Source organism: Longimicrobium sp., assembly GCF_035474595.1.
In the GTDB taxonomy this organism is placed as follows: Bacteria; Gemmatimonadota; Gemmatimonadetes; order Longimicrobiales; family Longimicrobiaceae; genus Longimicrobium.
The window spans coordinates 1-40,372 of record NZ_DATIND010000160.1 but is presented as its reverse complement, the minus strand read 5'-3'; the positions used below and the strand labels follow the sequence as shown (position 1 = coordinate 40,372).

The following is a 40,372-nucleotide window of genomic DNA, read 5'->3' as shown; positions in this document are numbered from 1 at the left end:
GCGCGAGCATGCGCGCCGCCGCCGGACGCCCTCTGCCGCTTTCGTCATGCCCTATTCGCCGTCGTCGTCGTCGTACGGATCCGGTTTCCGGGGCACCCTCTCACCGTGGGTGCTGCGGCTGCTGGTGCTGAACACCGCCATCTTCATCGGCACCATCTTCATCCACCTGTTCGGGCCCGACATCACGTTCTGGCTCGGGCTGGACCCGTCGCGGGTGCTGGTCCAGCCGTGGACCGTGGTCACCTACGCGTTCACCCACGGGCTGAGCGTGATCGCGTGGCTGTTCAGCTCGATGGTGCTCTTCTTCTTCGGCCCGCGGCTGGAGGAGCGGTGGGGCGGGCGCGGCTTCCTGCTGTACTGGTTCACGGCGGTCATCGGCGGTGCCATCGGGGCGCTGGCGGTGGCGGCGCTCTCGCCCATGTCGCTCCCGCTGGTGGGCGCCACGGTGGTGCTGGACTGCCTGCTGATGGCCTGGGCGCTGTACTGGCCCACCGAGGAGATCCTCCTCTTCGCCATCATCCCCCTGCAGATCCGCTGGCTGTTCGTGGGCGTGCTGGTGATCAGCGTGCTGGGGTACGCCTCGATGGGGATGGTGGGCTTCCTCTTCCTGGCGCCCATGGCCGCGGCGATGGCGGCCGCCTGGGGGCTGCTGCACAGCCCGTGGGCCCCGCGCGGCTGGGGCGAGGTGCCGACCAAGCGCGCTCCCACCCGGAAGACGCAGCGCGCGGTGGTGCCCTGGACCGCGCGCAAGCAGGAGGCGCCCGCGCAGCAGGGCACCGCCCCGCGCCCGGCCGCCACCGGCGCGCGCACCGCCCGCGCCGAGAAGGACCTGCTCGACGACGTGGACCGCATCCTGGACAAGATCAGCGCGCAGGGCCTGACCTCGCTCACCGAGGAGGAGCGCAAGCGCCTGGACGAGGTCAGCCGCCGCTACCGAACGAACTGATGTAGGGGACCGGGTACAGGGGACAGGGACTGCAAGGGGATATGAGAAGCGGAAGGCGCCGGAATCCGGCGCCTTTTCTATTTGGAGATCACCATACCTCTTCACGCCTATTGATTTTCATCTCTGCCGCCGATAGCGTCACGGACGCAACCAAGGCGCCCAACCGCTTCGCAGCGCAACGGCGCCGTGCATCCTCCAGACGCAAGAGGGAACGATGAAGCGGAAGCTGAAGCTGAACGTCGACGCGCTGCAGGTGGATTCGTTCCAGGCCAGCGACGTGCCGGAAGGCCGCGGTACGGTGCGCGGGCACGGTCCCAGCGCGCAGTGCCCGACCTACCACTGCACCGAGCTCTACGCCGGCTACACCTGCCCGTACACCTGCGCCTACTCCTGCGACGGCACCTGCTGGCCGTGCCCGATCGAGTAGACGCATCGCGCGTGAAGTACCGACGGCCCGCATCCGGATTCCGGATGCGGGCCGTCCACTTTTCCCCTGTCCCCTGGCCCCTACTCCTTCATCCCGACCGCCTGCTTCATCTGCTTCGTGATCGTCTGCCGGGCCTTGTAGAAGTCCTCCCACGGGTCGCGGGTCAGCTTCTTCATGCGCTCGATCACGGCGGCGGGGGTGAGCTGGTCGGAGCGGATCTTGGCGCTCACCTCGTCCCACGCCAGCGGGACCGAGGCCGCGCCGGCGCGCTTGGCGCGGACCGAGTAGGCCGAGATCGCCGTGGCGCCGCGGGCATTGCGCAGGTAGTCCAGGAAGATCTTGCCCCCGCGCTTGGCCAGCGTGCTCTTGGTGATGTACTGGCCCGGTGCGCGCCGTGACAGCTCGGCGCAGAACAGCCGGGTGAACTCCTTCACCTCGTCCCACGTGTGGCGGCGGGCGATGGGCACCACCACGTGCAAGCCCTTGCCGCCGGTGGTCTTGCACCAGCTCTCCAGCCCCATCTCGCCCAGCTGCCCGCGCACCCACAGCGCCGACGCCACCACGCGCTCCCACGCCACGTCGGCCGCGGGGTCCAAGTCGATGATGAAGAGGTCCGGGCGCTCGATGTTGTCGCGCCGGGCCCCCCAGACGTGCAGCTCCAGCACCCCCATCTGCACCAGCGACACCAGCCCGGCCACGGAATCGACGTAGGTGTAGACGTCTTTGTCGCCCGTGTTCTCCTGCACCTCGACCCGCCCGACGGCCTTCGGGAAGTTGTCGTCGGCGTGCTTCTGGTAGAAGCAGGGCTTCCCCGCGCCCTCGGGGCAGCGCACCAGGGTGAGCGGGCGGCCGCCGCAGTACGGCAGCATCCAGTCCTCGCCGATCTCCTCGTAGTAGCGCGCCAGCTCCAGCTTGGTCACGCCCGTGTCGGGGTACAGCACCTTGTCCGGGTGGGTGATGCGCACGCCGGCCACCTCGGCCTCGGCGCCCTTTTTCGCGCGCGAACGGCTGGTGCTGGGCGGCCGCTCCAGCAGGTCGCGGTTGCGCAGCGGGCGGTCGTAGTCTCCCTTCGCGGGCGCGGCCGGCGGCGGGGCGGGGGAGGGCCTGGCCGCCTTGGCCACCGGCACCGCGTCCTCGCGCACCACCTCGCGGGCGGACTTGTCCTCGCGCAGCCCCTGGAAGGTGGGGTGGCGCAGCGTCCCCGCGTCGGTCCACTCCGTGAAGGCGACCTCGCACACCAGCTCGGGGCGCGCCCAGTGCACGTCCTTCGGCCGGCGCTTGCGCCCGAAGTCGGAGAAGGGCGATTCGTCCGTCTCCCGCTTCTTCAGCCGGGCGTGCACGTCGCGCAGCAGCTCCTCGTCGAACCCCGTTCCCACCTTGCCGGCGTGGATCAGCTCGCCGTCGCGGTAGTAGCCCAGGTGCAGCGAGCCGAACGCCGAGCGCGAGCCCTTGGGGTCCGTCCACCCGCCGATGACGAACTCCTGGCGCCGCATGCACTTCACCTTCAGCCAGTCCTTCGCGCGCTTCGACACGTAGCGGCTGTCGGCGCGCTTGCAGATGATCCCCTCCAGCCCCATCCGGCACGCCTGCGCGTGGAAGGCCTTGCCGCTCCCGGAGATGTGGTCGCTGTAGCGCAGCTGTCCGGTCTGCGCGCCGCCCAGCAGCGCGTTCAGCGCCTCCTTCCGTGCCGAGAGCGGTACGCCGCGCAGGTCCACCCCGTCCAGGTAGAGGAGGTCGAAGGCGTAGAAGACCAGTTCGTCCTGCCGGCCGTTGTTCAGCACGTTCTGCAGCATCTGGAAGCTGGTGGTGCCGTTCGGGGCCACGATCACCAGCTCGCCGTCCAGGATGGCCTGCTTCGCGGGGAGCGCCTTCAGCGGCGCCACCAGGCCGGGGAAGCGGTCCGTCCAGTCGTTCGCCTTGCGCGTCAGCATCCGCACCTTGCCGCTGTCGATGAACGCCAGCAGGCGGTAGCCGTCGAACTTGATCTCGTGCAGCCAGTCGCCGCTGGCGGGGACGTCGTCCACCAGCGTGGCCAGCTCGGGAAGGAGCTCGCGCGGCATGGCCGCCCTGCGCGCGCCGGGGACCGCGGGGGCGGGGGATTCGGCCGCCTTCTTCGTCCGGGATGATTTCGCCGCCGGCTTCTTCGCGGGCGTGATCTTCTCCTTCACCTTCGACGCGGCCTTCTGCACGGCGTCGGCGAAGAGGCCCTTCTTCGGCGGGCGATTGGAGTTCCAGGTGGCGTCCGCGTCCGTGGCGATCTCCTCGATCGACCGTCCAGTTTTGACGGAGAGCGCTTCGTCCTCCACGACCTTTCCCTCGGACTCGGGACGGGCCAGCTCGTCGTCGTCCTTGAACAGGAGCCACTGTTCCTTTTCGCCCTCCTCGCCGCGGCGCGAGCGCACCAGGTGCCAGCCGCCGTGCATCTTCTGGCCGTCCAGCCGGAACTTGAGGTGGCCCTTGGCGTAGCCGCGGTGCGCGTCTTCGAGCGGCTCCCAGGTGCCGGCGTCCCAGAGCATCACCGTGCCGCCGCCGTACTCGCCCTTGGGGATGATCCCCTCGAAGTCGCCGTACTCGATGGGGTGGTCCTCGACGTGGACGGCCAGGCGCTTCACGGTGGGGTCGTAGGTGGGGCCCTTGGGAACGGCCCAGCTCTTCAGGACCCCGTCCAGCTCCAGGCGGAAGTCGTAGTGCAGGTGGCTGGCGGCGTGCTTCTGGATGACGAACGAGAGCGCGGGGCCCGAGCTTTCGTGCTCGTGCCCCCGCGGCTCGGCCGTCCTGCTGAAGTCGCGCTTGCGGTGGTACTCCGAGAGCCCCATCGAGCGCCCCGGCTCAGGCGCTCTTGCGCGCGCGGGCCCGCGGCTTCGCGGGCTCGGCGGACTTGGGCTTGGCCGCCTTCTTGGCCGATGACTTCGCGGTGGACTTCTTCGCGGCGCGGCCCGGCTTCTTCTCCTCCGCGTCGTCGTCCTCGTCGTCGTCCGCCGAATTCGAGGCGGTGTCGGCGGCCACGCGCTGGCGCTGGGTGGCCTCGACCGACTTCTTCAGCAGCGCCATGATGTCGATCACGTCGCCGCGCGGCTCGGGCGCCTCCACGGGCGTCTCGTCCAGCACCTCGGTCTGGCCGCTCTCGATCTTCTTGTGGATGAGGCCCATCAGGTCGTCGCGATAGGTGTCGTGGTATTTGGCGGGGTCGAACTCGGCGGTCATCCCGTCGATCAGCATCTCCGCCATCTTCACCTCTCGGTCGGTCACGCCCATCCCCTCCAGGTCCTCGCCGGGAAGCTCCAGCTCGCCGGTGCCGCGGATCTCGTGCGGGTAGCGCAGGATCTCGAGCACCAGCACGTCCCTGTGGGGGATCACGGCCGACAGGTACTCGCGCGAGCGGATGACCACCTTGGCGATGCCGACCTTGCGGGCGCGCTTCAGGGCTTCGCGCAGCAGCGCGTAAGCCTTCATGTTCTTCTTGTTGGTCGGCGCCAGGTAATACGGCTTGTCGAAGTACTCGGGGTCGATCTCGTCCAGGTCCACGAAGTCGGTGATGTCGACGGTCTGCGTCTTCTCGGGGTTGGCGCGGCGAAGGTCCTCGTCGCTGATCAGCACGTAGCGGTCGTCCTCGTACTCGTAGCCCTTCACGATCTCGTCCATCGAGACCTCATCGCCGGTCTCCTTGTTGTACTTCTTGTAGCCGACCGGGGCCAGGTTCCGCTTGTCGAGCTGCCGGAAGTGGATCTCGTCGGGGCTCTCCGCGCTGAAGAGCCCCACGGGGATGCTTACCAGTCCGAAGCTGATGCTGCCTTTCCAGATCGCGCGTGCCATCGGTGGCTCCTTGGTAGCGTAGGTTCGTCCATTCGTGCAACCGCTGCGCCAGTTCGTATAAGATAGGTTATGTAAACTTAGATTGGGGAAACCTGTGGGAAACTCGAATGGTTCTCCACCGGCCGGCCTTCCCCGTCGGTCTGACGGCACGTCGCATCGATCGATGTCATCCAGCTCGTCTCCTGGCGGGTGGCGTCTGTGCCGGCGGATCGGGATCACCGCAACCGGTAGATGATGATGCGCGGCCGCGCGGCTGTAAACACTTCCCTTGGCAACGATTACAAAGAGCGCATTTCGACAGCGGCCGCAACTTCCCTCTGCGTCGACACTCATGCCTCGAGCAGCCACAACCGCGCGCCACGGCCACAGCCATTGGTATAACAACGTAAGATGTTGGTGTGCAGGTATTTGTGAGCTCTCTTCACACCTGTCAAAGATGTGAAGCTCTCAACATCTGTGTAGCCCTTAACACATTCAACAGATGTAAATGCAATGGTAAGAGGTGGGATCAGCGGCGGATTCGGATCGTTGCCGTCCCCCGACAGCGCTGGATCTCACGCGGAGCCGCGGAGGCGCGGAGTCGTTCGCCCTGCACCTCCGCGACTCCGCGTCTCCGCGTGAGACATGACGATGCTGGAGGGACGCGGAGATGCCCGAACGCACTCCGGCCCCGCGGCTCGGGATGAGCGGCGGGGCCGGGGGGGGAAGATGTGGGGGATGGAGATCGGCTCAGTCCATCGTGGCCAGGACGCGCTGGGCCTCGGCGGAGAGCTCGCCGTCCTTCCCTCCCGCGATGGAGTGGATGACCTCGCGGGCGGCGGGCGTGGGGATGCGGGCGATGGCCGCGAGCGCCGCGTGCTTCACGCGCGACAGCTTCTTTCCCGCGAACAGGCCGCGCTTGTTGATGATGCCGGCCAGCACCGGCAGCGCCTCGCCCGAGCCCAGGCGGCCGAGCGAGTGGATGGCGGCCACCTGCACGTCTTCGTCGCCGCTGTCGCCCACGACGCGGATGAGGAACGGTACCGCGGCCGCGTCGCCCAGCGCGCCCAGGGCGTGGATGGCGGCGCGCTTCACCATGGCGTCGCGGTCGTTGTTGAGCAGGTCCAGCAGCACGCGCAGCCCGCCCCGCCCGCCGATGACCGCCGCGTACTTGGCCGCATCGGTGCGCACGCCGGCATCCGCGTGCCCCGCCGCCTCGCCGATCCAGCGCAGCGCGACGTCGCCGTCCAGCCCGGGGAGCGCCGCCAGCTCCAGCATCAGCCGGGTGCGCGCGGGCGCGGGGTCGCTCATCGCCCGGGCGATCAGACGCTGCGCCGCGCCCTCGTGCCGCGCCAGGTGGCGGAAGATGGCCACGCGCAGCTCCGCCTCGCCCGTGCGGAAGAGGATCGTCTCCAGCAGCGGGGTCGCGTCGCCGCCGATGACGGAGAGGATGTGGAGGATGCGGTCGCGCTCGGCGGCGGCGGCGCGCTGCAGCAGGTCGCCCAGCTGCTGCAGCGTCTCCCCCGCGCCCAGCCGCCGCAGCACCCCCAGCGCGCTGTCGCGGAAGAGGCGCGTGCGGTCGGCGCGCTCCGCCTCGCGCGCCAGCGCCTCGAGCAGTTCCACCGCCTGCGCGTGCCCGTCGCCGCGGACCAGGCGCTGGGCTGTGCGCGCGCACGCCTCGGCCAGCTCGTCGAAGCGCGAGGGGTTCTCGGCCGCGTGCAGCATCCCCGCCAGCTCCTCCGCCTCCGCATCGGTCCGGTCCGACTGCACGGTGCGGAAGAAGTGGAACATGTCGTTGGACGAGACCTCCTCGCCCCGCCCGCCCGGCGCGGGCGCGGGAGAAGACGGCTTCGCGGGCGCGGCGGGCGCGCCCAAGTCCGGGAACTCGTCCAGCAGCTCGAAGTCGGAGAGCTCGGTCTCGCCCACGTCGAAGGCATCGAACGACTCCGCCGCATCCGGTGCCGCCGCCTCTCCCCCGCCCCGTCCCGCATCCGCGGAAGAAATGGACGGTGTGGCATCCCCCGTCCCCATCGTCTGGACAACGGTCGGCGACGCGGCCGCACCCGCATCCGCATCCCCCGAAGCCGTTTGCGGTTCGGTGGCCTGCGCGGGCGTTTCGGCCGCGGGCTCCGGCTTCGGACGCGCGGGGGGGCGATACGTCTCGCCGGTGATGGTGCTGACGTAGATGCCGGCGGGCCTGCGGCGCTGCAGGCGGACGACGACGGAGTCCTCCGCCAGGTCGGCGGGAGACCTGGCCAGGATCTCGAAGAAGGTGCGGAGATCGGCCTCGCCCGCGTCGGGGGTGAAGCCGACGCGCTTCACGTGGAGGACGATGAGCTGCCCGGCCGCGCGCAGGAGCGAGGGATCGACCCCGCCGAGCGCCTTGCCCTTGAAGAGGAAGCCGGTGAACTGGACATCCAGCACCAGGTTCTTCTGGCGCTGGAAGACGCCGCCGAGCGCCGCGGCGGCGCGCCCGGCCAGCGCCGCGGGATCCTCCTCGCGGAGGGCGGCGGACGCGAGGGCGCGGAGGAACTCGGAGCCGGGCTGGGCCATGGGGGCGGGTGGGGAGGAGAGAACTGAAGTCCTGAGTGCTAAGTCCCAACTCCTAAGTGAACTGCCTGGGACCCAACCACTTAGGACTCAGGACTTAGGACTCAGGACTTCTTTTCTACAGCTTCCGGCGGATCGACAGCCACCTCAACCGCCAGACCCTCCAGACCGCTTCCCGGACGAGAGAACTGAAGTCCTGAGTGCTAAGTCCCAAGTCCTAAGTGAACTGCCTGGGACCCAACCACTTAGGACTCAGGACTTAGGACTCAGGACTTCTTTTCTACAGCTTCCGGCGGATCGACAGCCACCTCAACCGCCAGACCCTCCAGACCGCTTCGCGGACGATGGACTTGCTCATCTTGCTCTCGCCCACGTCGCGGTCCACGAACATGATGGGGATCTCGCCCAGGCGGTACCCCTTCTTCCAGGCGCGGAAGCTCATCTCGATCTGGAAGGCGTAGCCGTTGCTCTCCACCCGGTCCAGGTCGATGGCGGCCAGCACCTCGCGGCGGAAGCACTTGTAGCCGCCGGTGAGGTCGGCGATGGGCAGGCCGGTGACCTTGCGCGCGTAGACGTTGGCGAAGTAGCTGAGCAGGAGCCGGCCGATGGGCCAGTTCACCACCGTCACGCGGCCGTGCAGGTAGCGCGAGCCGAGCACCACGTCGTACTTGTCCACCGCCTCCAGGAACTGCGGCAGGTGCTGCGGGTCGTGGCTGAAGTCGGCGTCCATCTCGAAGATGGCGTCGTACCCGCGCTCCAGCCCCCAGCGGAAGCCGGCGATGTACGCCTTTCCCAGCCCCTGCTTCTGGGCGCGGTGAAGCACGTGCACGCGCCGCTCGGCCGCCGCGATCTCGTCCGCCAGCTCCCCGGTCCCGTCGGGCGACCCGTCGTCCACCACCAGGATCTCCAGGCGCTCGTCGCGCGAGAGGATGGAGGGCACGAGGCGAGGCAGGTTTTCGCGCTCATTGTACGTCGGGACGATGACGAGGGCGCGCTCCAAGGCTCCGGCTGCTGCGGTCGGGTGCTTGCGGGGTCGGCGGGGGGCCGTATCTTGGGCCAGATGTCCAACATAGCCCGCCGCCAATCTCCCGACAAGTGAAGGTCCTGTACCTGGTCACGGCCTACGCCCGCGACCCGGCCGACGTCATCACCCCCTGGCTGGTGGAGACGATCCGCCGCCTGGCGGCCCGCGGCGTGGCCGTCGAGGTGCTGGCCCCCGCGTACCGGGGCCTGGCCTCGCAGACGATCGACGGGGTGCGCGTGCATCGCTTCCGCTACGCCCCGCGCGGGTGGGAAACGCTCACGCACGACCAGACCGCGCCCGACCGCATCCGCGAGCGGCCGTGGTTCCTGGGCCTGGTCCCCGGCTACGTCGCCGCCGGTTCGCGCGCGGCGGCCAAGCTGGCCAGGGACGGTGGATTCGACGTCGTGCACGCCTTCTGGCCGATCCCGCAGGGGCTGCTGGGCTTGCACGCGAAGCGGCGCTCGGGCCTCCCCCTCGTCTCCACCTTCTTCGGGGTGGAGCTGACGTGGATGGAGAGGCAGTTCCCCTTTTTGGCCCCGCTGCTGCGCCGCATCGTGCGCGGCTCGGACGCGGTGACGGCGATCAGCACCTACACGGCGGACCGCCTCCGCAAGCAGGTCCCCGGGGTCGACCCGGCCATCATCCCCTTCGGCGCCGCGGTGGACGCGCCGGCCGAGCCGCCGCCGTACACGTACGACGGCGCGAGGGCCTTCGAGCTCCTGTTCGTCGGCCGGCTGGTGGAGCGGAAGGGCGTGCACCTGCTGCTGGACGCGCTGGCCTCGCTCCCGGCGGAGCGCCGCGCCCTCCTTCACGTGGTGGGCGACGGGCCGGACCGCGCGAAGCTGGAAGAGCAGGCGCGGCGGCTGGAGCTGGGCGGGCGCGCCATCTTCCACGGCTTCGTCAGCAAGGAAGAGCTGCAGCGCAGGCTGGAGACGTGCGACGCCTTCGTCCTCCCCGCGGTGGTCGACGCGAAGGGGGATACGGAAGGCCTCGGCGTGGTCCTCATCGAGGCGATGAGCTACGCCCGCCCGGTGATCGCCAGCGCGGCGGGGGGAATCGTGGACATCGTGCGCGACCGCCGCAACGGCCTGCTCGTCCCCCCCGGCGATGCGCCCGCGCTGGCGGCGGCGATCGCGGGGATGATGGACGACCCGGCGCGCGCGCGGGAGTTCGGATTGAACGGCCGCGAGGACGTGGCCGCCAACTTTTCATGGGACGTGATCGCCGACCGGCTGGCGGAGATCTACCGAGACGTGTCGCGGCGACGGCCGCGCAGGGGAGCATAGAGTGACGGAGCCACATCGCCCCGCGGACTGGGACAACTTCCGCGTGGAGCGGATCCGGCCGCTGACCTTCTGGAAGCGCAACCTGATCCACCAGGAGCTGCTGCGCGCGGTGCTGCGCCGGGCGAAGGGCGGGATCCTGGAGGTGGGGATCGGGAGCGGGGCGCAGTCCGCGCTGCTGTCGCGCTGGGCGGAGCGCGTGGTCAGCATCGACAACGACCCGCGGATCATGCGCGCCGCGCGCCCGAACGTGGAGCGCTTCGGGCCGAAGACGCGGCTGGTGCTGGCGGACGCCTTCCGCATGCCGTTCCGCGACGGGGCGTACGGCGTCTCGCTGTCGCAGGGGCTGATGGAGCACTTCGACGACGACGCGATCGCCGGGCTGGTCCGCGAGCAGCTGCGTGTCTGCCGCTCCGTCGTCTTCTCCATCCCCAGCGACCGCTACCCGCGCCAGGACGTGGGGAACGAGCGCCTGATGCCGCCCGAGCGCTGGCGGCAGATCGCCGAGCGCGTGGCCGGCTCCGGCTACGTCGTCGCCGCCCGCTACTACCGCGCGGACCTGGAGGCGTGGAAGTACTCGGCGCTGGCGCGGCGGTGGCTGGGGTCGTTCAGCGTGCTCGTCACCATCGACCCGCGTCCCTGACTTTCGCTGGATCTGCGATGGCAGGGTGACGGGAGATTACGATCCCGCGTCAGTTGGCGGAGCATCGGTTCGTTATACGGAAGCCGCTCCATCCCGATGCCGATCTCATCCGATCCGATGAACAGCTCGCTCGTCTACGCCCTCTGCGGCGCGGTTTCGATCACCGCGATCGGCTCCGTCGCAACGCTCCGCCACTCGCGTCCGGAACCCGCGCCGCTGCCGCCCGTCTTCGTCATCCCGCCCATCGTCTCCGCCTCCCTCGCTTCGCCATCCCCCGCCCTGCTGCAGGACGACTTCGACGGCGAGAACGAGGGAATCCCCACGCTGATGTACGCCCGCTTCCGCCAGTGGGAGGTGGTGGGCGGAACGGTGGACCTGGTGGGCGCCAACTCGGACTGGGATTTCCTGCCGGGGAACGGCCTGTACGTGGACCTGGACGGCGACCGCCCGGACCACGTGCACTTCGAGTCCGGAGCGCTGGTCTCGCGGCAGAGCTTCGCGCTGGAGCCGGGCGACTACGCGCTCTCCTTCCGCCTCGCCGGCTCGCACCGCGGCGACGTGAACACCACCACGGTGAGCCTGGGCAACGCCTTCCGCGAGGAGATCACGCTGCCGCCCGAGGCGCCGTTCCGCGTCTTCACCCGCACCATCCACGTGCGGCGGCCGGTGGTGGCGCGGCTGCGCTTCGAGAACGCCGGCGCCGACGGCTTCGGGCTGCTGCTGGACAACGTGAAGCTCTTCCGCGCGGCGGACGCATCGCAGCGGCGCGTGGCAGGCTAGCTGGTAGCGCCCCAGGCTCGCTTCGCCGCGAAAGCGACGGCGTCCGCGCGGAAGGCGCGGGCGCCGTCGCCGTTTTGCGTCGCGGGCTTCGTGGGCTCGCCCGCGGCGGTTGCCCGCGCGGGCCGGGCGCGGCTATCTTCCGCCCGCTCACGCACATGGCTCGCCCGCCCGCCTCGCATCCCGGAACGCTTCCGTTGCGGCTCAAGGTCCTCCACGTCATCTACGACGATCCGCGGAACCCGTGGGTGGCGGGCGGCGGCGCCGTGCGCGTGCTGGAGCTGTACCGCCGCCTCACCGACCGCGTGGACGCGACGGTGGCCACGGGGAGCTACCCCGGCGCGAAGGACGAGACGATCGACGGCGTGCGCTACCTGCGCCTGGGCGCGCGCGGGCCGTACGCGTGGAGCCGGGTGACGTACGCGGCAGCGGCGAACCGGCTCCTGCGGACGGCGGAGTACGACGCGGCGGTGTTCGACTTCTCGTCGTACACGCCCATCCTGATGCCGCGCAAACGGCCGTCCGGGATCACCGTGCACCACGTGACCGGGCCCACGGCGCGCGAGCGGTGGGGCCCGGTGCTCGCTCCCGCCCTTTCGGGGCTGGAGAAGGCGATGATCCGCCGCGCCCGCCGCCTCACCGCCACGTCGACGGCCACGTACGAGCTGCTGCGCGCCATCGTCGCGCCCGAAGTCCCCATCGACCTTGTGTACGCGGGCGTGCCGGGCGAGCTTTTCGAGCTGCCGCGCCGTCCGGAGGACTACCTGCTCTACTTCGGGCGGCTGGACGTGATCCAGAAGGGGCTCGACACGCTCCTCCAGGCGGTCGCCATCCTGGCCCGGAAACGGCCTGAGGTGGAGATGCGCATCGCGGGGCGCGGCAAGGACATGGAGCGCGTCCGCTCGATGTCGCGCGAGCTGGGGATCGAGGGCAACGTGCGCCTCCTGGGCGCCGTGGACGAGGCGGAGCGGCAGCGCCTGTTCGCCGGCGCGGCGGTGCAGCTGATGCCGTCGCGCTTCGAGGGCTTCGGGATGGTGGCCGCCGAGGCGATGGCCGCCGGCGTCCCCCTCGTGGCCGCCGCCGCCGGCTCGCTCCCCGAGGTGGTCGACGCCCCCCGCGGCGGCATGCTCGTTCCCGCCGGCGACGCGCGGGCGCTGGCGGACGCGACGGAGCGCCTGCTGGAGGACGCCGCCGCGCGCGAGACGCTGTCCGCCTCCGCCCGCATCTCCGCGCAGCGCTTCCGCTGGGAGAAGGTGGCCGACCGCCACTTCGAGTTCCTCCAGAAGCTCGCCGCGACGGGCTGAAGCCCGGATCGCGGGAAGTCCGCGCGGGCGGACTGCGTGCCGTTGTAGCCGCCACTTCAGTGGCATCTTCCAACGATCGTCGCGCGATTCCCTGTCGGACCTCGCGCGGATTCCGGGATTTCGCGAGTCGATACCCATCTCCATCTGCCGAACGTGACCAAGAAGACCGCCACCGCCGCCGCGCCCGCGCGCCGCGCCTCGATGCTGGCCCCGCCGCCCGAGACCGAGCCGCGCATGGGAACGAGCCTCGCCGCCGCGATCTACCTCGCGCTGGCGCTGGTCTACTTCCTTCCCGCCTTCCTCCCGGGAAGGCAGGTGTACGGGACGGACTTCTCCAACTCCGGCTTCGCCTTCCAGAGCTTCATCTCGAAGAGCTTTGCCGCGGGGCACCTGCCGCAGTGGGTGCCGTGGGTGTACGGCGGCGTGCCGTACTTCGCCAACCCCGGCAGCGCGTACTATCCGGTGCGCTTCCTGGCCGACTGGCTGCTCCCCGTGCAGGGGATCCTGCCGGCCATCTTCCTCTTCCAGTTCTTCGTGGCCGGCTGGGGGATGTACCTGCTGGCGCGGGAGATGGGGTCGCGGCCGTGGGTGGCCTTCGTGGCCGGCCTGGCCTTCCAGTGGACGGGGATCCTGACCTCGTGGGTGTATGCCGGGCACGACGGGCGGATCATCGTCCTCTCCCTGGTTCCCCTGCTCTTCTACTTCCTGCACCGCGGCATCCGCACGGTCGCGGTGGCGCCGTTCGCGGGCGCGGCGGCGGCGGTCGGCTTCGCGCTGCTCTCGTTCCAGATCCAGGTCGCGTGGTACATGCTGGTGGGCGCGCTGGTCTGGGCCGTCTTCTGCCTCGTCCACCTCGGCACCGTCCGCCGCGGGCGGGTGCTGGCCAAGGTGGTGCTCCTGGGCGTCGGCGCCGTCGCGTTCGGGTTCGCGATGGGCGCGGTGAACTTCCTCCCCTTCACCAGCTACGTCTCGCACTCGCCGCGCGCGGGGAGCGAGGGGCGTGGCTACGAGTACTCGGTCTCGTACTCGATGCCGCCGGTGAACGTGGTGGCGATGGCGGTGCCGGAGCAGCTCGGGCTTTCCGTGGTCGACCCGACCGACGGCCGGCCGGCGTTCTCGGCGTACCACGGCGAGAACGGCTTCAAGCTGCACAGCGAGTACGTGGGCGCGGTGGCGCTCGTCCTCTTCGCGCTGGGCTTCTGGTACGCGCGGCGGAACCGCCACTGGTGGTTCTTCGCGGGGGCGGCGCTCTTCTTCCTGACGCTGGCGTTCGGCGGCCACACCCCGCTCTACCACCTGTACTGGACGCTGCTGCCGGGGCTGAAAAAGTTCCGCGCGCCGGACCTGGCGTACGGCATGGTCGCCTTCTCGGTGGTGGCGATGGGCGCGCTGGCGCTGGAGTCGCTCGCCCGCGCCCGCGAGGCCGCGGCGGACCGCAAGGCGTCCGCCGAGAACCGGGAACGGCTGGACCTGGTGCTGTGGATCGGCGGCGTGGTGGTGGTGATCGCTTTCCTGGGCGCGGCCGCGCTGGGCTCGCACCCCGGCCAGCCGGGCGAGCCCAGCGCCGCGCCGGGGTGGATGCGCTTCGCCGTCTTCGCGGCGGGCGCCACGGCGGTGCTGTGGGCGTGGACCTCGCGCCGCATCGGCCCCGCCGCGGCGATGTGGATCCTGGCGGCGGTGACCACGGCGGACCTGTGGATGCTGGGGAAGAAGTTCTTCTACACCATCCCCGCGCCGGCCGAGTACTACGCCGAGGACGACGTAGCCGGGTTCCTGAAGACGCAGCAGGCGGCGGGGCCGTTCCGCGTGTGGCCGCTGGGGCAGCAGAGCGCGTGGCCGCGGGTGATGAACTACCCGATGTACCACGGCATCGACCAGGCGGGCGGCGAGCACGGCAACCAGCTGCAGCGCTACAACGAGTACGTGGGCGCCGGGCCGGGAACCACGCCGGACTTCCACAACTTCCTGCAGGACCCGCGCTTCATCAACGCCGACAACGTGCGCTACCTGGTGAGCTCGCAGCCGCTGGGCGTCGACTGGCTGCGTCCCGCCTTCCAGGGGCAGCAGGCCGTCGTCTACGAGAACGTGAACGCCCTGCCGCGCGCCTGGGTCGTGGGCCAGGCCATCCGCGCCGGCGAGGGGCAGACGCTGCAGGCGATGCAGCAGCCGGGGTGGGACCCCCGGAAGTCGGCCGTGGTGGAGAGCCCGCGCGACCTGGCGCTCGCCGGGCCGCAGCTGCAGGGCGCCGCCCGCGTCACCCGCGAGGACGCCGACCGCGTGGAGGTGGCCGCGCAGGCGAGCGGCGCCGGGCTGCTGGTGCTGGCGGACAACTGGTACCCGGACTGGAAGGCCATGGTGGACGGCCGCCCGGCGGAGATCTACCGGACGAACCACACCTTCCGCGGCGTGGTGATCCCCGCCGGGCAGCACCGCGTCGTCTTCACCTTCGATTCCCCGTCGCTGCACACCGGTTTCTGGGTTTGGCTGGCGACGCTGGTGCTGCTCGCCGCGTACGGCGCGTGGCTGCTGGTGGCCTGGCGCAGGCGGCGGGGTGACGCGGCCGCCGCGGCGCCCGAGCCGGCCCCGGCGGGATGAAGCTCTCGCCCGCGTGGAAGAAGGCCGCCACCGCGCTGCTGATCGCGGCGGCGGCCTTCTTTCTCGTCCGCAGCATCGCCCGCGACTGGCCGCGCGTCCGCGCCTTCGACTGGCAGGTGGACCCGCTCCTGCTGGCCGCCAGCATCGCGCTGCTGGTGGCGATGCTGGTCTGGGGCGTGTGGGTGTGGGGGATGGTGCTGCGCCGCTTCGAGCACGCGCCGGTGCGCTTCGGCACGCTGCTGCGCATCTGGTTCCTGTCCAACCTGGCGCGCTACATCCCCGGCACCGTCTTCCAGTTCCTCACCGCCGCGCAGCTCAGCCGCTCGGCCGGCCTCTCCGCCGCGGTGCTGCTGACGTCGCTGCTGGTGCACACGGGAATCACGCTCCTCTCCGCGCTCCTCGTCTCCGCGTGGACGCTGGCCGCGCCGCTCTTCCCCGCCCTGCCTCCGCCTGCGGTGATCGCGATCGGCGCCGCGGCGACCGTCGCGGCCGCGGGGTTCGTGCATCCGCGCTTCCTGAACGCCATGCTCGGCATCATCCCCCGCCTGCTGAAGCGCGAGACCATCCGCTGGAACGGCTCGTGGGGATACGGCCTGGGGCTGCTGGCGATGTCGCTGGCCAGCTGGGCAATGTACGGCGCCGCGTACTGGCTCTTCCTCCGCTCGCTGACGCCGATGGCGCCCGCGCACCTGCCGATGGTCAGTGGTGTGAACGCGCTCTCGTTCGCGGCGGGATGGATCGTCTTCTTCGCCCCCGGCGGCCTGGGCGTGCGCGAGTACGCGATGAAGCAGCTCCTCCTCCCCCTCCTACCCGTCGGCGTGGCCGCCCTCATCTCCATCGCCGCGCGCCTGTGGAACATCGCAGGCGAGCTGCTGGGCGGCGCGCTGGTGCTGGCGCTGTTCCGGCGTTCGTCGGCAGATCGCTCCGCCGTCACCGAGTCCGCTGGCCCCGCCGCGCCGCGAGCGGGAAAGACGTAGCGCGTTTGCCCGCAACACGGTTACATTCGCCCCTTCGGGAACATGGGCGACGTTACCATCATCGGCTGACCGCAGATGCTTGAAGAGCTGAAGAACAAGCTGGGCGAAGAGATCGAGCGGCTGACGCACGAGCTGCAGATCACCCTGCCGAAGGCCATTCAGAAGGCGGTGGAGCACGGCGACCTGCGCGAGAACAGCGAGTACAAGAGCGCGCTGGAGCGCCAGCAGTTCGTGCAGGCGCGCCTGAACCACCTGACCAAGCGCTACGGCGAGCTGTCGAAGATCGACCTTTCCGAGATCCCGTCGGACCGCATCGGCTTCGGCTCGCGCGTGACCGTGGTGGACATGCGCACGCGCGAGGAGGAGACGTACACGCTTGTCTTCGGCGACTACATCGACATCGACAGCGGCCAGATCTCGGTGGCCAGCCCGCTGGGGCAGACGCTGATTGGGAAGAAGAAGGGCGACAAGGTATCGCTCCAGCTCCCCCGCGGGGAGCGCAAGCTGATGATCAAGGAGATGACCACCCTCCCGCAGATGGTCGACGACCAGGGCGACGCGGCCTGACGAGAGGCCGCCAGGACGGTCCGGGAGATGACGAGAGCCGCGGAGGACGCATCCTCCGCGGCTCTCGTTTTCGCTTCTCCGCCGTCCTCATTGCGCCGAAACAGACTGGAAGCAAGCTTCATCCTCTCCTATCATCACCGACCGGTTCACCCTTCAGTCCGGAGAGACACCATGCGGAAGAAGCTGAAGCTCGACGTCGACACGCTCCAGGTGGAGGCGTTCGACACGCACGCCGCGCCTGCCGCTCGCGGCACCGTGGCCGCGCACGACAGCGACAGCAAGGAATCGCTGTGCTATGGGATGTGCAACAGCACGCAGCCCACGCAGGACCCCTACAACGCATACTGCACCTGGGAAGCGTGCTCCAATACCTGGTGCTACAACAGCTGCTGGACCGACTGCTGAAGGGGCGCCCCACGCGACGTAAAGAACCGCGCCGCAGAGGATGCTTCCTCTGCGGCGCGGCCTTCATCTGCCACGATTCGTGAGCGCTCAGCGGCGCCGGTGGCTCTGTCCGTATCCATGGAATCTCCCCAGGTCGTCCGGGTGCGGCTCCAGCGTGTGGCCGCCTCCATCCGCCTCCCAGCTCTGCGACTGGAAGGCCAGGAAGAGCGCGATCCAGCGGTTCTCGCGCTGCAGGTGGAAGAAGAGCGCGCCGTCCTGGCCGGCGCCGTTGTCGTGCGCGTGGCGGCCGGGCGGGTTGCCCTGGTTCATGTGCACGTCGTGCAGCCCGTTGCCGGGGAGAAAGCCGAACACCGCATCGCGCCGCTGCGGCTCGGGCCCCCAGCGCCCGCCGAACGCGTACAGCGCCACGCCCCGGTCCGACGCGGCGATCTCCACCCAGTGTCCGACCTTCTCGTTCAGGTCGTTGTCGCGCCCCGGCCGGTCCAGCGGCAGCGGCTGCATCTGCTCGCGGCGCACGAAGCCGCCGCGCACGTAGTCCAGCCTCGCGCCGCCGCCGAGCGGGTGAAATCCGTCGTCCAGCGCCTCCAGGTCCCCGGTGAGCGGGTGACGGAAATCTTCGTCGCAGAAGAAGAGCAGGTCCGGGCTCCCGCGGTCCATCGAGCGCGTGTCGACGGCGACGCGGAAGCGGATTCCGCCGGCATCCACCAGGATCTCGTAGTGCGGGGTGCGCAGGCGGTGCTCGGGAATGCCGTGCAGCACGCGCCCCTTCAGCACGCCGTAGTTGCGGATCGGCATCAGCCGGCATCCTTCCGCTGGAATTTCCCGCGCGAGCGCGGCGGCCGCGCGCCGGTGAACAGGCCGCGCCCGGGGATGGCGCCCTCTCCCGTGCGCTCGCGGCACGTGCCGTCGGTCCACTCCACGAACCCGGCGTCTCGCGCCGCATCGCGCAGCGGACCGACGGCGGCCGCATCGTAGACGTTTACGTGCAGGTTGCCGTGCTGGCACAGGCTGGCGACGAACGGCGCCCGGCCGGGGGCGATGAACACGGGCCCGTAGCCGATGTCCATCCGCACGGTCCACATCAGGGGCGCGAATACCGCGGCCGCGGCCGATGCATCAATGCGAATCCCACCGTCGAAGCTCTTCCCCGCCCCCATCTCCCGGAATTCCTCCGCCGACATCGCCAGGATCGGCGGCGAGCGGCGGCGCGTGGGCCAGCGCCCGCTCTTCGGCGCGTGCAGAAAGGTCAGCGCGGCGTCCCCGAACGGCGCGAGCATTTGCCCCAGCGCGGGGCCCATCTCCTCCGCAGCCTCGTCGATCCGGTGCGTGGGGTGATGGATGACGAAGCTCTCCGCGACCCGCAGCGCCGGATCCGGCTCCACAGCGTCGCACACTTCCGCGATCCACGCCTCCCGATCCTCGTCCGGCGCGTGCGTCCGCTGCCACCCCACCACCTCGTGCGCGAGGTACGGGTTCGCGCGGAGGCACTCGTCGCGAGGCACGAGCACAGTCGGCGGTCGCTTCATCGAGGGAGAGAGCAGGAGGAATTGCCGGACGGAAGACGGCAGGAGCGGGCGAGAGAACATGCGCCGCGCGGGCCGCCGTGCGCAATCCGTCTCACCCGGTAGCGCGATGGGAGATGCCCCAGCCATTTTCCGCCGGAGGATGGCAGCGCGGACACCCACGCAAGAGGAGATCGAGTGAGCGGACCCACGCGCCGATGGCTGGTTTTCCGCGCCGGAGCTCTCGCCGGGCTGGCGGCGCTCGCGCCGGGGACGCGCATCGCCGCGCAGGCCGGGGCAGCGTCCGTGCCCTCGCCGCCCGCGCTGGCGGAGGCGCTGCGTGCGCGTGTGGAGGTGCTGGCCGCGGACTCGATGCGCGGTCGCGAGACCGGCACGGCGGGCGCCCGTTCCGCCGCCGAGTACCTGGTCCGGGCGGCGCGCGCGCTGGGGCTGGAGCCGGCGGGCGAGAACGGCGGATTCGTCCAGCGCGTGCCGCTGGAGCGCCGGCGCGTGAACGCGGTCGTCACCGTCACCACGCCGCGCGGCCGCACCGCGCTGGCGCCGGGCGAGGCGGTGCCGCTGGTGCTCAACTTCCTCCCCCGCACCTACCGCGCGCGTGGCGAGGGCACCCTGCTGTACGCGGGCTACGTCTCGGACGTGGCCGCGCGCACCGCGCTCCTCGCCGAGCCGGAGCGGGTGGCGGGGCGCGTCCCCGTCTTCCACACCGGCGCGCTGGCGGCGGAAGACGCGGAGCTCCCCCTCCCGCCGATCTTCGAGGTGGCGCCGCTGATGCGCCCCACCAGCGGCGTCCCCGCCGTCGTCTTCCTGGCCGAGGACGCGCTGGCGCGGCAGCTGGCTCGCCGCGCCGACCTGGCGCGCAACGGGCAGCCGGGCGCCCCGCAGCCGCGGCGCGAGCTGAACGCGCCGCCGGTGCTGCTGGTGAGCCCGGCCGCGCTGGAGCGGGCGCTCGGCGCTCCGCTCGGCACCGCGCGGGACACGCGCCCGCTGGCCGGGACGCTCAGCTACCGCATCCGCGACACGGTGGAGACCGCGGAGGGACAGGAGATCGTGGCGGTGATCCCCGGGAGCGACCCGCGGCTCCGCGGCCAGTACGTCGCCCTCGGCGCGCACTACGACCACCTGGGCGTCGGCACCCCCGTCGCGGGCGATTCCATCTACAACGGGGCGGACGACAACGCGTCCGGCGTGGCCGCGCTGCTGGAGACCGCCCGCCGCTTCGCCGCGCTTCCGTCCGGGGGAGCGGCCCGCGCGCAGCCTGCTCTTCATCTGGCACACGGGCGAGGAGAACGGGCTGCTGGGCTCCGCCTTTTTCGCCGGGCACCCCACGGTTCCGCGGGACTCGATCGTGGCCTACCTCAACCTGGACATGATCGGGCGCAACGCGCCGGACGCGCTGTTCGTGCTGGGCGCGCGGCGGCTGTCGGCGGAGGTGGGCGACGCGGTGGAGGCGGTGAACGCGCGCCAGCCGCGGCCGTTCGCGCTGGACTGGTCGCTCGACGCGCCGCGGCATCCGCAGCGCGTCTACTGCCGCTCGGACCAGGCCAGCTTCGCGCGCTTCGGCATCCCCGTGGTCTTCCTCACCTCCTCGCTCCACCCGCAGTACCACACGCCGGCCGACGAGGCGGCCACGCTCGACTACGAGAAGATGGCGCGGGTAACGGCGCTGACGGGCGATCTGGCCGCGGATCTGGCCAACCGCCCGGCGCGCCCCGCCATCACCGCGCCTCTCCCCCGCCCCAGCAGCGCCTGCCAACAGTAGCGGGTGGGGGATGACGACCGGCAGCGAACCACCCGGATCCGTGGCTCGTTCCGCGATCAGGAAAGTTCGCCGGCAGCGGGAGGAAAAGGAGCGATCCCGGGTATCCGCGGGGCGGAACACTTGCCGTCCATTGGAATGAGACATAACGTGAAATCATTCCAGATGGCATCCGCATTCCTGCGGGTCGTACCTTTGCCGGAGGACGTCATGAGCCGGTCGCTTTCCCACCTGCGCCACGGGCTGCTCGGCGCCGTTGTCGTGGGCTCTCTCGGATTCGGAGCCTCCCAGGCGCTGGCGGTGCCGCGCGGGGCTCCCGCCGCCGACGGGACCTGCGTGTACGATGACCCGGGATCACGGACGATCTGCCGGAACTACTGCCAGTCGCAGTACTACCGCGATGGCGCCTGCTTGCGGCAGGGCTTCTGCGGGTGCATCGGCTACATCGGGCCGTGATCCGCCCGGTGAACCGGCAGCGCACGTAATCCTTGCTGGATGATATGAGGGATTCATGACGAAGCCCGCCGGGTGGTCCCGGCGGGCTTCGCTGTCACTCCTGCTCTCTCGGCGCTGTTCGATCTCCGCCTCACCCCGATGCCGGGGCCGGTCACCCCGCGCGGCGCCGCAGCTGCTCCACCTCCGCCCGCAGCGTGGCGATGAGCTCGGCGATGAAGCCGAAGCCGAAGAGCAGGAAGCCGATCGTCTCCAGCAGCACCACCAGCGTCAGCAGCGGGCGGTAGCCGAAGGGCGGCATCCAGTTGCCCACGCGCAGCACCACCGTCGCCAGCCCCACCAGCAGCCCCAGCAGGATCAGGATCAGCCCGCTTCCGCCGAAGAACTGCATCGGCTTCTCGCTGAACTTCAGGTAGAACCAGACGACGATCAGGTCGCCCACCCCCACCAGCACGCGGCGCTTCCCGCTGTACTTCGCCACGCCGGCGCGGCGGGGGAAGAGGGTGATGTCCATCTCCCCCACGCTGTACCCCTCGGCGTGGGCCAGGACCACGAAGAAGCGGTGCCAGTCGTGGCGGAGGGGGATCTCGCGCAGGATCTCGGTGCGGAACGCCTTCATGGCGTTCAGGTCGCGCACCGGGATGTCGAACAGGCGCTGCGACATGCGGTTGTAGATGCCGCTGACCGCCGCCTTCTCGTACTGCCCCACCTTGCGCCCGCACACGATGTCGACGCCATCGCCCAGGCGGGCCAGGAAGCGGGGGATCTCCTCGGTGGAGTGCTGCAGGTCGGCGTCGAAGAGCACCAGGTACTCGGTCTCGGCGGCCATCGCCCCCGTCACCATCGCCTCGGTCTTGCCGAGATTCCTCCGGTGCCGGACGACCTTCGCGCGCGGAAAGCGCTCCGCCTCGCGCACCGCGGCCGCGTACGTCCCGTCGGTCGACCCGTCGTCCACCACGATCAGCTCGCCGGCCAGGTCGTGCCGCTCGAAGGTCTCGCGCAGCTCGCGGAAGAGCGCGGGGATGTTGTCGACCTCGTCGAACGCCGGCACCAGCACCGCGAAGTTGCGCCGCATGGCCTCGGGCACGGCCACCGTCGCCAGCTCCCCCGCCGTGGCCAGGGCGGCCGACGCACCGCCGTCCGCGGACGCGGCGAGGGGGACGCCCGCGCGGGAGCCCCCCTGTCCCCTGTCCCCTGTCCCCTGTCCCCTGAGGCTGTTCACACGCGCTTCCGCATCCGGGCCGAGAGCACGCCCAGCTGGTCGCGGTACTTGGCCACGGTGCGCCGGGCGATCTGGATCCCCTCTTCCTTCAGGATGTTCACGATGGCCTGGTCGGTCAGCGGGTGCGCGGGATCCTCGTCGCTCACCAGCTTCTCGATCTGGGCCTTGATCCCGCGGGCCGACACGTCCTCGCCGCTCGTGGTCGACAGGCCGGACGAGAAGAAGAACTTCAGCGGGAACACGCCGCGCGGCGTCTGCACGAACTTCTCGTTGGTCACGCGGCTGACCGTGGACTCGTGCATGTCGATGACCTCGGCCACCTCGCGCAGCGTGAGCGGCTTCAGGTACTGCACGCCCTTGTCGAAGAAGTCGCGCTGCCGGTCCACGATGAAGTTCATCACCTTCAGCATGGTCTGCCGGCGCTGCTCGATGGCCTGGATCATCCAGTTGGCCGAGTTCAGCTTGTTGGAGATGAACTCCTTGTTCTCGCCCTGGAACTTCTTCTTGTCCTTGGCGATGTCGCGGTACGTGCGGGAGAGCTTCAGCCGCGGCAGCGACGTGTCGTTCAGGAAGACCAGGTACTCGCCCTCGATCTTCTCCACGATCAGGTCGGGGATGATGTAGTTGTCGCCGTGCGACGCGTACTTCAGCCCGGGCTTGGGATCGAGCTTGGCCACCTCGTCGGCCGCGTCCTGCACGTCGCGCGGGGTGATCGAGAGCTCCTTGCTGATCTCGCTCCAGCGGTGGTTGATCAGCTGGTCGAAGTACTGGTCCACGATGCGGTAGGCCAGCGACCCGCGCAGCCGCTCCTCCACCTCGGGGATGGGCGGCTCGCCCTCGCCGGTCTCCTTCACCAGGTCCTGCACCACGCAGTCGCGCAGCTGCAGCAGGATGCACTCGCGCAGGTCGCGCGCGCCGATCCCCGGCGGGTCGAAGGCCTGGATCACGTACAGCATCCGCTCGGCCTCGCCCAGGTCGTAGGGGTCCACCCCCTCCCACCCCTCGCCGTCGCGCATGAAGTCGTTCAGCGACTGCACGATCTCTTCGAGCGGGGCCTCCAGGTAGCCCTCGTCGTTGATGTTGCCGATGATCTCCTCGCCCAGCAGGAGCTCGCGCTCGGAGAGGCGCAGCAGCGTCAGCTGGTCGTGCAGGTGGTCGCCCAGCTCCTTGGTGTCGACCGAAACGGGCTCGTAGTACTCGCGCTCCTCGTACTCCTCGCGCCGGCCGCCGGTCTCGAAGCCGTTCAGGAGGATCTCCTCCCAGTCGATCTCGTCGTCCTTCTCCTGCTCCTTCTCGTCCTTGCGCTCCTCCACCGTCTCCTCGACATCGCCCTCCACCATCTCCAGGAAGGGGTTGTTCAGGAGCTCCTGCTTCAGGTGCTGCTGCAGGTCCAGGAGGGGCATGTACAGGAGATCCATCGCCTGGTACAGGCGAGGGTTGATCTTCATCTCCTGCTTGAGGGTGGTCCCCTGGTACAGGCCCGTCTTCATACCGCGTCTTCCGATTCAGGGTGGTCGTACCGCTCGCGCATCCGGGCGGTCAGCGTGGGACCCAGGTAGATCTCGGCCACTTCGTCGTTCCAGACCAGCTCGCTGACCGTGCCGCTCACCCGCACACGGCCCTCGTACATGATGTAGGCGCGGTCCACGATGTCGAGCGTCTGCTCCACGTTGTGGTCGGAGATCAGCACCCCGATCCCGCGGCGGCGCAGGTCGCTCACGATCTGCTGGATGTCGTGCACGGCGATGGGGTCCACGCCGGCGAAGGGCTCGTCCAGCAGCATGAAGCGCGGCTGGCTGACCAGCGCGCGGGTGATCTCCAGCCGCCGCCGCTCGCCGCCGGAGAGCGCGTACGCCTTGGTCTTGCGGAGATGCTTGATCCCCAGCTCGTCCAGCAATTCCTCCAGCCGCCGCTTCCGCTCGGCGCGGGAGAGGGGCATCATCTGCAGGATGGCCATCACGTTCTCCTCCACCGACAGCCGGCGGAAGATGGAGGGCTCCTGCGCCAGGTACCCGATCCCCGCGCGCGCCCGCTTGTACATGGGCACGCCGGTCAGCTCGCGCGGGCCGATGAACACCTTGCCGCGGTCGGGGCGGATGAGCCCCACGATCATGTAGAAGCTGGTGGTCTTCCCCGCCCCGTTGGGCCCCAGCAGCCCCACGATCTCGCCCTGGCGGACGTGCACGTCCACGTCGTTCACCACGCGGCGGCCGCGGTAGGTCTTCACCAGCCCCTTGGCCGCCAGCGTGAGCCCGCCGGGAACGATCATCGACTGGCGGCGCTGCGGGTGCAGCAGCGCCTCGTCCTCCGGCGCCAGCGCGACGCCGCCCGCCTCCCCGTCGAAGTCGGCGACCGCGGCGGCGGATTCGCCGCCCTCGTGGCCGCTTCCGTGTGTGTCGTGCAGAATGGCCCGTATCCTCGCGTCCATGTGCTGCAGCGCCCGCTCGCGCCCGGCCTGCACCTCGGCCAGCGCCCACGGCGAGAGCCGCACGGCCTGCCACGTTCCCGCGCCGTCGGGCGAAACCGGCTCGCCCTCGGCTTCGGCCAGGAACTCCACCACCCCGGCGGCGGCCAGCTGCCCGGTCACCTGCTCGTCCAGGTACCGCACCGTCTCGGGCGAGGCGAAGTTCCCCGGCGCCTGCCCGTCGCCGCCGTACCAGCGGTGGTACTCCTCGCGCACGCCGGTCAGCCAGCGGGCGCGGTCCACGGGGTGCGCGCCCTCGTCGGCGGCGGCCAGCGCCCGCAGCGCCATGAGCGCCGAGAGCCCGCCCGCGCCGGTGGCGCTGACGATTCGCTCCAGCCGGGGCTCCGTCAAGGCTTGCGTCCTCCCGCTGGCTGCAACGGAGCGCTCGGCGAGTCCCGCGAAGGCGCCGGAGTCGCGGGTGGATTGGACGCGGGGGGACGGTTCACCGGCGGGCTCCCCGACCGCGGCGGCGTGTTCGACGGCGCCGGCATGGTCCCCGTGGTCCCCGTCGTCGCCCGCGTCGCGCCGGTCACGGTGCCGGGGCGCGCGGTCGTCTGCCCGTTCGCGCGGGCGGCCCGCCCCGCCGCCGAGGTGTCGTTCTGCGCGGTGCGGGTGTCGGGATCCAGGTACACGCCCTGCTTCAATCCGCGCACGTGCGCCACGTCCACCTCGCCATCCTTGAAGGTCAGGTCGATGCGGTCGCCGATCAGGTAGTTCAATCCCGGCTTCTTCTGTCCCGCCTTCGCCGAGTCGTCGCGCATGCGGTAGAGCGAGTGCGCGTCGCCGATGGCCAGCAGCCGCTCGATCTCCGTCTTCGCCGTGTCTCCCTGCGCCGTCGCGGGACGCGCCGGACGTCCCGCGAGCCGCACGCTGTCGCCGCGGGCGGGGCGCGACGCGCTGTCCGCGCGCGCGGAGTCGCTGCGGAAGAAGGCGACGATGGTGTCGGCCGTCAGCACGTCCTTCTGGTCCAGCTCGGTCGGCGGCTCCGTCATCGACCGGGGCACCGTTGGAACGGATGCGGTCCGCCCCGCCGCCGCGCCGGAATCGACGACCACGCTGCGGACGGCGATGGTGTCCCAGCTCTCGCCGCGCGCCTTGCCGACGGCGTTTACCTGCCGCAGCCGCTGGTCGGGAAGCAGGGCCTCGATCGAGTCGGCCTCCATGCGGAAGCCCTTGGAGACGGCGGTGGAGCGCCCCGGCGTGGTGCTTCCCGGCACCTGCCCGCTGGTCATCCGCTGCAGCAGGTCGCGCTCGAAGAACATGCGCAGCAGCGGCCCGTCCACCGTCAGCCGCTCGCTCACCAGCCGCGCGTTGGTCTGCGCCACCACGCGCGAGACCGAGCCGTTCTGCAGGTCGGTGGTGATCAGGTCGCCCGAGAGGTGGTACTTCTCGTTGTCGACCTTCGCCTGCCGCCGCAGCTCCACGTGGTCGGCCACCTGGTCGTAGTACGCCTCTTCCGCGGTCGACCGGGTGCCGTTGTCGTTGATGACGACGTTGCCGGTGGCCGTCATGTACCGCTCGCCGACGGAGGTCACGCGGTCGGCGTCGATCTCCATGGGGTTGCGGCGGTTCGCCGAGCCGTTGCTCTTGGGGACGACGGTCACGTGCGGGCGCTGCGTGGCGGTGGACTGCGCCTCGGGGCGCCCCGCCATGGCGCGGAAGTACTCCAGCTCGGGGCCGCGCAGGGTGGAGCCCTTCTGCTTGTCGGTGAAGACCACGCTGCCGGTGGCGTACAGCCGCCCCGTCTGCGAGTTGTAGGTCGCGTAGTCCGAGGTCAGCGAGCGCCCCGGGTCCTGGTAGTCCACCTGGCGGTAGAGCTGCACCTCGTTCTGCGCGGAGTAGATCACCGCGCTGTCGGCGCGCAGCTCCTCGCCGTTGGTGCAGCGCACCAGCAGCGGCCCCTGCGCGCTGATCACGCGGTTGCGCGGGTCGCCGATCGCCGTCCAGTTGCCGCGCTGGGAAACCAGCTCGCAGGTGTTCTGCGCGGCCGCACGGCCGGCGGACGGCACGGCGAAGAGGGCGAGGGCGAGGAGGATGCGGCGCATCAGAAGGTGATCCCCCCGCTGCCGACCTTCACGCCCTGCACCACCGCGTTCTTCCCCTGCACGTTGGTGAAGGCCGAGTTCGAGGTGAAGCCGTCGGAGATGAGCGTCTGCCCGTTCTCCACGATGGTGGTGGATTTCTCGCTCCACACGCGGTCGCCGCCCTGGTCCCAGTGCAGCTCCTCGCTCTTGATGGTGCGCATCCCCTTGTCGCCCTGGGTGATGAGGACCACGTTGCCGCGCGCCGTCATCATCCCCGAGGTCTGGTCGTACTCCCCCGTCTTCGAGGTCAGCCGGCTGGGCTGGCGCCCCGGCTCGTAAAAGGTGAGCCGCACCTTCTTCAGCTGCGAGCGCGTCTCGCCCTCGGGGGTGACCGCCGTGTCGGCGAAGAGGTCGGCCTTCAGGCGGCCCGCCTCGCTGATCTTCAGGTTCATCCCGATGGTCACCTGGTTGCTGTTGGCGTCGGCGGCGATGGCCGGGCCCGCCGGCTCCACGCCGCACGCGGCAAGGAGGGCAAGGCCGAGCACCGGCACCCAGGTGAGCCCCATCGGGCGGATCGTCACAGATTTCATCGTCTTCCGGTTCATACCGCGCCGGCGCGCATCAGGTCGTGCAGGTGCACCATCCCCACCACGCGCCGTTCCTCGTTCAGCACCGGGAGCGCCATCACCCCGTGCCGCTCCATCACCCCCACCGCGGCGGCGGCCAGCTGGTCGGGCCCGGCGGTGCGCGGATTGGCGGACATGATCTCCGATACGGAGATTGCAAAAAAGTGTTCCTCGCGCTCCATCAGCCGCGTCAGGTCGCCGCTGGTCACCACGCCCAGGAGCTTCCGGTCGCCATCCACGATGGCGACGGTGCCGCGGCGCTCGGCGAGCAGCATCACGCACTCGCGCATCGGCGCGTCCGGGGCGAGGAGCGGCAGCTCCTCCGCCACCATCACGTCGGCCACGCGCAGGATCAGGCGCCGGCCCAGCGCGCCGCCCGGGTGCAGCCGCGCGAAGTCGTCGCGTCCGAAGCCGCGGCGCAGCAGGAGGGCCACCGCCAGCGCGTCTCCCATCGCCAGCGCGGCGGTGGTGGACGAGGTGGGCGCCAGGTCGTGCGGGCAGGCCTCCTCGGCCACCGAGCAGTCCAGCACGAACTCGCTCTGCCGCGCCAGCGACGAATCCATTTGCCCGGTGAGCGCCACCAGCCGCACCCCCATCCGGCCGAGGTATTCGACGAGGCCGCGCAGCTCCTCGCTCTCGCCGCTCTTGCTGAGCAGGATGGCCACGTCGCCCGCCTCCACGATCCCCAGGTCGCCGTGCAGCGCCTCCACGGGGTGGAGGAAGGTGGCCGGTGTCCCCGTCGAGGTCAGCGTCGCCGCGATCTTCCGGGCGACGATGCCGCTCTTGCCGATGCCGGAGACGATCACGCGGCCGCCGTCTTCCAGGATGGCTTCCACCGCGCCCGCGAAGTCGCTGCCGATGCGGGCCTCGAGCGCGGCCACGGCCTGCGCCTCCTGGCGGATCACGCGGCGGGCGCGCTCCAGCGTTTCGGCCAGCGACAGCCCCGGCGTGGCGGCGGCGAGCGTCTCCAGCATCATCCCCCCGGCCTTTCCGAGCCGGCCTCGCGCTCGCGCACGTAAGCCTCCACGCGCCCGGCCCACTCGCCGCGGGCGGTCAGCAGCGCCTCGGCGAACTCGCGCACCGCGCCGCGCCCGCCGTGCTTCTCCGCGGCCCAGACGGCGCTCGCCCGCGCGTCCGAGGTCGCGTTGCCGACGACGGCCGGGAGCCCGACGCGGCGGAGGATGGAGAGGTCGGGAAGGTCGTCGCCGATGAAGGCCGTCTCCTCCCACCCGATCCCCAGCCGCTCCAGCATCGCCGTCACCGTCCCGAGCTTGGCCGCGGTGCGGTCCTGGTGCACCTCGTCGATCTCCAGCTCCTCGGCGCGGATGCGCACCGCGTGGCTCTCGCGTCCGGTGACGATGGAGACGTGGATCCCGGCCTCCTTCATCAGCCGGATCCCCAGCCCGTCCTGGATGTCGAAGCGCTTCAGCTCCACCGGCTCGCCGCTTTCCGTCGCACCCAGGTAGATGCCGCCATCGGTCATCACCCCGTCCACGTCCAGCACCACCAGGCGGATCCGCTTCGCCAGCCCGGCGTCGATGCGCTCAGCCACGGGGCGCCGCCTCCCAGTCCAGGGTCCGCGACGCGGCGCGGATCTCCAGCACCTGCTCCAGCAGCGGCTTCAGCCGGGCGAGCGGGAGCATGTTGGTCGTGTCGGAGAGCCCCTTCGCCGGGTCGGGATGCGTCTCCAAGAAGAGCGCGTCCGCGCCCGCCGCCACCGCCGCGCGCACCAGCGCCGGGATGTGGCGCGGCTCGCCGCCGCTGACGCCCGCGCCCTCGCCGGGGCGCTGGACGGAATGCGTGCCGTCGAACACCGCCGGCGCCTCGCACGCCTCGCGCATCAGCGCGAACGAGCGCATGTCGACCACCAGGTTGCCGTAGCCGAAGAAGGTGCCGCGCTCCGTCACCGCCACGCCGGGGGCGCCGGCGCCGCGCACCTTGGCCGCCGCGCCCCGCATCTCGGCCGGCCCCATCCACTGCCCCTTTTTCACGTTCACCGGCTTCCCCGTGGCGCCCGCGGCCACCAGCAGGTCGGTCTGGCGGCAGAGGAAGGCGGGGATCTGCAGCACGTCGACGACCTCGGCCACCGCGGCGCACTGCTCGGGGAGATGCACGTCGGTGACGAGCGGCAATCCCGTCTGCGCCCGCACCTTCTCCAGCTTCGCCAGCCCCTCGTCGATCCCCGGCCCGCGCGGCGAGCCGGGAGACGAGCGGTTGGCCTTGTCGAAGCTGGCCTTGAACAGGATGGGGAGGTCCAGGTCGTCCGCCATCCGCGCCAGCGCCTCGGCCACGCACACGTTCAGCGCGTCGCTCTCCAGCACGCACGGCCCGGCGATCAGGAAGAACTCGCCGCCCAGCCGGAAGAGCCGTCCGACGTCCGCCCGCGGAGACGCCGCGGGCCCGGAGAGCTCCTGCACCGCCTGCAAGATCGCGAATCCCCCGTCGCTCATCTGCTCAGTCTCCCGCCAGCGCGGCCACGTTCGGACGCGCCTCGCGCACCGGCTCGGCGCTCTCGCGCCCGTCCGCCGACGACGTGACCACGGGACCGCGGCGCGCGGCCGCCGCCTGGATGAATGAGGCGAAGAGCGGGTGCGGCTGGTCCGGGCGGCTCTTCAGCTCCGGGTGCGCCTGCGTGGCCACGAACCAGGGGTGGCTGGGAACCTCGATCATCTCCACCAGGTTCCCGTCGGGCGACACGCCGCTGATGCGCAGCCCGCTCTCCTCCAGCTGTTCGCGGTAGACGTTGTTCACCTCGTAGCGGTGGCGGTGGCGCTCGCTGATCTCCTGCGCGCCGTAGATCTCGCTGGCGCGGCTCCCCGGCAGCAGCCGCGCGGTGTACGCGCCCAGCCGCTGCGTGCCGCCCAGATCGGTGATCTCGCGCTGGCTGTTCATCAGGCAGATCACCGGGTCGCTGGTCTTGTCGTCCCACTCGGCGCTGTGCGCGCCGTGGATCCCGCACACCGAGCGCGAGAACTCGATCACCGCCGTCTGCAGCCCCAGGCAGATGCCGAAGAAGGGCAGCCCGTTCTCGCGCGCCCAGCGGATGGCGCTGAGCATCCCCTCCACCCCGCGCACCCCGAAGCCGCCGGGGATCAGCAGGCCGTGGTAGCCGCCCAGCTTCTCCGCGCCCTGCCCGTTCTCGAAGTCTTCCGACGACAGCCAGTCGATCCTGACCTTCACGTCGTTCGCGATCCCGCCGTGGATCAGCGCCTCCTGCACCGACTTGTAGCTGTCGACGAGCGCGACGTACTTGCCGACGACGGCGACGCGGACCTCGCCGTTCCTGGGATGCTTCACCCGCTCGACCAGCTGCTTCCACTCCGTCAGCGCCGGCTTCTCGGTCTGCAGCCCCAGCTTGCTGGCCACCAGCTCGTCCAGCCGCTGCCGTGCGTAGTCCAGCGGCACCTCGTAGATGGTCGACGCGTCGCGCGCCTCGATCACCGCGTTCACGTCCACGTTGCAGAACAGCGCGATCTTCCGCTTCATGTCGGGGGAGATGGCGTGCTCGGTGCGGCAGATCAGCACGTCGGGCTGGATCCCGATCTCCATCAGCTCGCGCACCGAGTGCTGCGTGGGCTTGGTCTTCAGCTCTCCCGCGGCGGCGATGTAGGGGATGAGCGTGAGGTGGATGAAGAGCGTGTTCTCGCGCCCGATCTCCTGCCGGTACTGGCGGATGGCCTCCAGGAAGGGGAGCGACTCGATGTCGCCCACCGTGCCGCCGATCTCCGTGATCACCACGTCGTGGTTCGGCGCCAGCCGCTTGATGGCGCCCTTGATGGCGTCGGTGATGTGCGGGATCACCTGCACCGTGGCGCCGAGGTATTCCCCGCGGCGCTCGCGGGTGATCACGTCCTGGTAGATGCGCCCCGTGGTGATGGAGTTCGCCTGCGACAGCGACTCGCCCACGAAGCGCTCGTAGTGGCCGAGATCGAGATCAGTCTCAGCCCCGTCGTCGGTGACGAACACCTCGCCGTGCTGGAAGGGCGAAAGGGTGCCGGGGTCCACGTTGATGTACGGGTCGAACTTCTGGATCGTCACCCTCAGGCCCCGCTCCACCAGGAGCCGGCCGATGGACGCCGCGGCGATCCCCTTCCCCAGCGACGAGACCACGCCGCCGGTGACGAAGATGTACTTGGTGGGTGCGGTGTTCAGGGCGGTCATGCTCGCTCCAGGGCCGGTGTTGCCATCTGCTTCAGAAGAATCGTCTCCGCGCGCGCCGCGTCGGCCGGGGTGTCCACGCCCCCCTCGGCGGGCGCGCCCACCGCGATGCCGATGCGCAGCCCGGCGGCCAGCGCGCGCAGCTGCTCCAGCTTCTCGATCCGCTCCAGCGGCGACTCGGGGAGCGCCACCCAGCGCAGCAGCGCGTCGCGCGTGTAGCTGTAGATGCCCACATGGCGCAGGAACGCGCCGCCGGCGAAGTCCGGCTCCGCGTCGCGCGGATGCGGAACGGGCGCGCGGGTGAAGAAGAGCGCGCGGCCGTCATCGCCGCGCACCGCCTTCACCACCGCCGGCTCCCGCCACTCCGCCGCGGAGGCGATCGGCGTGGCCACCGTTCCCACGTCCCATCCCCCGTCGCGGACGAGGGCGACCGCGGCCTCCAGGTGGTCGCGGCGCACGAACGGCTCGTCGCCCTGCACGTTCACGATCACCCCGAAGTCCCGCCACTCCGCGCGGCGCACCACCTCTGCGACCCGGTCCGTCCCCGAGGGGTGCTCGGCGCGCGTGAGCACGGCGGAGGCGCCGAAGCCGCGGGCGGCCGCTTGGACCTCGGGGCTGTCGGTGGCGATGACGATGTCGTCGAAGACGCCCGCTTCCACGGCGCGGCGCCAGACCCACTCGATGAGCGGCCTGCCGGCGATGGAGTGCAGCGGCTTGCGGGGGAGACGGACCGACGCGAGGCGGGCCGGGATCACGCCGAGGACGCGAGTGGTCATCGGCTTGCCGGCCCCGTGGGGCGGGATTTCGGGCGGCGGGCGATTGCAATAATCACGCCATGCAACCTAACTGCCCCCCGCACGAATGTCAAAGCGCGCGATGCGGCAGGCGCGTGCTGCTCATCGTCCGTTCATGCGAGGCGCGGGCGCGAGACCAGGATCGGCCCGTCGCCCGGGCATGCAAGGGCGAATGAATTCGCGGCAACAACGGCCCGAAGTCCGCCTTCGCGGACTGCGGCCGCGCCATCTCCGCGCGGCGCCGGCTCCAGCGGGAGAACGGGGACCGTGCCACTGTTCCCCATCTCCCGAAATCCCCCGAATGAAGGCGGCGCCGCGCGCTGGATCTTCCTACTTCCCCGGCTGCGCGGCGGGGGGCGGGCCCCCGCCTCCGGGTCCGGCGCCCGGGTTTTTGGGGCGCGGGGGAGCGGGAAGGGAGATGAGGATGGCGGTGACGACCAGCACCACCCCCGCCACCGACAGCTCGGCGATCGCGGAGCGGCGGATGGCGTCCGCGGCCGACTCGCTGCCCAGCGTGGGGCGCTGCCGGCGCCAGTTCCACGCGCCCAGCGCGAACACCATCGCCACGAACACCAGCTTGGCGATGAGCGCCCACCCGTACGGCGTGGTCCACAGCGCGTCGATCTTCGGCAGGTGCCGCCACGCGGTGATGACGCCGAAGATCACGACCCCGATGCCGGAGGCCAGCGCCAGCGGCGAGAAGCCGTTCACCATCTCCGCCACCAGCGTCCCGCGCCGCCCGCGCCCGCGCTCGTGCCGCAGCACCGCGCCGATCCCCGCCACCACCAGCACGAACAGCGTGCCGATCCACAGCCCGGCGGCCAGCGCGTGCACCGGGTTCACCAGCCGCGCCAGCGGGCCGAAGAACACGCCGCGCAGCTGCCCCACGATCACCCCGACGGCCGCCAGCGGCCACCCGATCCCCCGCCCCGCCGCCGCCAGCGCGAAGCCGGTCAGGGCCACCAGGAGGAGGATGAGCTGCACCTGCGTCTGCAGGTTGCCGCTCGCCAGCGCGGAGACGGTGGTGTGCTGGCGCGCGGCGGCCGCGGGGAGGTTGATGGCCGTGAGGACCGCGCGGATGAGCCATCCCACCAGCCCCAGCACGGCGGCGCGGCGCGCGGCGTCGGCCCACACGTCCGCTTGGTCCGACGGCGTCACGGCGGCAAGGCGGCGCCGCACCGACGCGTAGCGGAAGCCGACGGCGCCGGCGCCCAGGAACAGGCCGATGAAGCCGGCGAGCTCCCGGACGGGCTCGGACCAGGTGATGAGGGGCTCTGCCTGCACGCGGGCGGCTCCGGGCGACGGGGGGTGGGATCGGCGGCTCGGCACGCTCACGGCGCGCGGCCGCCACGATGGCGAAATGGACCGTGCCCGCACGAGCTTCGCAAGCCGCCGTTGTGCAAAAGCGTAGCAGATGATAGCTTTTCGGCGCTGCACCTCGCGATCCCACTCTCCGACACAGAGAAACGCCCGCTGCCGTAAGACCGCGATTCCGTCGTGGCCGGACGCCGCCGTGCCCGCGCGTGCAAGCGGCGCGGGCCCGCGGGTGGGAGAGGCGTGTGCGCGCACCAGATCCACACATCAACCCCCCAGGACCGATGCCCCGCTACCGCTCCACGCTCCTCACCGCCGCGCTCGTGCTCGGCGCGTCGACCCTGGCGCATGCCCAGGCCGACAGCGCGCTGTACGTGTCGAGCGGCGGCACCCAGCTCTTCCGCGTGAACCAGGACGCCGGCCTGGTGGCCAACGGCACCGCCGGAAGCGGGAACATCCCCGCCACCGGCGCGGGCGTGCGCATGATGTGGTTCCCGGCGCTGTGGGCCTTCCGCGCCGGCAAGGTGGAGAGCTTCGGCGCCACCTACTGGGACCTGGCCAGCATCGGCGCGGGCTCCGCCGCCTTCGGCGAGAACACGCGCGCCAGCGGCAGCAACTCCTTCGCGGCCAACCTGGCCACCACCGCCAGCGGTGACGAGAGCGTGGCGCTGGGGAACAACGGCACGGCCAGCGCCGACCGAGCCTTCGCCTTCAACGGCACCGCCAGCGCGGTGGGCGCCGTGGCCATCGGCAGCGGCGCGCAGGCCACCAACGACGACGCGCTGGCCATGGGCCCCAGCTCCATCGCGGGCGGGCTGGCGGCCATCACCCTGGGCCCCAGCATCGCCAACGGCAACTTCGGCGTGGCCATCGGGCTGCAGAACAGCGCCAGCGGGCAGTTCTCGGTAGCCATCGGCAAGAACGCCCGCACCGCCAACCGGCAGGGCTCGATCGTGCTGGGCGACGGCTGTGCCTCCTTCTCGTCGGACTCGGTGTATCCCACCGCCAACAACCAGTTCGTGGCGCGCGGCTGCGGCGGCGTGAAGTTCTACACCAACCAGGGGCTGACCGCGGGCGTGGAGCTGGCTGCCGGCGGCAGCGGCTGGAGCGCGGTGTCGGACCGCAACCGCAAGGAGAACTTCCGGGCGGTGAGCGGCGAGGAGCTGCTGGCCCGCCTGCGCGGCGTGCCGGTGAGCACCTGGAACTACCGGACCCAGGACCGCGCCATCCGCCACATGGGCCCCATGGCGCAGGACCTGTTCGCCGCCTTCGGCCTGGGCGAGAGCGACCGGATGATCAACTCCGTCGACATCGACGGCGTGAACCTGGCCGGCGTGCAGGCGGTGGCCGCGCGCACCGACCAGCTGCGCGCCGAGGTGAGCACGCTGACCGCCGAGAACGCCGAGCTGCGCGGCCGCGTGAGCGACCTCGAGGCGCGGCTGCGGCGGCTGGAGTCGCTGGTGGCCGGCCCGCCGCCCGCCGCCCCGAAGCCCTGACGCGCGTCCGCGCGGGCTCCGGCCCCGGCTCGGCTGCTACGCTCCCCCGTGCGGCCGTCCACGCGGAGAAAGCTTGTCCGGAAGCACGAATCGTCGTATACTGTGGCATCCCAACGGGAAGCCGCTCCACCCTCGCCCCACTCCTCCAGGCCATGTCCCATCGGCAACTGATACAACGCACCGCATGCGGTGCGGCGCTCGTGCTGCTTGCGGCGTGCACCGACCGCCTCCTTCCCACCGCCGCCGCGCCCGCGCTCCCCGCCGGCACCGTGGGACAGGTGACCTGCTCGGTGAACGTGCCCGCGCAGACGATGTCGTGCACCAGCGTGAAGCCCGCCGGCCCGCGCGGCGACCGCATCATCGGCAAGCAGGACGTGTACGTGAAGCTCTCCAGCTCCGGCACCACCTGGGACGCGGGAACCGAGATCCTGTCGAGCAACGTGGTGGTGCAGAACCTGGCCGACCGCCCCATGGGCACGCCCGACGGCTTTACGGTTTCCGGGGTGAAGGTCTTCTTCCAGACCGGGCCCACGGTCACCTCGGGCACCGGCAGCGTGACGGTGGCCAACCCCGACGGCACCGACGGGACCTTCCTGGCGTCGAACCAGACCTACTTCAGCTACGGCGAGATCCTGTCGCCGTACCAGCTGTCGCGGGCGAAGACGTGGCAGTTCAACGTCCCGTCTACCGTGGTTTCGTTCGAGTTCACCGTCTACGTCTCCACCCCGCTGCCCAACGAGAACGATCCGCTGGTCGACAAGGTGTGGACCGGCGCGGTGGACTCGGTGTGGAGCACCCCCGGCAACTGGCAGGACGGCGTGGTGCCCGACTCGTCGAGCGTCGTGGCCATCCCCCCCGACTCGCTGCTGGCCAGCCACACGCAGCCGGTGCTGGCCGCCGACGCCGACGTGGGCTATCTGCGCGTGGGCGCGGCCAGCTCGCTGGGGCTCAAGGGCTTCACCCTGCGCGCCCGCGCCAACGTCGACGCGGTGGGCACCATCAGCGGCGGCACGGTGTGGATGAGCGGCACCGGCGCGCTGCTGCGCGGCAACGTGGACGCGCTGCAGGTGTCCGGGAGCACGCAGCTGCAGGGCACCGTGAAGGCCACCGGCGCCGTGTCGGTGACGGGCTCGCTGTCGGTGAAGGACCAGGTGATGTCGATCCAGCTCCCGTGACCCCCACTCCCCTTCCAGCCGGAGCGATGATGAACACCAGGATTCTTGCGGGCGTGGCGCTGGCGGCGCTGGCCCTTGCCGCCCCGGCGCGGGCGCAGACACCGGACTCGGCGTTCGCGGTGAGCAGCGGCGGGCAGGGGCTGTTCCGCGTGAACGTGGACGCCGGCGTCCTCATGGGCGGCACCTTCGACGGCGACATCAACGGCACGGGGATCCCGGCCGAGGGCTCGGGCACGCGCGCGATGTGGTATCCGCGCAAGGGTGCGTTCCGCGCCGGCGGCATCAACGGCACGCAGTGGGACGCCGCCAACATCGGCAACTACTCCGTGGCCATGGGCCAGGACGTGCGCGCCAGCGCCGACAACGCCACGGCATTCGGGCTTCGCTCCACCGCCGCCCAGGTCAGCAGCTTCGCGGCGGGCGAGGACAACACCGCCTCGGGCGCGGCCTCGGTGGCGCTGGGCTACCACGCGCACACCAACGCGCGGCAGGGCTCGTTCGTGTTCTCCGACCGCTCTTCGGTCGACACGCTGCGCGCCGGGGTGAACCACTCGGCCAACTGGCGCGTCTCCGGCGGCTTCCGGATCTTCACTTCCTCCAACCTGTCCACCGGCGTCACCATCCAGAGCGGCAGCGTCGCCAGCAACTGGGGGCAGTCGAACGCGGTGATCAGCACCAGCACCGGCGCCTACCTCGGCACCGACGGCGTGTGGCACGACGTCTCCGACGTGCGCCGCAAGCACCTGTTCGAGGACGTGTCGGGCGAGGACGTGCTCGTCCGCCTGCGCGCGCTGCCGGTGCGCACCTGGAGCTACCGCGTGGACGACGCCGGGGTCCGCCACATCGGCCCCACCGCGCAGGATTTCCACGCGGTGTTCGGGCTGGGGCGCGACAACGTCACCATCGCCCCGATCGACGAGGGCGGCGTGGCGCTCTCCGCCATCAAGGCGCTGGACGCCCGCACCACCACGCAGGACGCCCGCATCCAGGCCGTGGAGCGCGACAACGCCGCGCTCCGCGCCGAGAACGCCGAGCTGCGCGCGCGGCTGGAGCGCATCGAGCAGATGCTGCAGCCGAAGCCGTAGGCTCCGCCGCGGGTGAGGGACGATGGGAAGCCCCGCGCCGGATTCCGGCGTGGGGCTTCCGCATTCGTGCAGTCGAAGATCGATGGTCTCACGCGGAGACGCGGAGACGCGGAGAACCGATCGCAGTTCTCCGCGTCTCCGCGTCTATCAGGGTACTTCACCCATCGCTGCCAGCCAGAACGCTCCGACCCCGGGCCGCAGACTTCTCCCGCCTGGCCACCGTTGGAGCGCGGCCGCGAGATTGCCAACTGCGTCATCGGAAGATGGTGGGGCGGCAGACTGGCGTGGCGTCCGCCCGCCGATATCTCGCCGTGGCGGCGGTGTGATGGCCCTCTCCTTCGTTCCCGATTGATATGTCGGAAATTTCCGACATATCAATCGGGAGCGAGATTGGAAGGCCGGCTCTCCGCGATCCGATCAGCGGCTCAGCATCAGGCACAGTTACGCACTGCGGGCTTGTCGTTCACCCGATCCACCCGATGACGCAGTTGAGGGCGTGTCCCCCAGCCTGGGAACGTGGGGATGCATATGGACGTCTCAACAACGCCGAACTCCATGTGAGTGAGATCTCTTTAGAATCTTGGGATGGCGAAGGTGAAGACGAAGCGCGACTTGTCGAGTCCCGTCGTCGGATCGACGTACAGCAGCGCCGTGGCGAAGCGGAAGGCCAGCCCGCCGCCGATGTTCTGCACCCACGGCGGCGAGTCTCCGCCCGTCCACGCCGCGCCGGCCGCGTACGCCACCTGCACGCTGGGGATGCCGAGGAACGGCACCTCCACAGGGAGCGGCACGGTGTAGCGCGCGTCCACGAACGCCAGGTGGTCGCCGCGGAAGTAGCCGACCGGGAGCGTGGGGATGGTGGCCGGGCCGCCCAGGATCTGGAAGCGCTGCGGCGGCGCGTCGCTGGCGAACGGCGTGGCGCCGCGCAGGTACACGGTGAGCGTGTGCGTGCGGAAGGCCAGCGCGGTGTACGTGGCCTCGCCCACCAGCTGCGTGAAGTCCGCCACCGACTCGCCGGGGATGGACCGCTCCACCTGCGCGCTCGCCGTCCACTGCGAGAGCCGGCCCACCACGCGCAGCTCGGCGCCCGCAAAGGCGGAGAGGATGTGCCCGTCCATCACAGGCGGGTTCGGGCGGTCCTTGTCGTTCCCCTGCCAGATGGAGAACACGTGCTTGGCCCGCAGCGAGCGGTCGCTGGACCACTGCATGCCGGCGGTGGGATTGAGCCAGCTCTCCCCCGCGATGATCGGCTTGCCGACCGGGCGGAACACCGTGGCCCGCAGCACGTCGGCGTCCCAGTAGTCGCGGTAGTCGCGGCCCGAGGCGAGCACCGACAGCGAGTTCGACAGGTCGCCGCGCTGCCAGGCGTCGTTGGTGCGCGTGGCCCGCGACGCCTCGACCGAGGCGCGCACGTTCTCGAAGCCCAGCGGCATGGTGAAGCGCACGCCGCCGCCCAGGCGGTCGGGGTTCTCGAAGCGGTACGCCGCCCACGCGTCGATGCGCGGCCCGCTGTCGTTGCGCGCCAGCAGCACGCGCAGCGGCAGCGTGAGCGTGACCCCGTTCACCCGGTCGTAGGTGGGGAGCGGGCGGAACGAGAAGCCGACCGCGCTGGGGCGCGCGGGGGGGATGATGCGCGCCGCGTACGCCCCCGTGTCCTGCACCGCGGTGTCGCCCGCGATGGCCACCTGCGTCCCCGCGCCCATCTCCAGGATCTGCCCGGTGGTGGCCAGCGCGGAGGTGTACACGCCGCCGCCCAGGTTGGCGATCTCGCCGCGGACCACGGCGCGCGGGCGGATGAAGAATTCGCCGCCGATCACCGCCACGCTCCCGTCGATCTGCCCCTCCAGCCGCACGTCGGCGTCGTAGACCACCACGTCGCCGGGCGCGTGGAACGAGGCGGGGAGCACCGTGTCGCGGTCGATGCGCAGGTAGTTGCCGCGCGCCAGGATCTGCCGCGCCAGCTCCGCCGCCGGCGAGTGGTCGTCGCCGGAGACGTGGATCTCCTGCGCGGCAAGGGGATGCGTGGCGAGGGCGAGAAGCAGGGCCGCGGCCAGCGCGGCGGAACGAAGGATCATCTTCACGATTGGAGGAAGTTGCGCAGGATGTCCTTCCCTGCCTCGCTCGCGATCGACTCCGGGTGAAACTGCACGCCCCACACGGGATGCAGGCGATGGCGCAGCGCCTGGATCTCGTCTTCCCACCCCGCCTCGTCCGTCCACGCCACCGCCTCCAGCCCGTCCGGCAGCGCCGCCGGGTCGATGGTCAGCGAGTGGTACCGCGCCACCGTGACGGGCGACGGCACGCCGCGGAAGATTCCCACGCCGCCGTGGCGGATGGGCGACGTCTTGCCGTGCATCACCCGCCGCGCGCGCACCACCCGGCCGCCGTACGCCGCGGCGATGGCCTGGTGCCCCAGGCAGACGCCCAGGATCGGCGTGGCCGCGCCCATACGGCGGATGACCTCCACCGACACGCCCGCGTCGGCCGGCGTCCCCGGACCGGGGGAGATGACGATGCGCTCCGGCGCCATCCGCTCCACCTCGTCGGCGGAGACCTCGTCGTTGCGCCGCACGGTCATCTCCGCCCCCAGCTCGCCCAGATACTGCACGAGATTCCAGGTGAAGGAATCGTAGTTATCGATCACCAGCAGCACGGGTTACCGAATTCTCCTCCGACGGTCGCGACGTCATCGTCAGGCGGCATGGAGCACCTGATGGTTGTGCAGGACGTGCCGGCGGATGAACGGGTTCTCGACGCGCGCCTTCTCCACCAGGTCGATCCTGCGTCCGAAGGCGGCCTGCAGCTCGTCCTCCATGTCGAGCCAGTCGTCGAGCGACGGACGGACGCCCGCCTCGAACGTCACCAGCACGTCCACGTCGCTGTCCGGGCGGAAGTCGTCGCGCAGGACGGAGCCGAACAGCGCCAGCTCGCTCACGTGCCACTTCCGGCAGAACTCCTCGATCCGCTCGCGCGGGACCTCGATCTTCATCTC

General features: G+C 70.8%; 36 protein-coding genes and 1 pseudogene. 16 read left to right on the top strand and 21 right to left on the bottom strand.

Annotated elements, in window-relative coordinates; all coding sequences use genetic code 11:
* Both VLK66_RS28315 and VLK66_RS28310 read left to right on the top strand, forming a co-directional pair.
* On the top strand, positions 1 to 946 hold a 946-nt coding region (locus VLK66_RS28315; RefSeq protein WP_325312885.1), incomplete at its 5' end, for a rhomboid family intramembrane serine protease.
* A gap of 214 nt (positions 947 to 1,160) precedes the next feature.
* A complete protein-coding gene (locus VLK66_RS28310; protein ID WP_325312884.1) occupies positions 1,161 to 1,373 on the top strand; it encodes a hypothetical protein in 213 nt (70 codons plus the stop codon).
* Between the two features lie 80 nt (positions 1,374 to 1,453).
* On the opposite strand, the gene ligD is transcribed toward VLK66_RS28310, so the two are convergent.
* The 4 genes from ligD to VLK66_RS28290 form a co-directional block, all read right to left on the bottom strand.
* Positions 1,454 to 4,189, bottom strand: a complete 2,736-nt coding sequence (gene ligD, locus VLK66_RS28305; protein WP_325312883.1) for a DNA ligase D — start codon at positions 4,187 to 4,189, stop codon at positions 1,454 to 1,456.
* 13 nt (positions 4,190 to 4,202) lie between these two features.
* Positions 4,203 to 5,186 carry a Ku protein gene (locus VLK66_RS28300; RefSeq protein WP_325312882.1) on the bottom strand — a complete coding sequence of 328 codons (984 nt, stop codon included), beginning with the start codon at positions 5,184 to 5,186 and terminating at the stop codon, positions 4,203 to 4,205.
* A gap of 729 nt (positions 5,187 to 5,915) precedes the next feature.
* Complete coding sequence (locus tag VLK66_RS28295) at positions 5,916 to 7,718, bottom strand: HEAT repeat domain-containing protein (RefSeq protein WP_325312881.1); 1,803 nt, start codon at positions 7,716 to 7,718, stop codon at positions 5,916 to 5,918.
* A 277-nt stretch (positions 7,719 to 7,995) separates the two neighbouring features.
* Positions 7,996 to 8,715, bottom strand: coding sequence for a polyprenol monophosphomannose synthase (locus tag VLK66_RS28290; protein ID WP_325312880.1), 720 nt, complete (start codon positions 8,713 to 8,715; stop codon positions 7,996 to 7,998).
* Positions 8,716 to 8,810: 95 nt separating this feature from the next.
* Here VLK66_RS28290 and VLK66_RS28285 point away from each other — a divergent pair, with 95 nt between their 5' ends.
* The 8 genes from VLK66_RS28285 (at position 8,811) to VLK66_RS28250 (ending at position 17,290) form a co-directional block, all read left to right on the top strand.
* Entirely contained in the window at positions 8,811 to 10,025 is a 1,215-nt protein-coding gene (locus VLK66_RS28285; RefSeq protein ID WP_325312879.1) for a glycosyltransferase, read from the top strand.
* 1 nt (position 10,026) lies between these two features.
* Entirely contained in the window at positions 10,027 to 10,665 is a 639-nt protein-coding gene (locus VLK66_RS28280) for a class I SAM-dependent methyltransferase (protein ID WP_325312878.1), read from the top strand.
* 117 nt (positions 10,666 to 10,782) lie between these two features.
* Positions 10,783 to 11,445: a hypothetical protein gene (locus tag VLK66_RS28275; protein ID WP_325312877.1), complete on the top strand. Its 663-nt coding sequence runs from the start codon at positions 10,783 to 10,785 to the stop codon at positions 11,443 to 11,445.
* Between the two features lie 194 nt (positions 11,446 to 11,639).
* Positions 11,640 to 12,746 (top strand): glycosyltransferase family 4 protein, encoded by a 1,107-nt coding sequence (locus tag VLK66_RS28270; protein ID WP_325312876.1) that lies wholly within the window; start codon positions 11,640 to 11,642, stop codon positions 12,744 to 12,746.
* A gap of 153 nt (positions 12,747 to 12,899) precedes the next feature.
* Positions 12,900 to 15,341, top strand: coding sequence for a YfhO family protein (locus tag VLK66_RS28265; RefSeq protein WP_325312875.1), 2,442 nt, complete (start codon positions 12,900 to 12,902; stop codon positions 15,339 to 15,341).
* The gene (locus VLK66_RS28260) at positions 15,338 to 16,318 is read left to right on the top strand and encodes a lysylphosphatidylglycerol synthase domain-containing protein (RefSeq protein ID WP_325312874.1); all 981 of its coding nucleotides are present in this window, start codon (positions 15,338 to 15,340) and stop codon (positions 16,316 to 16,318) included. The genes VLK66_RS28265 and VLK66_RS28260 overlap by 4 nt, the downstream gene beginning before the upstream one ends.
* A 75-nt stretch (positions 16,319 to 16,393) precedes the next feature.
* Positions 16,394 to 16,885 (top strand): transcription elongation factor GreA, encoded by a 492-nt coding sequence (locus VLK66_RS28255; RefSeq protein WP_325312873.1) that lies wholly within the window; start codon positions 16,394 to 16,396, stop codon positions 16,883 to 16,885.
* Between the two features lie 171 nt (positions 16,886 to 17,056).
* On the top strand, positions 17,057 to 17,290 hold the full coding sequence (locus tag VLK66_RS28250) for a hypothetical protein (RefSeq protein ID WP_325312872.1): 234 nt from the start codon (positions 17,057 to 17,059) through the stop codon (positions 17,288 to 17,290).
* Between the two features lie 87 nt (positions 17,291 to 17,377).
* Here VLK66_RS28250 and VLK66_RS28245 read toward each other — a convergent pair whose 3' ends face one another.
* From VLK66_RS28245 to VLK66_RS28235, 3 genes are all read right to left on the bottom strand, one after another.
* Positions 17,378 to 18,085, bottom strand: coding sequence for a YukJ family protein (locus VLK66_RS28245; protein ID WP_325312871.1), 708 nt, complete (start codon positions 18,083 to 18,085; stop codon positions 17,378 to 17,380).
* Complete coding sequence (locus VLK66_RS28240; RefSeq protein WP_325312870.1) at positions 18,085 to 18,792, bottom strand: hypothetical protein; 708 nt, start codon at positions 18,790 to 18,792, stop codon at positions 18,085 to 18,087. The genes VLK66_RS28245 and VLK66_RS28240 overlap by 1 nt, the downstream gene beginning before the upstream one ends.
* Positions 18,793 to 19,436: 644 nt before the next feature.
* On the bottom strand, positions 19,437 to 19,790 hold the full coding sequence (locus VLK66_RS28235) for a hypothetical protein (RefSeq protein WP_325312869.1): 354 nt from the start codon (positions 19,788 to 19,790) through the stop codon (positions 19,437 to 19,439).
* Here VLK66_RS28235 and VLK66_RS28810 point away from each other — a divergent pair.
* The 3 genes and pseudogenes from VLK66_RS28810 to VLK66_RS28225 all read left to right on the top strand — a co-directional run.
* Positions 19,723 to 20,025: pseudogene (locus tag VLK66_RS28810) on the top strand (M28 family peptidase); the annotation flags it as partial. The gene VLK66_RS28235 and the pseudogene VLK66_RS28810 sit on opposite strands and share 68 nt — an antisense overlap.
* Complete coding sequence (locus tag VLK66_RS28230) at positions 19,961 to 20,572, top strand: M28 family metallopeptidase (protein ID WP_325312886.1); 612 nt, start codon at positions 19,961 to 19,963, stop codon at positions 20,570 to 20,572. The pseudogene VLK66_RS28810 and the gene VLK66_RS28230, both read left to right, overlap by 65 nt.
* 207 nt (positions 20,573 to 20,779) lie before the next feature.
* Positions 20,780 to 21,025 (top strand): hypothetical protein, encoded by a 246-nt coding sequence (locus VLK66_RS28225; protein WP_325312868.1) that lies wholly within the window; start codon positions 20,780 to 20,782, stop codon positions 21,023 to 21,025.
* Positions 21,026 to 21,176: 151 nt separating this feature from the next.
* On the opposite strand, the gene VLK66_RS28220 is transcribed toward VLK66_RS28225, so the two are convergent.
* The 11 genes from VLK66_RS28220 to VLK66_RS28170 form a co-directional block, all read right to left on the bottom strand.
* Positions 21,177 to 22,244, bottom strand: coding sequence for a glycosyltransferase (locus tag VLK66_RS28220; RefSeq protein WP_325312867.1), 1,068 nt, complete (start codon positions 22,242 to 22,244; stop codon positions 21,177 to 21,179).
* The gene (gene rpoN, locus VLK66_RS28215; protein ID WP_325312866.1) at positions 22,241 to 23,734 is read right to left on the bottom strand and encodes an RNA polymerase factor sigma-54; all 1,494 of its coding nucleotides are present in this window, start codon (positions 23,732 to 23,734) and stop codon (positions 22,241 to 22,243) included. The genes VLK66_RS28220 and rpoN overlap by 4 nt, the downstream gene beginning before the upstream one ends.
* Positions 23,731 to 24,513, bottom strand: a complete 783-nt coding sequence (lptB, locus tag VLK66_RS28705; protein WP_349260560.1) for an LPS export ABC transporter ATP-binding protein — start codon at positions 24,511 to 24,513, stop codon at positions 23,731 to 23,733. The genes rpoN and lptB overlap by 4 nt, the downstream gene beginning before the upstream one ends.
* Before the next feature lie 542 nt (positions 24,514 to 25,055).
* Positions 25,056 to 26,753, bottom strand: coding sequence for an LptA/OstA family protein (locus tag VLK66_RS28205; RefSeq protein WP_325312864.1), 1,698 nt, complete (start codon positions 26,751 to 26,753; stop codon positions 25,056 to 25,058).
* Positions 26,753 to 27,322 (bottom strand): LPS export ABC transporter periplasmic protein LptC, encoded by a 570-nt coding sequence (lptC, locus tag VLK66_RS28200; RefSeq protein ID WP_325312863.1) that lies wholly within the window; start codon positions 27,320 to 27,322, stop codon positions 26,753 to 26,755. Before lptC ends, VLK66_RS28205 begins: the two co-directional genes overlap by 1 nt.
* 11 nt (positions 27,323 to 27,333) lie before the next feature.
* The gene (locus VLK66_RS28195; protein WP_325312862.1) at positions 27,334 to 28,335 is read right to left on the bottom strand and encodes a KpsF/GutQ family sugar-phosphate isomerase; all 1,002 of its coding nucleotides are present in this window, start codon (positions 28,333 to 28,335) and stop codon (positions 27,334 to 27,336) included.
* Positions 28,332 to 28,910: an HAD-IIIA family hydrolase gene (locus tag VLK66_RS28190; protein WP_325312861.1), complete on the bottom strand. Its 579-nt coding sequence runs from the start codon at positions 28,908 to 28,910 to the stop codon at positions 28,332 to 28,334. Before VLK66_RS28190 ends, VLK66_RS28195 begins: the two co-directional genes overlap by 4 nt.
* Positions 28,903 to 29,808, bottom strand: coding sequence for a 3-deoxy-8-phosphooctulonate synthase (gene kdsA, locus VLK66_RS28185; RefSeq protein ID WP_325312860.1), 906 nt, complete (start codon positions 29,806 to 29,808; stop codon positions 28,903 to 28,905). The genes VLK66_RS28190 and kdsA overlap by 8 nt, the downstream gene beginning before the upstream one ends.
* 4 nt (positions 29,809 to 29,812) lie before the next feature.
* Entirely contained in the window at positions 29,813 to 31,519 is a 1,707-nt protein-coding gene (locus VLK66_RS28180) for a CTP synthase (RefSeq protein WP_325312859.1), read from the bottom strand.
* A complete protein-coding gene (kdsB, locus tag VLK66_RS28175) occupies positions 31,516 to 32,292 on the bottom strand; it encodes a 3-deoxy-manno-octulosonate cytidylyltransferase (RefSeq protein ID WP_325312858.1) in 777 nt (258 codons plus the stop codon). The genes VLK66_RS28180 and kdsB overlap by 4 nt, the downstream gene beginning before the upstream one ends.
* Positions 32,293 to 32,640: 348 nt before the next feature.
* Entirely contained in the window at positions 32,641 to 33,594 is a 954-nt protein-coding gene (locus VLK66_RS28170; RefSeq protein WP_325312857.1) for a copper resistance D family protein, read from the bottom strand.
* A gap of 314 nt (positions 33,595 to 33,908) precedes the next feature.
* Here VLK66_RS28170 and VLK66_RS28165 point away from each other — a divergent pair, with 314 nt between their 5' ends.
* The 3 genes from VLK66_RS28165 (at position 33,909) to VLK66_RS28155 (ending at position 37,380) form a co-directional block, all read left to right on the top strand.
* Positions 33,909 to 35,120, top strand: coding sequence for a tail fiber domain-containing protein (locus VLK66_RS28165; RefSeq protein WP_325312856.1), 1,212 nt, complete (start codon positions 33,909 to 33,911; stop codon positions 35,118 to 35,120).
* Between the two features lie 200 nt (positions 35,121 to 35,320).
* The gene (locus tag VLK66_RS28160) at positions 35,321 to 36,295 is read left to right on the top strand and encodes a hypothetical protein (protein WP_325312855.1); all 975 of its coding nucleotides are present in this window, start codon (positions 35,321 to 35,323) and stop codon (positions 36,293 to 36,295) included.
* A 29-nt stretch (positions 36,296 to 36,324) separates the two neighbouring features.
* Positions 36,325 to 37,380, top strand: coding sequence for a tail fiber domain-containing protein (locus VLK66_RS28155; RefSeq protein ID WP_325312854.1), 1,056 nt, complete (start codon positions 36,325 to 36,327; stop codon positions 37,378 to 37,380).
* 572 nt (positions 37,381 to 37,952) lie between these two features.
* Here VLK66_RS28155 and VLK66_RS28150 read toward each other — a convergent pair.
* From VLK66_RS28150 to VLK66_RS28140, 3 genes are read right to left on the bottom strand one after another with little or no spacing between them, the layout of a single operon-like run.
* Positions 37,953 to 39,455 (bottom strand): hypothetical protein, encoded by a 1,503-nt coding sequence (locus VLK66_RS28150; RefSeq protein ID WP_325312853.1) that lies wholly within the window; start codon positions 39,453 to 39,455, stop codon positions 37,953 to 37,955.
* Positions 39,456 to 39,457: 2 nt separating this feature from the next.
* Positions 39,458 to 40,033: an aminodeoxychorismate/anthranilate synthase component II gene (locus VLK66_RS28145; RefSeq protein ID WP_325312852.1), complete on the bottom strand. Its 576-nt coding sequence runs from the start codon at positions 40,031 to 40,033 to the stop codon at positions 39,458 to 39,460.
* Positions 40,034 to 40,072: 39 nt separating this feature from the next.
* A complete protein-coding gene (locus VLK66_RS28140) occupies positions 40,073 to 40,369 on the bottom strand; it encodes a nucleotidyltransferase family protein (protein ID WP_349260559.1) in 297 nt (98 codons plus the stop codon).
* Positions 40,370 to 40,372: the final 3 nt, after the last annotated feature.

Coding starts and splice junctions, on each gene's coding strand:
- VLK66_RS28310 (WP_325312884.1), top strand. CDS start 1,161: ATGAAGCGGAAGCTGAAGCTGAACGTCGACGCGCTGCAGGTGGATTCG.
- ligD (WP_325312883.1), bottom strand. CDS start 4,189: ATGGGGCTCTCGGAGTACCACCGCAAGCGCGACTTCAGCAGGACGGCC.
- VLK66_RS28300 (WP_325312882.1), bottom strand. CDS start 5,186: ATGGCACGCGCGATCTGGAAAGGCAGCATCAGCTTCGGACTGGTAAGC.
- VLK66_RS28295 (WP_325312881.1), bottom strand. CDS start 7,718: ATGGCCCAGCCCGGCTCCGAGTTCCTCCGCGCCCTCGCGTCCGCCGCC.
- VLK66_RS28275 (WP_325312877.1), top strand. CDS start 10,783: ATGAACAGCTCGCTCGTCTACGCCCTCTGCGGCGCGGTTTCGATCACC.
- VLK66_RS28260 (WP_325312874.1), top strand. CDS start 15,338: ATGAAGCTCTCGCCCGCGTGGAAGAAGGCCGCCACCGCGCTGCTGATC.
- VLK66_RS28255 (WP_325312873.1), top strand. CDS start 16,394: ATGCTTGAAGAGCTGAAGAACAAGCTGGGCGAAGAGATCGAGCGGCTG.
- VLK66_RS28250 (WP_325312872.1), top strand. CDS start 17,057: ATGCGGAAGAAGCTGAAGCTCGACGTCGACACGCTCCAGGTGGAGGCG.
- VLK66_RS28245 (WP_325312871.1), bottom strand. CDS start 18,085: ATGCCGATCCGCAACTACGGCGTGCTGAAGGGGCGCGTGCTGCACGGC.
- VLK66_RS28225 (WP_325312868.1), top strand. CDS start 20,780: ATGAGCCGGTCGCTTTCCCACCTGCGCCACGGGCTGCTCGGCGCCGTT.
- rpoN (WP_325312866.1), bottom strand. CDS start 23,734: ATGAAGACGGGCCTGTACCAGGGGACCACCCTCAAGCAGGAGATGAAG.
- lptB (WP_349260560.1), bottom strand. CDS start 24,513: ATGATCGTTCCCGGCGGGCTCACGCTGGCGGCCAAGGGGCTGGTGAAG.
- VLK66_RS28205 (WP_325312864.1), bottom strand. CDS start 26,753: ATGCGCCGCATCCTCCTCGCCCTCGCCCTCTTCGCCGTGCCGTCCGCC.
- lptC (WP_325312863.1), bottom strand. CDS start 27,322: ATGAAATCTGTGACGATCCGCCCGATGGGGCTCACCTGGGTGCCGGTG.
- VLK66_RS28195 (WP_325312862.1), bottom strand. CDS start 28,335: ATGATGCTGGAGACGCTCGCCGCCGCCACGCCGGGGCTGTCGCTGGCC.
- kdsA (WP_325312860.1), bottom strand. CDS start 29,808: ATGAGCGACGGGGGATTCGCGATCTTGCAGGCGGTGCAGGAGCTCTCC.
- VLK66_RS28180 (WP_325312859.1), bottom strand. CDS start 31,519: ATGACCGCCCTGAACACCGCACCCACCAAGTACATCTTCGTCACCGGC.
- kdsB (WP_325312858.1), bottom strand. CDS start 32,292: ATGACCACTCGCGTCCTCGGCGTGATCCCGGCCCGCCTCGCGTCGGTC.
- VLK66_RS28165 (WP_325312856.1), top strand. CDS start 33,909: ATGCCCCGCTACCGCTCCACGCTCCTCACCGCCGCGCTCGTGCTCGGC.
- VLK66_RS28155 (WP_325312854.1), top strand. CDS start 36,325: ATGAACACCAGGATTCTTGCGGGCGTGGCGCTGGCGGCGCTGGCCCTT.
- VLK66_RS28150 (WP_325312853.1), bottom strand. CDS start 39,455: ATGATCCTTCGTTCCGCCGCGCTGGCCGCGGCCCTGCTTCTCGCCCTC.
- VLK66_RS28140 (WP_349260559.1), bottom strand. CDS start 40,369: ATGAAGATCGAGGTCCCGCGCGAGCGGATCGAGGAGTTCTGCCGGAAG.